The 49,830-nt window shown below is 42.5% G+C and carries 46 protein-coding genes, 1 tRNA gene and 1 riboswitch; of the genes, 42 read left to right on the top strand and 5 right to left on the bottom strand.

Annotated elements, in window-relative coordinates:
- Positions 1-2 precede the first annotated feature (2 nt).
- From HMPREF9184_RS09285 to pflA, 12 genes are all read left to right on the top strand, one after another.
- Positions 3-770: a TatD family hydrolase gene (locus HMPREF9184_RS09285; protein ID WP_232196702.1), complete on the top strand. Its 768-nt coding sequence runs from the start codon at positions 3-5 to the stop codon at positions 768-770.
- Positions 771-772: 2 nt separating this feature from the next.
- The gene (gene rnmV / locus HMPREF9184_RS09280) at positions 773-1,339 is read left to right on the top strand and encodes a ribonuclease M5 (RefSeq protein WP_000659981.1); all 567 of its coding nucleotides are present in this window, start codon (positions 773-775) and stop codon (positions 1,337-1,339) included.
- A gap of 93 nt (positions 1,340-1,432) precedes the next feature.
- On the top strand, positions 1,433-1,732 hold the full coding sequence (locus HMPREF9184_RS09275) for a hypothetical protein (protein WP_000702745.1): 300 nt from the start codon (positions 1,433-1,435) through the stop codon (positions 1,730-1,732).
- Between the two features lie 12 nt (positions 1,733-1,744).
- A complete protein-coding gene (gene rsmA / locus HMPREF9184_RS09270; protein WP_001216861.1) occupies positions 1,745-2,617 on the top strand; it encodes a 16S rRNA (adenine(1518)-N(6)/adenine(1519)-N(6))-dimethyltransferase RsmA in 873 nt (290 codons plus the stop codon).
- Position 2,618: 1 nt separating this feature from the next.
- Positions 2,619-3,497 (top strand): ribosome small subunit-dependent GTPase A, encoded by an 879-nt coding sequence (gene rsgA, locus HMPREF9184_RS09265; protein ID WP_001162005.1) that lies wholly within the window; start codon positions 2,619-2,621, stop codon positions 3,495-3,497.
- 10 nt (positions 3,498-3,507) lie between these two features.
- Positions 3,508-4,164, top strand: coding sequence for a ribulose-phosphate 3-epimerase (gene rpe / locus HMPREF9184_RS09260; protein ID WP_000085008.1), 657 nt, complete (start codon positions 3,508-3,510; stop codon positions 4,162-4,164).
- Positions 4,127-4,789 carry a thiamine diphosphokinase gene (locus tag HMPREF9184_RS09255; protein WP_000006139.1) on the top strand — a complete coding sequence of 221 codons (663 nt, stop codon included), beginning with the start codon at positions 4,127-4,129 and terminating at the stop codon, positions 4,787-4,789. Before rpe ends, HMPREF9184_RS09255 begins: the two co-directional genes overlap by 38 nt.
- A gap of 1 nt (position 4,790) precedes the next feature.
- On the top strand, positions 4,791-6,047 hold the full coding sequence (gene rmuC / locus HMPREF9184_RS09250; RefSeq protein WP_000404384.1) for a DNA recombination protein RmuC: 1,257 nt from the start codon (positions 4,791-4,793) through the stop codon (positions 6,045-6,047).
- Complete coding sequence (locus HMPREF9184_RS09245; protein ID WP_000703189.1) at positions 6,037-6,978, top strand: 3'-5' exoribonuclease YhaM family protein; 942 nt, start codon at positions 6,037-6,039, stop codon at positions 6,976-6,978. The genes rmuC and HMPREF9184_RS09245 overlap by 11 nt, the downstream gene beginning before the upstream one ends.
- Positions 6,979-7,083: 105 nt before the next feature.
- A complete protein-coding gene (gene purR, locus HMPREF9184_RS09240; RefSeq protein WP_009444434.1) occupies positions 7,084-7,911 on the top strand; it encodes a pur operon repressor in 828 nt (275 codons plus the stop codon).
- Between the two features lie 66 nt (positions 7,912-7,977).
- On the top strand, positions 7,978-9,234 hold the full coding sequence (locus tag HMPREF9184_RS09235; RefSeq protein ID WP_000856540.1) for a diaminopimelate decarboxylase: 1,257 nt from the start codon (positions 7,978-7,980) through the stop codon (positions 9,232-9,234).
- Between the two features lie 120 nt (positions 9,235-9,354).
- Complete coding sequence (gene pflA, locus HMPREF9184_RS09230) at positions 9,355-10,149, top strand: pyruvate formate-lyase-activating protein (RefSeq protein ID WP_001288282.1); 795 nt, start codon at positions 9,355-9,357, stop codon at positions 10,147-10,149.
- 73 nt (positions 10,150-10,222) lie between these two features.
- Here pflA and yidC read toward each other — a convergent pair whose 3' ends face one another.
- On the bottom strand, positions 10,223-11,143 hold the full coding sequence (gene yidC, locus HMPREF9184_RS09225; RefSeq protein WP_033586151.1) for a membrane protein insertase YidC: 921 nt from the start codon (positions 11,141-11,143) through the stop codon (positions 10,223-10,225).
- Between the two features lie 77 nt (positions 11,144-11,220).
- Entirely contained in the window at positions 11,221-11,499 is a 279-nt protein-coding gene (locus HMPREF9184_RS09220; protein WP_001174610.1) for an acylphosphatase, read from the bottom strand.
- 33 nt (positions 11,500-11,532) lie between these two features.
- Between HMPREF9184_RS09220 and HMPREF9184_RS09215 the strand changes: the two genes are divergently transcribed.
- The 11 genes from HMPREF9184_RS09215 (at position 11,533) to HMPREF9184_RS09170 (ending at position 20,338) form a co-directional block, all read left to right on the top strand.
- Positions 11,533-12,273, top strand: a complete 741-nt coding sequence (locus HMPREF9184_RS09215) for a TrmH family RNA methyltransferase (protein ID WP_000152684.1) — start codon at positions 11,533-11,535, stop codon at positions 12,271-12,273.
- A gap of 55 nt (positions 12,274-12,328) precedes the next feature.
- Positions 12,329-13,012 carry a Bax inhibitor-1/YccA family protein gene (locus HMPREF9184_RS09210; protein ID WP_001076867.1) on the top strand — a complete coding sequence of 228 codons (684 nt, stop codon included), beginning with the start codon at positions 12,329-12,331 and terminating at the stop codon, positions 13,010-13,012.
- Between the two features lie 109 nt (positions 13,013-13,121).
- Positions 13,122-14,114, top strand: a complete 993-nt coding sequence (asnA, locus tag HMPREF9184_RS09205) for an aspartate--ammonia ligase (protein WP_000747998.1) — start codon at positions 13,122-13,124, stop codon at positions 14,112-14,114.
- 64 nt (positions 14,115-14,178) lie between these two features.
- Positions 14,179-14,718 carry a 16S rRNA (guanine(966)-N(2))-methyltransferase RsmD gene (gene rsmD, locus HMPREF9184_RS09200; protein WP_009444433.1) on the top strand — a complete coding sequence of 180 codons (540 nt, stop codon included), beginning with the start codon at positions 14,179-14,181 and terminating at the stop codon, positions 14,716-14,718.
- Complete coding sequence (gene coaD / locus HMPREF9184_RS09195; RefSeq protein ID WP_001280711.1) at positions 14,708-15,196, top strand: pantetheine-phosphate adenylyltransferase; 489 nt, start codon at positions 14,708-14,710, stop codon at positions 15,194-15,196. The genes rsmD and coaD overlap by 11 nt, the downstream gene beginning before the upstream one ends.
- On the top strand, positions 15,180-16,217 hold the full coding sequence (locus HMPREF9184_RS09190) for a SepM family pheromone-processing serine protease (protein WP_000730775.1): 1,038 nt from the start codon (positions 15,180-15,182) through the stop codon (positions 16,215-16,217). Before coaD ends, HMPREF9184_RS09190 begins: the two co-directional genes overlap by 17 nt.
- A 55-nt stretch (positions 16,218-16,272) precedes the next feature.
- Positions 16,273-16,503 (top strand): DUF1146 family protein, encoded by a 231-nt coding sequence (locus tag HMPREF9184_RS09590; protein ID WP_009444432.1) that lies wholly within the window; start codon positions 16,273-16,275, stop codon positions 16,501-16,503.
- A gap of 22 nt (positions 16,504-16,525) precedes the next feature.
- Positions 16,526-17,809, top strand: a complete 1,284-nt coding sequence (gene murA, locus HMPREF9184_RS09185) for a UDP-N-acetylglucosamine 1-carboxyvinyltransferase (RefSeq protein ID WP_000411926.1) — start codon at positions 16,526-16,528, stop codon at positions 17,807-17,809.
- The gene (locus HMPREF9184_RS09180; protein WP_000828204.1) at positions 17,796-18,002 is read left to right on the top strand and encodes a DNA-directed RNA polymerase subunit beta; all 207 of its coding nucleotides are present in this window, start codon (positions 17,796-17,798) and stop codon (positions 18,000-18,002) included. Before murA ends, HMPREF9184_RS09180 begins: the two co-directional genes overlap by 14 nt.
- 40 nt (positions 18,003-18,042) lie before the next feature.
- Positions 18,043-18,867 carry a DNA/RNA non-specific endonuclease gene (locus HMPREF9184_RS09175; RefSeq protein WP_000359010.1) on the top strand — a complete coding sequence of 275 codons (825 nt, stop codon included), beginning with the start codon at positions 18,043-18,045 and terminating at the stop codon, positions 18,865-18,867.
- A 139-nt stretch (positions 18,868-19,006) separates the two neighbouring features.
- Positions 19,007-20,338 (top strand): hemolysin family protein, encoded by a 1,332-nt coding sequence (locus HMPREF9184_RS09170; protein ID WP_000390003.1) that lies wholly within the window; start codon positions 19,007-19,009, stop codon positions 20,336-20,338.
- A 138-nt stretch (positions 20,339-20,476) separates the two neighbouring features.
- Here the strand turns inward: HMPREF9184_RS09170 and HMPREF9184_RS09165 are convergent.
- A tRNA-Cys gene (locus HMPREF9184_RS09165) sits at positions 20,477-20,547 on the bottom strand.
- Between the two features lie 304 nt (positions 20,548-20,851).
- On the opposite strand from HMPREF9184_RS09165, the gene HMPREF9184_RS09160 reads away from it, so the two are divergent.
- From HMPREF9184_RS09160 to HMPREF9184_RS09140, 5 genes are all read left to right on the top strand, one after another.
- Positions 20,852-22,831, top strand: a complete 1,980-nt coding sequence (locus HMPREF9184_RS09160) for a peptide ABC transporter substrate-binding protein (RefSeq protein WP_000749714.1) — start codon at positions 20,852-20,854, stop codon at positions 22,829-22,831.
- Between the two features lie 66 nt (positions 22,832-22,897).
- Positions 22,898-24,394: an ABC transporter permease gene (locus HMPREF9184_RS09155; RefSeq protein ID WP_000759919.1), complete on the top strand. Its 1,497-nt coding sequence runs from the start codon at positions 22,898-22,900 to the stop codon at positions 24,392-24,394.
- A complete protein-coding gene (oppC, locus tag HMPREF9184_RS09150) occupies positions 24,394-25,320 on the top strand; it encodes an oligopeptide ABC transporter permease OppC (RefSeq protein WP_000103935.1) in 927 nt (308 codons plus the stop codon). The genes HMPREF9184_RS09155 and oppC overlap by 1 nt, the downstream gene beginning before the upstream one ends.
- A gap of 8 nt (positions 25,321-25,328) precedes the next feature.
- A complete protein-coding gene (locus tag HMPREF9184_RS09145) occupies positions 25,329-26,396 on the top strand; it encodes an ABC transporter ATP-binding protein (protein ID WP_000159696.1) in 1,068 nt (355 codons plus the stop codon).
- A 10-nt stretch (positions 26,397-26,406) separates the two neighbouring features.
- Entirely contained in the window at positions 26,407-27,336 is a 930-nt protein-coding gene (locus tag HMPREF9184_RS09140; protein WP_001291315.1) for an ATP-binding cassette domain-containing protein, read from the top strand.
- An 88-nt stretch (positions 27,337-27,424) separates the two neighbouring features.
- On the opposite strand, the gene HMPREF9184_RS09135 is transcribed toward HMPREF9184_RS09140, so the two are convergent.
- Positions 27,425-28,864 carry a TrkH family potassium uptake protein gene (locus HMPREF9184_RS09135; protein ID WP_001043416.1) on the bottom strand — a complete coding sequence of 480 codons (1,440 nt, stop codon included), beginning with the start codon at positions 28,862-28,864 and terminating at the stop codon, positions 27,425-27,427.
- Between the two features lie 3 nt (positions 28,865-28,867).
- A complete protein-coding gene (trkA, locus tag HMPREF9184_RS09130; RefSeq protein ID WP_000706807.1) occupies positions 28,868-30,217 on the bottom strand; it encodes a Trk system potassium transporter TrkA in 1,350 nt (449 codons plus the stop codon).
- Between the two features lie 401 nt (positions 30,218-30,618).
- On the opposite strand from trkA, the gene HMPREF9184_RS09125 reads away from it, so the two are divergent.
- The 14 genes from HMPREF9184_RS09125 to HMPREF9184_RS09065 form a co-directional block, all read left to right on the top strand.
- Entirely contained in the window at positions 30,619-31,122 is a 504-nt protein-coding gene (locus tag HMPREF9184_RS09125; protein WP_000181360.1) for a tRNA (cytidine(34)-2'-O)-methyltransferase, read from the top strand.
- 40 nt (positions 31,123-31,162) lie between these two features.
- Positions 31,163-31,381, top strand: a riboswitch (FMN riboswitch).
- 153 nt (positions 31,382-31,534) lie between these two features.
- Positions 31,535-32,098: an ECF transporter S component gene (locus tag HMPREF9184_RS09120; RefSeq protein WP_000185845.1), complete on the top strand. Its 564-nt coding sequence runs from the start codon at positions 31,535-31,537 to the stop codon at positions 32,096-32,098.
- Positions 32,088-32,738, top strand: coding sequence for a phosphatase PAP2 family protein (locus tag HMPREF9184_RS09115; RefSeq protein WP_009444427.1), 651 nt, complete (start codon positions 32,088-32,090; stop codon positions 32,736-32,738). The genes HMPREF9184_RS09120 and HMPREF9184_RS09115 overlap by 11 nt, the downstream gene beginning before the upstream one ends.
- Before the next feature lie 271 nt (positions 32,739-33,009).
- Positions 33,010-34,056: a phenylalanine--tRNA ligase subunit alpha gene (pheS, locus tag HMPREF9184_RS09110; RefSeq protein WP_000103735.1), complete on the top strand. Its 1,047-nt coding sequence runs from the start codon at positions 33,010-33,012 to the stop codon at positions 34,054-34,056.
- Between the two features lie 22 nt (positions 34,057-34,078).
- The gene (locus HMPREF9184_RS09105) at positions 34,079-34,759 is read left to right on the top strand and encodes a hypothetical protein (RefSeq protein ID WP_000622617.1); all 681 of its coding nucleotides are present in this window, start codon (positions 34,079-34,081) and stop codon (positions 34,757-34,759) included.
- A 231-nt stretch (positions 34,760-34,990) separates the two neighbouring features.
- Positions 34,991-37,396, top strand: coding sequence for a phenylalanine--tRNA ligase subunit beta (gene pheT, locus HMPREF9184_RS09100; protein WP_009444425.1), 2,406 nt, complete (start codon positions 34,991-34,993; stop codon positions 37,394-37,396).
- A 250-nt stretch (positions 37,397-37,646) separates the two neighbouring features.
- Complete coding sequence (locus HMPREF9184_RS09095) at positions 37,647-38,540, top strand: ABC transporter ATP-binding protein (protein ID WP_000895275.1); 894 nt, start codon at positions 37,647-37,649, stop codon at positions 38,538-38,540.
- Positions 38,537-39,736, top strand: a complete 1,200-nt coding sequence (locus HMPREF9184_RS09090) for an ABC transporter permease (RefSeq protein WP_001245385.1) — start codon at positions 38,537-38,539, stop codon at positions 39,734-39,736. Before HMPREF9184_RS09095 ends, HMPREF9184_RS09090 begins: the two co-directional genes overlap by 4 nt.
- A gap of 210 nt (positions 39,737-39,946) precedes the next feature.
- Positions 39,947-40,393 (top strand): 50S ribosomal protein L13, encoded by a 447-nt coding sequence (gene rplM, locus HMPREF9184_RS09085; RefSeq protein WP_033586134.1) that lies wholly within the window; start codon positions 39,947-39,949, stop codon positions 40,391-40,393.
- Positions 40,394-40,411: 18 nt separating this feature from the next.
- Positions 40,412-40,804, top strand: coding sequence for a 30S ribosomal protein S9 (rpsI, locus tag HMPREF9184_RS09080; RefSeq protein ID WP_000075969.1), 393 nt, complete (start codon positions 40,412-40,414; stop codon positions 40,802-40,804).
- 607 nt (positions 40,805-41,411) lie between these two features.
- Positions 41,412-42,113 (top strand): class B sortase, encoded by a 702-nt coding sequence (locus tag HMPREF9184_RS09075; RefSeq protein ID WP_000698674.1) that lies wholly within the window; start codon positions 41,412-41,414, stop codon positions 42,111-42,113.
- Positions 42,110-42,736: a hypothetical protein gene (locus HMPREF9184_RS09070; RefSeq protein WP_000698734.1), complete on the top strand. Its 627-nt coding sequence runs from the start codon at positions 42,110-42,112 to the stop codon at positions 42,734-42,736. The genes HMPREF9184_RS09075 and HMPREF9184_RS09070 overlap by 4 nt, the downstream gene beginning before the upstream one ends.
- Positions 42,717-43,310 (top strand): hypothetical protein, encoded by a 594-nt coding sequence (locus tag HMPREF9184_RS10005; RefSeq protein WP_009444424.1) that lies wholly within the window; start codon positions 42,717-42,719, stop codon positions 43,308-43,310. The genes HMPREF9184_RS09070 and HMPREF9184_RS10005 overlap by 20 nt, the downstream gene beginning before the upstream one ends.
- A 54-nt stretch (positions 43,311-43,364) precedes the next feature.
- Positions 43,365-49,830: DNRLRE domain-containing protein (locus tag HMPREF9184_RS09065; protein WP_009444422.1), on the top strand; the 6,466-nt coding region annotated here is incomplete at its 3' end.

The raw sequence follows: 49,830 nt of genomic DNA, 5'->3' as shown, positions 1-49,830 counted from the left end.
ATATTTTTGATACACACACACATTTAAATGTAGAAGAATTTTCAGGACGTGAGGAGGAGGAACTTGCTTTGGCAGCTGAGATGGGTGTGACTCGGATGAATATTGTTGGTTTTGACAAGCCAACTATTGAACGTGCCCTAGAGTTGGCAGATGAGTATGAGCAACTCTACGCGACTATTGGCTGGCATCCGACTGAAGCAGGAACTTACACTGACGAGGTCGAAGCTTACTTGCTTGAAAAGTTAAAACATCCCAAAGTTGTTGCTCTGGGTGAGATTGGTCTGGACTACCATTGGATGACAGCACCTAAGGAAGTGCAGGAGCAGGTTTTTCGTCGTCAGATCCAGCTGTCTAAGGACTTAGAGTTGCCTTTTGTGGTCCATACTCGTGATGCATTGGAAGATACCTATGAGATCATCAAGAGCGAGGGCGTTGGTCCTCGTGGTGGCATCATGCATTCATTTTCAGGCTCTCTAGAGTGGGCAGAAAAGTTTGTCGAGCTTGGTATGACTATTTCCTTCTCAGGAGTGGTGACCTTTAAGAAAGCAACGGATATCCAAGAAGCTGCCAGAGAACTTCCTTTGGACAAGATTTTGGTAGAAACAGATGCCCCTTACTTGGCACCTGTTCCCAAGCGCGGTCGTGAAAACAAGACAGCCTACACCCGCTATGTCGTGGACTTTATCGCCGACTTGCGTGGGATGACGACCGAGGAGTTAGCAGCAGCAACGACTGCAAATGCAGAGCGAATTTTTGGATTGGAAAGTTAATCATGAAAGAAAAAATTTCCCAAGTCATCGTAGTCGAAGGACGGGATGATACGGCCAATCTCAAACGTTACTTTGACGTAGAGACCTATGAGACACGAGGATCGGCTATCAATGATCAGGACATAGAGCGGATCCAACGCCTGCATGAACTGCATGGAGTCATTGTCTTTACAGATCCTGATTTTAATGGCGAACGCATTCGTCGCATGATTATGACGGTCATTCCGACAGTGCAGCATGCCTTTCTCAAACGTGATGAAGCGGTTCCCAAGTCCAAGACTAAGGGCCGTTCTCTGGGAATCGAACATGCTAGCTATGAGGACCTGAAAACAGCACTGGCTCAGGTGACAGAGCAATTTGAAAACGAGAACGAGTTTGATATTAGCCGTAGCGACTTGATTCGTCTTGGTTTCCTAGTGGGAGCGGATAGCCGAAAACGCAGAGAATATCTGGGAGAACAGCTCCGTATCGGTTATTCCAACGGCAAGCAACTCCTCAAACGCTTAGAGTTGTTTGGTGTGACCTTGGCAGAAGTGGAAGAGGTTATGGAAAGTTATGATAATAGCTAGATAGCTCAAAAATATAAAGGGAATGTGTTACAATAGAGGTACGTAGATTTATTTTGATAGCGTTCAAGTAGAAACTTACAAGGAAAGAGCGAAATGAAAATCCGAGTTGATAGAGAGTCTATCTGTATGGGAGATGATGTTTTACCACATATGGTAGAATTGGAAGTATCAGAAGATATGACGGTAGAGGAATTCTGTAGTTTCCTTCAAAAGGACAGATATTTACCTAGTTTAGATACAGAATGGCTTCTACGATATGGTGGGCAGACAGTAACAAGTTATCATACAGAAACAAAAGAATTGACGAATCCAAATGTTTCTTTAACAGAGCTCATTCATCAGAGTTCAGGAGACAATGAGTTTGTTTGGATAATAAAACGTCGTTTACACTAGAAAAGAGATTAGATGAGAATTGCAGATTATAGCGTGACCAAGGCAGTGCTGGAGCGTCACGGTTTTACCTTTAAAAAGTCCTTCGGGCAAAATTTCCTGACGGATACCAATATCCTTCAAAAAATCGTGGATACGGCTGAGATTGATGACCAGGTTAATGTCATCGAAATCGGGCCAGGGATTGGTGCCTTGACAGAATTTTTGGCTGAGCGTGCAGCTCAAGTCATGGCATTTGAGATCGACCACCGTTTGGTGCCAATCCTAGCTGATACCTTGCGTGATTTTGATAATGTAACAGTAGTCAACGAGGACATTCTCAAGGTCGATTTGGCGCAGCATATCCAGAATTTCAAAAATCCTGATCTGCCAATCAAGGTAGTAGCCAACTTACCTTACTACATCACGACGCCTATTCTCATGCACTTGATCGAGAGTGGCATTCCTTTTAGTGAGTTTGTGGTCATGATGCAAAAAGAAGTGGCGGATCGCATCTCAGCACAGCCAAATACCAAGGCTTACGGTAGTTTGTCTATCGCTGTGCAGTATTACATGACAGCTAAGGTTGCCTTTATCGTGCCTCGTACGGTCTTTGTGCCAGCCCCAAACGTGGACTCAGCCATCTTGAAAATGGTGCGCCGCCCAAATCCAGTCGTAGCAGTGAAAGATGAGAACTTCTTCTTTAAGGTTTCCAAGGCTAGCTTCACTCATCGTCGCAAGACCTTATGGAACAACTTGACAGGCTACTTTGGGAAAACTGATGAAGTCAAGGATAAGCTGACCAAGGCTTTGGATCAAGCAGGTTTGTCACCAAGTGTACGTGGAGAAGCACTAAGCTTGTCAGAATTTGCTAGCCTAGCAGATGCACTTAAAGGGCAAGGACTCTAAGATGCAGGGACAAATTATTAAAGCCTTGGCGGGCTTCTACTATGTGGAGAGTGAGGGCCAGGTTTATCAGACACGGGCGCGTGGAAATTTCCGTAAAAAAGGTCATACACCCTATGTTGGGGACTGGGTCGATTTTTCTGCCGAGGAAAATTCAGAAGGTTATATTCTCAAGATTCACGAACGGAAAAATAGCCTGGTCCGTCCGCCTATTGTCAATATTGACCAAGCCGTTGTCATTATGTCAGTTAAAGAACCTGACTTTAATAGCAATTTGCTGGATCGCTTCTTGGTTCTTTTGGAGCACAAGGGCATCCATCCCGTCGTCTATATTTCTAAAATGGATTTGCTAGAAGATAGGGAAGAACTGGATTTTTACCAACAAATTTATCGTGCTATTGGTTACGACTTTGTGACTAGTAAGGAAGAACTTCTCCCTCTTTTGAGAGATAAGGTTACGGTCTTTATGGGGCAGACAGGTGTTGGTAAGTCAACCCTTCTCAACAAAATTGCACCTGACCTCAATCTTGAAACAGGAGAAATCTCTGATAGTCTAGGTCGCGGGCGCCATACCACTCGAGCTGTTAGTTTTTACAATCTCAATGGTGGTAAAATCGCAGACACGCCAGGATTTTCATCTCTGGATTATGAAGTGTCAACAGCAGAAGACCTCAATCAGGCCTTTCCAGAGATTGCCACTGTCAGTCGAGACTGTAAATTCCGTACCTGTACCCATACCCATGAGCCGTCTTGTGCAGTCAAGCCAGCAGTTGAGGAAGGCATTATTGCCAACTTCCGTTTTGATAACTATTTGCAGTTCCTTAGCGAAATTGAAAATCGCAGAGAAACCTACAAAAAAGTCAGCAAAAAAATTCCAAAATAAGGAGAAACCTATGTCTCAATACAAGATTGCTCCGTCAATTCTAGCAGCAGATTATGCTAACTTTGAACGTGAAATCAAACGCCTAGAAGCAACTGGAGCAGAATATGCTCATATCGATATCATGGATGGTCATTTTGTACCGCAAATCAGTTTTGGTGCAGGTGTGGTCGAAAGCCTTCGCCCCCACAGCAAGATGGTCTTTGACTGCCACTTGATGGTAGCTAATCCTGAGCACCATTTAGAGGATTTTGCGCGGGCAGGTGCAGACATCATCAGCATTCACGTAGAGGCAACACCTCATATCCATGGTGCCCTCCAAAAGATTCGTTCTCTAGGCGTCAAACCTTCAGTTGTTATCAATCCTGGTACACCTGTTGAAGCTATCAAACACGTGCTTCATCTAGTTGACCAAGTTTTAGTGATGACGGTTAACCCTGGCTTCGGGGGGCAAGCCTTTCTACCTGAAACTATGGATAAGATTCATGAGTTGGTTGCCCTTCGTGAGGGAAAAGGTTTGAACTTTGAGATCGAAGTAGATGGCGGGATTGATGATCAAACTATTGCTCAAGCCAAAGAAGCTGGAGCGACCGTTTTTGTAGCAGGGTCTTATGTCTTTAAGGGAGATGTCAATGAGCGAGTACAAACTCTCCGAAAACAACTGGACTAGGGTTGCTGTTTTTGCAGGTGGAGACCGTAGTCATTATCGGACGGATTTTGACTGCTTTGTCGGTGTGGATCGAGGATCTCTCTGGGTCTTGGAAGAAGACCTGCCTCTCGCTCTAGCAGTTGGAGATTTTGATTCGGTCACTGCAGAAGAGCGTCAGTTGATTCAAAAACGTGTTCTACGCTTTGTCCAAGCCCAGCCAGAAAAAGATGATACAGATCTGGAATTGGCTCTCTTAACCATCTTTGAGCAAAATCCTCAAGCTCAGGTTACTATTTTTGGTGCTCTTGGTGGTCGCATCGACCACATGCTAGCCAATGTCTTTCTTCCAAGCAATCCCAAGTTAGCGCCCTATATGCGCCAGATAGAGATTGAGGATGGACAAAATGTAATTGGCTATTGTCCAGAAGGGACTAGTCAGCTAGAACCCCGTTCAGACTATAACTATCTAGCCTTTATGCCAGTTCGTGATAGCAGGTTGACCATTCTCGGTGCCAAGTATGAGTTGACAGAGGAGAATTTTTTCTTTAAAAAAGTGTACGCTTCTAACGAATATATAGATAGGGAAGTTTTGGTGACTTGCCCAGATGGCTATGTAGTCGTACTGCATAGCAAGGACAGGAGATAGGATGGAGATTTTACTTGTTATTTTATTAGTTGCTAATCTTCTTTGGCTCTTTCTCATTTGGCAAAGACAGGATAAGCAAGATAAATATCTAGCCAAGAGTTTGGAGGATCAGGCAGACAATCTTTCAGATCAACTGGATTACCGCTTTGAACAAGCCAGACAAGCCGGCCAGCTGGATCAAAAAGATTTGGAAGTGGCTGTCAGCGACCGTTTGCAGGAAGTGCGAATGGAGTTGCACCAAGGCCTGACGCAAGTCCGTCAAGAAATGACAGATAATCTTTTGCAAACTAGGGACAAGACCGACCAACGTCTCCAAGCCCTGCAAGAATCAAATGAGCAACGTCTAGAACAAATGCGCCAAACAGTCGAGGAAAAGTTGGAAAAGACCTTGCAGACGCGCTTGCAGGCTTCCTTCGAGACAGTTTCCAAGCAACTGGAGTCTGTCAATCGAGGTCTTGGAGAAATGCAGACAGTTGCCCGTGATGTCGGAGCCCTCAACAAGGTTCTCTCAGGAACCAAAACGCGAGGAATTCTGGGAGAATTGCAACTGGGGCAAATTATTGAAGACATCATGACGCCTGCCCAGTACGAACGAGAATACGCAACGGTTGAAAACTCCAGTGAACGAGTGGAGTATGCCATCAAGTTACCTGGGCAAGGTAATCAGGAATATGTCTACCTGCCGATTGACTCCAAGTTTCCACTGGCAGATTATTACCGCTTAGAAGAAGCCTATGAAGCAGGTGACAAGGATGAGATTGAGCGTTGTCGTAAATCTCTCCTAGCAAGTGTTAAGCGTTTCGCCAAGGATATCAAGAGCAAGTATCTGGCGCCACCTCGGACGACCAATTTTGGAGTCTTGTTTGTTCCGACAGAGGGACTTTACTCAGAAATCGTCCGCAATCCTGTCTTCTTTGATGATTTGAGACGGGAGGAACAGATTATTGTCGCAGGTCCAAGTACTCTGTCAGCTCTGCTCAACTCCCTATCAGTTGGCTTCAAAACCCTCAATATCCAAAAGAGTGCCGACCATATCAGCAAGACTCTTGCTAGCGTTAAGACCGAGTTTGGCAAGTTCGGGGGAATTTTGGTCAAAGCGCAAAAACATCTCCAACACGCCTCTGGCAATATTGATGAATTATTAAACCGTCGCACCACAGCTATTGAGCGAACGCTCCGTCACATTGAGTTATCAGAAGGTGAGCCTGCGCTTGATTTACTCCATTTCCAAGAAGATGAGGAAGAATATGAAGATTAGTCACATGAAAAAAGATGAGCTGTTTGAAGGCTTTTACCTAATCAAATCAGCTGACCTGAGACAGACACGAGCTGGGAAAAACTACCTAGCCTTTACCTTCCAAGATGATAGTGGCGAGATTGAAGGAAAACTCTGGGATGCCCAGCCTCATAACATTGAGGCCTTTACCGCAGGTAAGGTTGTCCACATGAAAGGACGCCGAGAAGTTTACAATAATACTCCTCAAGTCAATCAAATTACTCTCCGCTTGCCTCAGCCTGGCGAACCCAACAATCCAGCTGATTTCAAGGTCAAGTCACCGGTTGATGTCAAGGAAATCCGTGACTACATGTCGCAAATGATTTTCAAGATTGAAAATCCTGTCTGGCAGCGTATCGTTCGTAGTCTCTACACCAAGTATGATAAGGAATTCTACTCCTATCCAGCTGCCAAGACCAACCACCATGCCTTTGAAACGGGTTTGGCCTATCATACAGCAACCATGGTACGCTTGGCAGATGCCATTAGTGACATCTATCCTCAGCTCAACAAGAGCATCCTCTATGCTGGGATTATGCTGCACGACTTGGCCAAGGTTTTAGAACTCAGTGGTCCCGATCAGACGGAGTACACAGTTCGAGGCAATCTCATCGGCCATATCGCCCTCATCGATAGTGAAATTACCAAGACAGTTATGGAACTGGGCATCGATGATACTAGAGAAGAAGTGGTGCTACTGCGCCATGTCATCCTCAGTCACCATGGCTTACTGGAGTATGGAAGCCCAGTCCGTCCACGCATTATGGAGGCAGAGATTATTCATATGATTGACAATCTAGACGCCAGCATGATGATGATGACAACAGCTCTGGCTTTGGTGGACAAAGGGGAGATGACCAACAAAATCTTCGCTATGGACAATCGTTCCTTCTATAAACCAGATTTAGATTAATAATTTAAGAAAAACGAGCATTTTTTAGGATAAGAATGTTCGTTTTTTTATGTGAATGTGGTATAATGGATAAAATATCAAAATTAAATGGAATGGTAAATAGAAATGAAATTAAGAAGAAGTGATCGGATGGTTGTCATTTCCAACTATTTGATTAATAATCCATACAAACTAACCAGTCTCAATACCTTTGCGGAAAAGTATGAATCTGCTAAATCATCCATCTCAGAGGATATCGTGATTATCAAGCGTGCCTTTGAGGAAATTGAAATCGGTCATATCCAGACAGTGACTGGAGCAGGTGGTGGCGTTATCTTTACACCATCCATCTCTAGCCATGAATCCAAAGAAATGATTGCAGACTTGCGTGATAAGCTTTCAGAAAGCGACCGTATCTTGCCAGGTGGCTACATCTACCTATCTGATTTGCTCAGTACACCTGCCATTTTGAAAAATATTGGGCGCATCATTGCCAAGAGCTTTATGGACCAAAAAATCGATGCCGTTATGACAGTAGCAACAAAGGGTGTTCCCCTCGCAAATGCGGTTGCCAATGTCCTCAACGTTCCATTTGTCATTGTGCGTCGTGATTTGAAAATTACCGAAGGTTCAACTGTCAGTGTCAACTATGTATCAGGTTCCAGTGGTGATCGCATTGAGAAAATGTTCCTTTCAAAACGCAGCCTCAAGGCAGGAAGCCGTGTCTTGATCGTGGATGATTTCTTGAAAGGCGGAGGAACTGTCAATGGGATGATCAGTCTCTTGCGTGAGTTTGATTCAGAACTAGCTGGTGTCGCAGTCTTTGCAGACAATGCCCAAGAAGAACGTGAAAAGCAATTCGATTACAAGTCACTCTTGAAAGTAACCAATATTGATGTTAAGAACCAATCCATCAATGTCGAGATTGGAAATATCTTTGACGAAGACAAATAAAAGATAGAACTAAAGGTTGGAACGATTGTCCCAGCCTTTCTTTGCAAACAGAATAGAAGGATGCGTATGAAAACACCATTTATCAGCCGAGAAGATTTAGAAACGATTGTTGCAGAGTTTCCGACTCCTTTTCACTTATATGATGAGAAGGGAATTCGCGAGAAAGCGCGAGCAGTAAACAAGGCCTTTTCTTGGAACAAGGGATTTAAAGAATATTTTGCAGTTAAGGCTACTCCAACCCCAGCCATCTTGAAAATCCTCAAAGAGGAAGGTTGTGGTGTGGACTGTTCTAGTTATGTAGAGCTCTTGATGAGCCACAAACTGGATTTCCCCGGTTCTGAGATCATGTTCTCATCAAACAACACGCCAGACCAAGAGTACGCTTATGCGAGAGAATTGGGGGCGACCATTAACTTGGATGCCTTTGAAGACATTGAACATCTGGAGCGAGCTGCAGGTATCCCAGAAATCATTTCCTGTCGTTACAATCCAGGCGGAGTCTTTGAATTAGGAACAGACATCATGGACAATCCTGGGGAGGCCAAGTTTGGTATGACCAAGGATCAACTCTTTGAAGCCTTTGCTGTTTTGAAGGAAAAAGGAGCCAAGACTTTTGGGATTCATTCTTTCCTAGCATCTAATACCGTGACCCATCTCTACTACCCAGAGTTGGCCCGTCAGCTCTTTGAATTAGCTGTGGAAATCAAAGAAAAATTGGGCATTTCACTAGACTTTATTAATCTTTCAGGTGGGATCGGAGTCAACTATCGCCCAGACCAGAAGCCAAATGATATTGCTGTGATTGGTGAGGGTGTGCGTAAGGTTTATGAAGAAGTCCTTACGCCTGCGGGGCTTGGTCAGGTCAAGATTTTCACCGAATTAGGCCGTTTTATGTTGGCACCTCACGGGGTTCTCGTCACCAAAGTCACCCATAAAAAGAAAACCTACCGTACCTATCTGGGTGTGGATGCCTCAGCAGTCAATCTCATGCGCCCAGCCATGTATGGAGCCTATCACCATATCACCAATCTCACTCATCCAGACGGACCAGTGGAGGTCGTAGATGTGGTTGGATCGCTCTGTGAAAACAATGATAAATTTGCTGTTAATCGCGAATTACCTCATACAGAAATCGGTGATTTGCTGGTGATTCATGATACAGGTGCACATGGATTCTCCATGGGTTACCAGTACAATGCCAAACTACGCTCGGCAGAAATCCTCTATACCGAAGAAGGAAATGCTCGCCAAATCCGCCGTGCAGAGCGTCCTGAGGACTATTTCGCAACCTTGTATGGTTTTGATTTTGAACCGGATCACTAAAAGGGTATGAAAATGAAAGTGAAAAACAGATTGCTTTCTAAAAAATAGACAAAAAACCTTGTTTTTCATCTTACTCATGATATAATAAAACTATAAAACGGTTTCAAGGAAGGTGACGATATGTCTGAAGAAACAATTGACTATGGACAAGTGACAGGAATGGTGCATTCGACAGAGAGTTTTGGGGCGGTAGATGGCCCTGGGATTCGTTTTATTGTCTTTTTGCAGGGTTGTCACATGCGTTGCCAGTACTGTCATAACCCCGACACATGGGCTATGGAAACCAATAAATCACGCGAACGGACAGTAGACGATGTCTTGACAGAAGCCCTTCGCTACCGTGGTTTCTGGGGAGACAAGGGAGGAATCACTGTTAGTGGAGGAGAAGCCCTCTTACAGATTGATTTCTTGATTGCCCTCTTTACTAAGGCTAAGGAAAAAGGAATTCACTGTACCTTGGACACCTGTGCCCTTCCATTCCGTAACAAGCCACGTTATCTCGAAAAGTTTAATAAACTCATGGCTGTGACAGACTTGGTTCTCTTGGATATCAAGGAAATTAACGAAGAACAGCATAAGATTGTAACCAGTCAAACTAATAAGAACATCTTGGCCTGTGCCCGATACCTATCAGATATTGGGAAGCCTGTTTGGATTCGCCACGTGCTGGTCCCAGGATTGACGGACAGAGATGAGGACTTGATTGAACTCGGTAAGTTTGTCAAGACCCTCAAAAATGTTGACAAGTTTGAAATCCTACCTTATCACACTATGGGAGAATTCAAGTGGCGTGAACTTGGTATTCCCTATTCGCTCGAAGGGGTCAAACCTCCAACAGCAGATCGTGTTAAGAATGCCAAGGAACTCATGGATACAGAAAGCTACCAAGACTACATGAAACGTGTTCATAGATAAAAAGAAGCCTGATGGAGACATCGGGCTTTTGTGATGCAAAAAGACTTAGCCTTTCAGCTAAGCCTTTGGAGTCTTATCTAGATCGTTGTTTGCCAGAGTTGCGGTTTTTCTTTTTCTTATTGCTTGTGATAGCCTGAGGCTGCTTAGGAGTCACGTCTTTTCTTGCACCTGCAGAAGGACTGACTTTCGGAGGGTTCTTTTTGTATTCTTCACGTACTTTTTGACGAAGTTTTGGACGAACGACATAGTTAACGATGAACTGTTGAAGAATCATCATGAAACCACCGACAACCCAGTATAGCGTCACGCTGGCTGGTGAGAAGAGTGAGAAGATCACAATCATGAGTGGGCTCATGTAGATCATTTTCTTAAGTTGTTCTCTTTGCATCTCATCTTCTACGCCATGAAGCGAGAGGATTGATTGGAGGTAGTAAAGAATACCGGCAAAGGCTACGAGGAGCATGCTTGGTGAGCCCAGTTCGATGCCGAGGAAGCTAGATTCTGCGACTCCATCAGTATGTTGGGCAGCAAAGTAGATTGCAGAGAAGAAAGGCATTTGGAGCAAGATAGGGAAACATCCGACACCTCCTAGCATGCTGATACCGTGTTCCTTCTGAGCAGCAAAGAGAGCTTGTTGAGCCTCAAGTTTTTCTTCCTGAGTTGTTGCTTCTTTGAGACGGGTTTGATGCGGTTCAAGCACGTGTTTGAGGGCGTTCATCTTTTCAGAGTGAAGCGTCGCCTTCCAGGATTGGTAGATACCGAGTGGCAAGATAATCAAACGCACGATAATGGTTACGATGATAATAGCGACACCAAAACCAAGACCCTGGTCGTTGGCAAAGTACTTGATGGCTTCAGCCATAGGTGCTCCGATGGTATCCCAAATCAATCCTGTAGGTTGTCCAGTTGTTTTATCAACAGAAACACAGCCTGTCAAGACGAGTAGCATAGCCACTCCCATAGCAGAGAGGGCAAAACGTTTAATAGATTTCAATGTTTTCATTCCTTCTTTAAAAATTATACCTTTCTATTCTACTGTTTTTTTGTAAAATATACAATAGTTCTGGAGACCTAATTTGCGACTTTGAAGTCTGAATAGGATGAAAAGTTGCTCATTTGCACATCCAGATAGGTAACTTTTGAAAAAGGCGTTGGACCTTTTCGGATTTCTTGGATAAATTTTGCCATAGTGGCAGAGGACTCTGCCTGAGCAAGAATTTCCACTGTGCCATCGTCATTATTCCAGACACGACCAGTGATGCCACCGATTTCAAGCGCTAGAGTAACAACACCCCAACGAAAACCAACACCCTGCACCCTGCCTTGGGCAATCATTCTAACCTTTTGCATACTAAACCCCTTTGATTGTGTTATAATGTTTCTATGACTATTATAACCTCAAAAGCCAATTCAGTGGTAAAAAATGCCAAGAAATTGCATCAAAAAAAATATCGAAAGTCTGCCTATTTGATTGAAGGTTGGCACTTGTTTGAAGAAGCTGTTCAAGCTGGGGTGACGATTGAGAAAATCTTTGCTCTGGAAAGTTACCGAGATCAGTTAGCTGCTTTTCCTCAAACTGTCTGGGTTTCAGAGGAGATTTTGCGGGATTTGGCAGATACGCAAACCCCTCAAGGCATTGTCGCTGTTATTCAAAAAGAAGAAGTGGGACTGCCTGATTTTAGTCAGGGTAAGTTTCTATTTTTAGAAGATGTCCAAGATCCTGGTAATGTAGGTACCATGATTCGGACTGCAGACGCGGCGGGTTTTACAGGGGTCATTGTTTCGGATAAGTCAGCGGATATCTATAGTCTCAAGACCTTGCGTTCCATGCAAGGAAGCCATTTTCATTTGCCCATCTATCGTATGCCTGTTGCTACCTTTATAGAAGCAGCAAAGAAGAGCAACTTGCCTATTCTGGCAACGACCTTATCGAGAGATTCCAAGGATTATCGTGAGCTTTCTCCCGTAGAAGACTTTGCTTTAGTCATGGGAAATGAAGGGCAAGGGATTAGTCCTATCATGGCTGAAAGTGCCAATCAGCTGGTTCATATTGGTATGAAAGGTAAGGCGGAGAGTCTCAATGTGGCAGTTGCCGCAGGCATATTGATGTTTCATTTCAGCTAATTTATAAAAACTTTGCTATAATCAAGATATAGTTATAGAGAAAAGGAGAATCAGAATGAATCAAACAATTATTCAAGAACGTTCAGGTCTCAATCAATTTTATGCTAAGGTTTATGCTTTTGTGGGACTTGGGATTGGTCTATCAGCTCTCGTGTCAGCTTTGATGTTGACAGTTTTTCAGTCTCAATTGATCTACTTTTTAATGCATGGCCGTCTCTGGTTGATGATTGCAACTTTTGCAGAACTTGGTCTAGTCTTTGTTGCAAGTAGCATGGCTGCCAAAAACAGCCCAGCAGCTCTACCAGTATTTCTAGTATACTCCCTACTGAATGGCTTCACCCTTAGCTTTGTCGTAGCCTTCTATACACCGGGAACAGTCTTGTCAGCCTTTGTATCCAGCGCTCTTCTCTTCTTTGTCATGGCGGCAATCGGGATTTTTACCAAGAAAGATTTGAGTGGAATGGGTCGAGCTCTGATGGCTGCGCTTGTCGGCCTCATTATTGCCATGGTAGTGAATATTTTCTTGGCTAGTGGCTTCTTTGATTACATGATTAGCGTAGCCATGGTCTTGGTCTTCTCAGGTTTGATTGCTTGGGACAACCAAAAGATTCGCTATGTTTATGAGCAATCAAGAGGGCAAGTAGCGACAGGATGGGTCATCTCAATGGCTCTCAGTATCTACCTAGACTTTATCAACCTCTTCCTTAGCATCTTACGAATCTTTGGTCGAAACGATTAATGAATGACGGAGTCAGTGTTCCAAAGAGCACTGACTTTTTCTTATTTACTCTTTTCTTTTCTTGAAAATAGGTGTATAATGCTTTTAACTAATTTTTGAGGAGCCGTTTATGAAGAAAAGTTTTATTCATCAGCAAGAAGAGATTTCCTTTGTTAAAAATACCTTTACCCAGTATTTGAAAGATAAACTAGAAGTCGTTGAAGTTCAGGGGCCTATCTTGAGTAAGGTCGGCGATGGGATGCAGGACAACCTGTCAGGTGTCGAAAATCCAGTATCGGTGAAGGTTTTGCAAATCCCAGATGAAACCTATGAGGTCGTTCACTCACTTGCCAAATGGAAACGCCACACTTTGGCTCGTTTTGGTTTCGGTGAGGGTGAAGGTCTGTTTGTTCACATGAAGGCCCTTCGTCCAGACGAAGATTCGCTTGATGCGACCCACTCTGTTTATGTAGACCAGTGGGACTGGGAAAAAGTGATTCCAAATGGCCAACGCAATATCGCTTATCTTAAAGAAACAGTTGAAAAGATTTACAAGGCTATTCGTCTGACAGAGCTAGCAGTAGAAGCTCGCTATGATATCGAATCTATCTTACCAAAACAAATCACCTTTATCCATACAGAAGAGCTGGTAGAACGCTACCCAGACTTGACACCAAAAGAGCGTGAAAATGCAATCTGTAAAGAGTTCGGAGCAGTCTTCTTGATTGGTATTGGTGGCGAGTTGCCTGACGGAAAACCTCATGACGGCCGCGCACCTGACTATGATGACTGGACAACAGAGTCTGAAAATGGCTACAAAGGGTTAAATGGGGATATTCTAGTTTGGAATGAATCTCTTGGATGTGCCTTTGAACTTTCATCAATGGGGATTCGGGTAGATGAGGATACCCTTCGTCGCCAAGTGGCTCTTACAGGAGACGAAGATCGTCTGGAGTTGGAATGGCATAAAGCCCTGCTCAACGGCCTTTTCCCATTGACAATCGGTGGGGGGATTGGACAGTCTCGGATGGCCATGTTCCTTCTTCGTAAGAAACACATCGGAGAGGTTCAGACCAGTGTTTGGCCGCAAGAAGTTCGCGATACGTACGAAAATATTTTGTAGAGAATCGAACCGCAAGGTTCGGTTTTCTTTCTCTTTTTGCCTATAATTTGGTATAATAAACGGTATGAAAATCGTATCAGGAATCTACGGGGGGCGACCCCTCAAGACGCTAGAAGGCAAGACGACGAGGCCGACATCTGATAAGGTGCGTGGAGCTATCTTTAACATGATTGGTCCCTATTTTGAGGGTGGTCGTGTCTTGGATCTCTATGCTGGCAGTGGCGGTCTGTCTATTGAAGCTGTGTCAAGAGGGATGTCCAGTGCGGTCTTAGTGGAACGGGATCGAAAGGCCCAAGCTGTCATTGCTGAAAATATCCAGATGACCAAGGAAGTTTCTAAATTTCAGCTCTTAAAGATGGAAGCTGACCGAGCTCTAGAGCAAGTCGGAGGGACATTTGATCTGGTCTTTTTAGACCCTCCCTATGCAAAAGAACAAATCGTAGCAGATATCGAAAAAATGGCTGAGAGAAATCTCTTCTCCCAAGAAATCATGGTTGTCTGCGAAACCGATAAGTCTGTAGAACTCCCAGAAGAAATCGCCTGCTTAGGCATCTGGAAGGAAAAAATATATGGGATTAGTAAGGTGACAGTCTATGTCAGATAAAATTGGATTATTTACAGGTTCATTTGATCCGATGACAAATGGACATTTGGATATCATTGAACGTGCCAGCAAACTCTTTGATAAGCTCTATGTCGGGGTTTTCTACAATCCCCACAAACAAGGCTTTCTCCCTGTTGAAAATCGCAAACGGGCAGTCGAAAAAGCTGTGGCGCATTTAGATAATGTAGAGGTGCTGGCTTCTCATGACCAACTAGTTGTCGATGTTGCAAGAAGACTGGGTGCTAAGACCCTTGTCCGTGGCTTGCGGAATGCCAACGACTTGCAATACGAGTCTAGCTTTGACTACTACAATCATCAACTGGCTCCAGAAATCGAAACCATTTATCTATATAGTCGCCCGGAGCATCTTTATATTAGCTCTTCGGCCGTGAGAGAACTTCTGAAGTTTGGTCAGGAGATTCAGCAATATGTCCCAAACAGTGTTGTGGAGGAATTAGAACATGAAGAAAAAAACTAGATGGCCCTTATATGTCATCCTAGCACTAGTATTGACTTTTTTAGCCTTTGTAGTACCTTTACCATACTACATAGAAGTTCCAGGTGGAGCGGAAGATATTCGTCGCGTTTTGAAAGTCAATGAAACAGAAGATACAGAAGCAGGGGCTTACCAGTTTGTAACAGTCGGTATTCGGCATGCAACCCTGTCGCATCTTGTCTATGCTTGGTTAACACCATTTACGGATATTAGAAGTGCTCAGGAGACAACGGGTGGCTCTACGGATGCAGAGTTTATGCGGATTAATCAGTTCTACATGCAAACATCCCAAAACATGGCCAAGTATCAAGGCTTGAAGACGGCTGGTAAGGATATCGAACTCAAGTACTTGGGAGTTTATGTCTTAACCGTGACGGATAATTCAACTTTTAAGGGTATTCTGAACATTGCGGATACCGTGACGGCTGTTAATGATAAGACCTTTGATAGTTCCAAGGACTTGGTTGACTATGTCAACTCTCAAAAACTAGGAGATCCGGTCAAGGTAACCTATGAAGAAGACGGAAAAGTCAAGACTGCTGAAGGTAAAATTATCACTCTCGAAAACGGGAAAAACGGGATTGGGATTGGCTTGATTGACCGTACGGAAGTGACAAGTGATGTTCCAATTCGTTTCTCCACAGCTGGTATTGGCGGGCCGAGTGCAGGTCTCATGTTTAGTCTAGCTATCTACACCCAGATAGCAGATCCAGGTCTTCGTAATGGTCGTATCGTTGCGGGAACAGGAACTATTGATAGGGACGGAAATGTTGGCGACATTGGTGGAATTGACAAAAAAGTAGTTGCAGCCTCTCGTCAGGGAGCGAACGTCTTTTTTGCTCCTGACAATCCAGTCACCGAGGAAGCGAAAAAAGCAGATCCAAATGCGAAAAGCAACTATGAAACAGCCATGGAAGCTGCCAAAACCATCAAGACAGAGATGAAAATCGTGCCCGTTAAAACCTTGCAGGATGCGATTGATTACCTTAAAAATAATCCCTAGTCCATAGAAAAATCGAAAACTAGCGCGCAAGCAGATAAGATGGTATAATAGTCAAATGGTTCAATTATTATTCACTCTAAGTAGTCATATGCTCTTTATTTATTTGAGTTTTTACCTTTTGAAGGACCTTGTGAGATGGGAAAAGGTGTTAAAAGTAACTGCTACTAACACAAAAAAAGTTCGTTTGTTGGTAGGCTTCTTTAGTATTGTAATGGGCTATATCTTGAGTTCATTCTTTATCAGTTTGTACCAACTGTGGCAAGAAGCACTTAGAGGACTGTTATAAAATCAAAAGTAAAGGAAAAACTATGGAAAAAATTGTGGTTCAAGGCGGAGAGAATCGTCTGGTCGGGAGTGTGACCATTGAGGGAGCAAAGAATGCCGTCTTGCCCTTGTTGGCAGCGACTATTCTAGCAAGCAAGGGTAAGACAGTCTTGCAGAATGTACCGATCTTGTCAGATGTTTTCACCATGAATCAAGTAGTTCGTGGTCTGAATGCCAAGGTGGACTTTGATGAGGAAGCTCATATTGTCGAGGTCGATGCGACTGGTGATATCACGGAGGAAGCTCCTTATAAATATGTCAGCAAGATGCGGGCATCGATCGTTGTTTTGGGACCAATCCTTGCTCGTGTAGGGCATGCCAAGGTATCCATGCCGGGTGGTTGTACGATTGGAAGTCGTCCAATCGATCTCCACCTCAAGGGCTTGGAAGCTATGGGAGCTAAGATTAGCCAGACAGCTGGTTACATCGAAGCCAAGGCAGAACGCTTGCATGGCGCTCATATCTACATGGACTTCCCTAGCGTCGGCGCAACACAAAACCTCATGATGGCAGCAACTCTAGCTGACGGTGTGACTGTCATTGAAAATGCTGCGCGTGAGCCCGAAATTGTTGACCTTGCTATCCTTCTTAATGAAATGGGAGCCAAGGTCAAGGGAGCTGGTACCGAAACAATCACAGTGACTGGTGTCGAGGAAATCCATGGTACGACTCACAGTGTCGTACAGGACCGTATCGAAGCTGGAACCTTTATGGTTGCGGCAGCCATGACTGGTGGAGATGTCCTCGTTCGAGATGCAGTCTGGGAGCATAATCGCCCCTTGATTGCCAAACTTCTTGAAATGGGAGTTGAGGTGACGGAGGAGTCGGAAGGCATTCGTGTCCGTTCTCAACTGGAAAATCTTAAAGCTGTTCATGTAAAAACTTTACCACACCCAGGATTCCCAACAGATATGCAGGCGCAATTTACAGCTCTGATGACAGTCGCAAAAGGGGAATCCACCATGGTGGAAACTGTATTTGAGAATCGTTTCCAACATCTGGAGGAAATGCGTCGGATGGGCTTGCATTCGGAGATTATCCGTGATACAGCCCGTATCGTAGGAGGACAAGCTTTACAGGGAGCAGAAGTTTTATCAACAGACCTTCGCGCTAGTGCTGCTTTGATTTTGACAGGTTTGGTGGCGCAAGGAGAAACAGTTGTTGGTAAGTTAGTCCACCTTGATAGAGGTTACTACCGTTTCCATGAGAAGTTAGCTCAGCTAGGAGCGAAGATTCAGCGGATTGAGGTTAAGGATGAAGAGGAATAGAAACAAAAACAAGAGAATACGCTATGTACTCCGTCGCTTACTGTTGATTTTTATCGTACTCTTGCTGGGATTCCTTGCTTTAGGAATCGGCTTGATGGTTGGCTATGGCATCCTTGGAAAGGGACAGGATCCATGGGCTATCTTGTCTCCAGCAAAGTGGCAGGAATTGATTAGCAAATTTACAGGAAATTAGACTGGGAGACCAGTCTTTTTCTAAAGGAATAAGGAGAAAAATGGACAAAAAAACAAGACAGACTCTAATAGGATTACTTATATTCTTACTCTTGGCCGCTGGGAGCTATTACATCAAGCAGATGCAGACAGCACCAAATAGCCCTAGAACAAAGGTTAGTCAGAAAAAACAAGCTTCAGAAGCTCCCAGTCAGGCGTTGGCAGAAAGTGTCTTAACCGAGTCGATCAAGAATCAAATAAAAGGTGGTCTAGAATGGAATGGGGCAGGTGCCTTTGTCGTAAATAGCAATAAAACCAATCTAGATGCCAAAGTTTCTAGCAAACCCTATGCGGATAATAAAACAAAGTCAGTCGGGAAAGAGACAGTCCCAACTGTTGCTAATGCCCTCTTATCCAAAGCGACTCGTCAGTACAAAAATCGTGAAGAGACTGGAAATGGATCCACCTCTTGGACTCCGCCGGGATGGCATCAGGTTAAAAATCTAAAGGGTACCTATACGCACGCAGTAGATAGGGGGCACTTGTTGGGTTATGCCTTGATAGGTGGATTAGATGGCTTTGATGCTTCTACCAGCAATCCCAAAAATATCGCAGTTCAGACAGCGTGGGCCAACCAGGCTCAGGCTGAAGATTCGACAGGGCAGAACTACTATGAGAGTTTGGTCAGGAAAGCCTTGGACCAGAATAAGAGAGTCCGTTATCGGGTAACTCTCCACTATGCTACAAATGAGGATTTGGTTCCATCCGCTTCACAAATTGAAGCCAAGTCTTCAGATGGCGAATTGGAGTTTAATGTCCTAATCCCCAATGTTCAAAAGGGTATCCAACTTGATTACCGAACAGGTCAAGTCACAGTGACAAACTAGAAACAATCTACAAAAGAACAAAAATCGCTCCCTTGTCCGTTAGTGATAAGGGAGCGATTGTATAAATTAGAAAATAATGTGATTCCTAGGCCGATTTATGATATAATGGAACACAAGATACTATTTTAGGAGAAAGACCATGGAAGACCCGAGCAGTCAGGATTTGTTACTGCAATTTGTACTTTTAATTGTATTGACCTTTTTAAATGCCTTTTTCTCAGCTACAGAAATGGCTATGGTGTCACTAAATCGTGCCCGAGTAGAGCAAAAAGCAGAAGAAGGCGATAAACGTTATATCCGTTTGCTAAAGGTACTTGAAAACCCTAATCATTTTTTATCAACCATTCAAGTCGGTATCACCTTGATCACGATCTTGTCAGGGGCAAAATTGGCAGATACACTTGGACAAGTAATTGCCTCTTGGATGGGGAATGGAGAAACAGCTTATGCCATTGCAAGTTTCCTCTCTTTGGCATTCTTGACCTATATCTCCATTGTTTTTGGTGAGCTCTATCCTAAACGTATTGCCCTTAATCTAAAAGATGCTTTGGCGATTCGAACAGCACCAATTATTATTGGTCTTGGAAAGATTGTCAGTCCCTTTGTCTGGCTGCTATCTGCTTCAACTAATTTGTTGAGTCGTTTAACACCAATGACCTTTGATGATGCTGATGAAAAGATGACACGTGATGAAATAGAGTACATGCTCACCAATAGTGAAGAAACACTGGATGCAGATGAGATTGAAATGCTGCAGGGGATTTTTTCTTTAGATGAACTAATGGCTCGTGAGCTAATGGTGCCTCGTACAGATGCCTTTATGGTAGATATTCAAGATGACAGTCAAACGATTATCCAAAGTATTTTAAAGCAAAATTTCTCACGCATCCCTGTTTACGATGGGGATAAGGACAATGTGATTGGTTTGATTCATACCAAGCGTTTACTAAACGCCGCCTATACAGATGGTTTTGAAAATATTATTTGGAAACGAATCCTCCAAACACCGCTATTTGTGCCTGAGACCATCTTTGTGGATGATCTATTGAAAGAGCTGCGAAATACCCAAAATCAAATGGCCATCTTGCTAGATGAATACGGTGGGATGGCTGGTTTGGTAACTCTGGAAGATCTTCTAGAAGAGATTGTTGGAGAGATTGACGATGAGACGGACAGGGCAGAAATCGAAGTCCACCAAATCGGTGAGGATACCTATATTGCACAGGGAGCCATGAATCTTAACGACTTCAACGACTACTTTGGTGTTGAACTAGAAAGCGATGATGTGGATACCATCGCTGGTTATTATTTGACGGGTGTTGGTACGATTCCAACAACTGAAAAAATTAGTTATGAATTGGTCAGCCAAAACAAGCAAATCATCTTAACCAATGATAAGGTGAAAAATGGGCGTGTTACTAAGGTAAAAGTTCAAATCACAGAACTAGAACCTGAAGAAGAAACCGAGTAAAACAGTGATTTTCGTCACTGTTTTTCATTCGCCCCAAAAGTTTTTTCAAAGTTGTCCTTATTTGTCCGAAGAAAAAATAAAAAAGCCCGATTTTTCGGACTTTTCATTCGGTTAATTCCTGTTAATTCAGGTATTGAAAGGCGGTAGACGGATTTGAACCGACGATCAAGCTTTTGCAGAGCCGTGCCTTACCACTTGGCTATACCGCCTCAACGTTTAATATTATACCTTGAAAATGATTCTACGTCAATAGTTTCTTAATCGAAAATCCAATTTAGAAGATTGCCCTTTCTGATTGGATGGAAAAATGGGGAGAGAAAATCTGAAAATCAGGCTTTATAGAGCCTTAACTTCCCTTTTGATTCTATAGATAGCAAACAAAGAATAAAGAAATTTGATAAATGAAAGTTTTTTGTGGTTACACGCCTAAATATTCTGAAAATTCGTTTACTTTTTGAGAAATCTATGGTATAATTGGCAATAAGCCTAAATTTTTTAAGAGGAGTTACATACATGAAAAAAAGTAGAGTATTTGTTACAGCAGGGATTGCTTTGCTGGCAACTGGCGTTCTCGCTGCTTGTGGTTCTTCAAAATCATCTGATTTAACAGCTCCAAAATCCTATGGTTATGTTTATTCAGCTGACCCAGAAACATTGGATTACCTCATTTCAGGGAAACAAAGTACCAAAATTGCCACTTCAAATGGTATCGATGGTCTCTTTACAAATGATAAATATGGGAATTTGACTCCTGCAGTTGCAGAAGACTGGTCAGTCTCAAAAGATGGGTTGACTTATACCTACAAGATTCGTAAAGGTGTCAAATGGACGACATCAGATGGCGAAGAGTATGCTGAAGTGAAAGCGAAAGACTTCGTAAATGGCTTGAAACACGCAGCTGATAACAAGTCAGAAGCACTTTATTTAGCAGAAGATTCAGTTAAAGGTCTAGCTGACTATAAAGCTGGAAACAATAAAGACTTTTCTTCAGTAGGTGTAAAGGCAGTTGATGATTATACTCTTGAGTATACTTTGAACCAGCCAGAACCATACTGGAATTCTAAGATGGCCTACGCAATCTTCTGGCCATTGAACGAAGATTTTGAAAAATCAAAAGGGGCCGACTTTGCCAAAGCAACTGACCCTACATCCTTGCTTTACAATGGTCCATTCTTACTGAAAGGTTTGACTGCTAAGTCTTCTATTGAATTCGCTAAAAATGAACAATATTGGGATAAAGACAATGTTCATCTTGATAAAGTAACCCTTGCTTTCTATGATGGGTCAGACCAAGAGTCAATTGAGCGTAACTTTACAAGTGGAGCCTATAGCTATGCCCGTCTCTTCCCAACAAGTTCAAACTATTCTAAAGTAGAAGAAACCTACAAGGAAAATATCTTCTACACTCCATCAGGACCTGGTATTTTTGGTCTAGGTGTTAATATTGACCGTCAAAGCTACAAATATACTGCGAAAACAACTGATGAAGAGAAATCTTCTACTAAGAAAGCTCTTCTTAACAAGGATTTCCGTCAGGCTTTGAACTTTGCCTTTGACCGTACTTCTTACTCAGCTCAAGTAAATGGCAAAGAAGGTGCTCCCCTTGCCGTTCGTAACCTCTTTGTGAAACCTACCTTTGTCTCTGCAGGTGAAAAAACTTTCGGTGACTTGGTAACTGATAAGATGACTGCTTATGGTGATGAATGGAAGAATGTAAACTTTGCTGATGGTCAAGATGGACTCTTCAACGCCGATAAAGCCAAAGCCGAATTTGCGAAAGCTAAAACGGCATTGGAAGCAGAGGGTGTGAAATTCCCTATCCACTTGGATATCCCAGTAGACCAAACCAATAAGAACTATATCGCACGTATTCAATCTTTCAAACAATCAGTTGAAACAGTACTTGGTGAAGGCAATGTAGTTATCGACATCCAACAAATTTCTAAAGATGAGTTGAACAACATCACATACTATGCTGCAAACGCTGCAGCAGAAGATTGGGATCTCTCAGGAGCAGTTGGATGGAACCCTGACTATGAAGATCCATCAACTTACCTTGATATCTTGAAAACAACTAACAGCGAGCAAACAAAAACTTATATGGGTTATGACAATCCAGCAAATGCAGCGGCTGCACAAGTTGGTTTGAAAGAATACGATAAGCTAGTTGATGAAGCTGCAAAAGAAACCAATGATTTGAATGTTCGTTATGAAAAATACGCGGCTGCTCAAGCTTGGTTGACAGATAGCTCACTCTTCCTTCCTGCTATGTCAGGTAGTGGTGCAGCGCCATTCATTTCTCGTGTTGTACCATTCACAGCATCATACAGCCAGTCTGGAGATAAGGGCTCAGATGTATACTTCAAGTATATTCAGTTGCAAGACAAGGTAGTAACCAAAGCTGACTATGAACAAGCTCGTGAGAAATGGCTCAAAGAGAAAAAAGAATCAAACGAAAAAGTTCAAAAAGAATTGGCTAATCACGTTAAATAAATAACTCTCAAGAGAACTTTCTCTCCATGAGGAGAAGGTTCTTTTGGGATTTTAAAAGGAAACGATATGAAGAAATATATTTTTATGCGTGTATTGCGTTCATTGGTGTCTATCTTCTTGGTGACAACCTTGACCTACACGATTATCTATACGATGGTTCCTCGAAAACTGATTTTCAAGCAGGATACCAACTATAACAAGATTGCAACGACGCCAGATAAACGGGATAACTATGAAAATACCGTTTATGAGCGGATGGGCTATATCGAGTACTACGATACCAAGGAGTTGCAGGAAAAAGCTAGTAGTATTGACCCTTCTGTTACAGTAGATGCAAATGATACAAATAAAGCTATCTATGAAAAATATATCCAACAACTTGGTAATGGTTGGACTCTAGGTCAGTTCACTGAGAGTGGTCAATTCTATGCTACGCGTGAAATTCCAATTTTTGAACGTGTTTTCAAATTCTATGCCAACTTGATTGATATTGACCATACAAACAAGATTCAAGACCCTGAAAATCCAAACTTGCAACGTTATCTTCGTTTTGAAAATGATCCTGCTATTGGTTGGTCATTGGTTGGTTCAGGTACAAAACATAAATACCTTTTGTATTTCAACAATCAATTCCCATTTGTACACCAAAACTTTGTGAACATTAACTTGGGTGACTCTTACCCAACTTATGCAAACACACCAGTGCTTCAAGTTATCACACAAGGTCAAGGACAAACTAAGACATCAGAAGTTCAATTCCCTACGGGTAAAAAGACTTCGTCTGTAGATATTTACTCTCGTACCTACAAATCTCCAAGTCAAGCAGATGCGCGTGAGGTAGCCAACTATGGGAAGGGCGATCCATATACAGCTACAGAAAGCAATTATCAATACCCATCTATGATTGCAAGTTCAGCGGTTGCTGGTTTGATCGGTTTGATTATTTCTTATGCTATCGCTATTCCTCTTGGTTCTGCTATGGCTCGCCACAAGAATACTTGGATTGATAGCTTCTCTACAGGTGCCCTAACCTTCTTGCTTGCTCTTCCAACGATTGCCTTGGTTTACATCGTTCGTTTGATTGGGTCATCCATTGGTCTGCCAGACTCATTCCCTATCTTAGGTGCTGGAGATTGGCGTTCTTATGTCTTACCAGCAGTTATTCTAGGTCTGCTGGGTGCGCCAAGTACAGCTATCTGGATCCGTCGTTACATGATCGACTTGCAATCTCAAGACTTCGTCCGTTTTGCGCGTGCCAAAGGTTTGTCTGAAAAAGAAATTTCAAATAAACACATCTTTAAAAATGCAATGGTTCCTTTGGTTTCAGGTATTCCTGGTGCCGTGATCGGGGTTATTGGTGGTGCAACATTGACAGAAACCGTCTTCGCTTTCCCAGGTATGGGTAAAATGTTGATTGACTCTGTTAAGGCATCAAACAACTCAATGGTAGTTGGTCTCGTCTTTATCTTTACATGTATCTCTATCTTCTCACTCTTTGTAGGAGATATCTGGATGACCATGCTTGATCCACGTATTAAATTGACAGAGAAAGGAGGCAAATAATGTCAACAATCGGAAAAGAAAAATTTCAGTTCGTAAAACGTGACGATTTTGCCTCTGAAACAATTGATGCCCCTGCCTATTCATACTGGGGTTCTGTATTTAGACAGTTTCTAAAGAAAAAATCAACAGTTATTATGTTGGGGATTTTGGTTGCCATTATCTTGATGAGCTTTATTTATCCAATGTTCTCAGATTTTGACTTCAACGATGTAAGTAAGGTGAATGACTTTAGCGCTCGTTTTATCAAGCCCAATGCCGAACATTGGTTTGGTACAGATAGTAATGGTAAATCCTTGTTTGATGGGGTTTGGTTTGGTGCTCGTAACTCTATCCTCATCTCTGTCATTGCCACTTTTATCAACCTTGTGATCGGGGTTATTGTTGGTGGGATTTGGGGGATTTCAAAATCCGTTGACCGCGTCATGATGGAAGTTTATAACATTATTTCAAACATTCCATCTCTCTTGATTGTCATTGTCTTGACTTACTCAATTGGTGCTGGTTTCTGGAATTTGATTTTTGCCATGAGTGTGACAACTTGGATTGGGATTGCTTATATGATTCGTATCCAAATCATGCGTTACCGTGACTTGGAATACAACCTCGCTTCACAAACACTTGGAACACCAACCTTTAAAATCATCGTTAAAAATATCATGCCACAATTGGTATCTGTTATTGTTTCTACAATGACCTTGATGTTGCCAAGCTTCATCTCTTATGAAGCCTTCCTTTCCTTCTTTGGATTGGGATTACCTGTAACAGTGCCAAGTTTGGGACGTTTGATCTCAGATTACTCACAAAACGTTACGACCAACGCTTACTTGTTCTGGATTCCGTTGACAACCTTGATCTTGGTATCCCTATCTCTTTTCGTTGTTGGTCAAAACCTAGCGGACGCTAGTGATCCACGTACACATAGATAGGAGTAGACATGACAAAAGAAAATAATGTAATTTTGACTGCTCGTGATATTGTCGTGGAATTTGACGTTCGTGACAAAGTTCTGACGGCTATCCGAGGAGTTTCTCTGGACCTGATTGAAGGAGAAGTTCTTGCCTTGGTAGGTGAGTCTGGTTCTGGTAAATCTGTTTTAACAAAAACCTTTACAGGGATGTTAGAAGACAATGGACGTATTGCCCAAGGAAGCATCGACTATCGTGGACAAGACTTGACCGCCTTGAATTCTAACAAGGAATGGGAGAAGATTCGTGGTGCTAAAATTGCGACCATCTTCCAAGATCCAATGACGAGCTTGGACCCAATCAATACAATCGGTAGCCAAATCACAGAAGTTATCGTTAAACATCAAGGGAAAACAGCTAAGGAAGCCAAAGAGATGGCAATCGACTATATGAACAAGGTCGGAATTCCAGACGCTGAAAAACGTTTTGACGAGTATCCTTTCCAATATTCTGGAGGGATGCGCCAACGTATCGTTATTGCGATTGCCCTTGCCTGTCGTCCAGATATCTTGATCTGTGACGAGCCGACTACGGCCCTTGATGTAACCATTCAAGCGCAAATCATTGATTTGCTTAAAACCTTGCAAAATGAGTACCACTTTACCATTATCTTCATCACCCATGACCTTGGTGTGGTAGCAAGTATTGCCGATAAGGTAGCGGTTATGTATGCTGGGGAAATTGTAGAGTACGGTACTGTTGAGGAAGTCTTCTACGATCCACGTCATCCATATACTTGGAGTCTCTTGTCTAGCTTGCCTCAGCTCGCTGATGACAAAGGGGAATTGTACTCTATCCCAGGAACACCACCGTCTCTTTATACTGAGTTGAAAGGTGATGCTTTTGCCCTTCGTTCAGATTATGCGATGCAAATTGATTTTGAAGAGAAGGCACCTAAGTTTTCAGTCACTGATACCCACTGGGCTAAGACTTGGTTGCTTCATGAGAATGCTCCTAAAGTTGAAAAACCTGGAGTCATTGCAGATTTGCATGACAAGATTCGTGATAAAATGGGCTTTGCTCATCTAGAAGACTAGGAGGAAGGAAATGTCTGAAAAATTAGTAGAAATTAAAGATTTAGAAATTTCCTTTGGTGAAGGAAGTAAGAAGTTTGTCGCGGTTAAAAACGCCAACTTCTTTATCAACAAGGGAGAAACTTTCTCTCTTGTTGGTGAGTCTGGTAGTGGGAAAACAACGATTGGTCGTGCCATTATTGGTTTGAACAATACTAGTAAAGGTGAGATCATCTTTGATGGTCAGAAAATCAATGGGAAAAAATCTCATAAGGAATCAGCAGACTTAATCCGTCGTATTCAGATGATTTTCCAGGACCCTGCAGCAAGCTTGAATGAGCGTGCGACGGTTGACTATATCATCTCTGAAGGTCTTTACAACTACCACTTGTTTAAAGATGAAGAAGATCGGAAAGAAAAAGTTCAAAAGATGATCCATGAAGTTGGACTTTTGAAAGAACACTTGACCCGTTATCCACACGAGTTTTCTGGTGGTCAACGTCAGCGTATCGGGATTGCCCGTGCCCTTGTGATGGAACCTGATTTCGTTATTGCGGATGAACCAATCTCTGCCTTGGATGTATCAGTGCGTGCGCAAGTCTTGAACTTGCTCAAGAAGTTCCAAAAAGAGTTGGGCTTGACTTATCTCTTTATCGCGCATGACTTGTCAGTTGTTCGCTTTATCTCAGATCGTATCGCGGTTATCTATAAGGGAGTTATCGTCGAAGTGGCGGAGACAGAGGAATTGTTTAACAATCCTGTCCACCCATACACTCAAGCACTTCTATCTGCTGTACCGATTCCAGATCCAATCTTGGAACGCAAGAAGGTCTTGAAAGTTTATGATCCTGACCAACATGACTATGAGACAGATAAGCCATCTATGGTAGAAATTCGTCCAGGTCACTATGTTTGGGCTAACCAAGCGGAAGTTGCTCGATACAAAGAAGCTCTTAAAAAATAAATAGATTAGGAGAGGACCGAATGGTCTTCTCATTTTTAATAGAAAAATTCCCCTTCTACTTACTTGTAAAAGGGGAATTGTATTATAATTAACGTTTAGACCAAGTGCGTTTCATAAAGAGTAGCAAAATTGGGTAAATCTCTAAGCGGCCTGCAATCATTGCAAATGAGAGCAGGATTTTAGAGATGGGACTGAAGATGGCAAAACTAGAGGTTGTACCTAGAATCGGTCCGATATTGTTAAAACAGCTGAAGACCGCACTGGTCACGACTAGAAAATCATTGCTATCAAGACTGACGATAAAGATGAGAGAGAGAATAATCATCATATAGATGGCAAAATACTTGAGAATCTTGTGCTGGGTATCCTTATCAATTACAGTTTTATTAACATGGAGAGTCAAGACACGGTGAGGGGATAAGATGGACAGAATCTGGTTTTTGGCAATTTTTGTAAGGATGAGTCCTCTGATCACCTTAAGACCACCTGCAGTTGAGCCAGCTGAGCCACCGATTCCCATGAGGAAGAGGAGGATAAATTGGGAGAAGAGAGGCCAGTTGGTAATATCTCCGTAACCAAAACCTGTTGTCGTGATGATATTGGACACTTGGAAGAGAGCCATCTCAAAACTCTTAGACACACCTTGGTAGAGGTGGAGCGTATTAAGAGTAATCAAGCCGGTAGAAACTAGGACAATGATTACATATGCTCGTAGTTCTTCATCTCCAAAGAAGGCCTTGACCCGACGGAGCATAAGGAAGTAATACAGGTTAAAATTGACCCCGAAAACCAGGACACCAAAACTGACAAGATAGGTAATCAGGGAACTGCCATAGTGGGCAATTCCATCGTTGTAGACGGTGAATCCTCCTGTACCAGCTGTTCCCATAGCGATGACAAAACTATCGTAGAGAGGCATACCTGCTAGGTAGTAGATAATCACAAAGAGGGAGAAGAGAGCTAGATAAAGCAGATAGAGAATCTGAGCAGTGTTTTTGAGCTTGGATACAACCTTACCAAAGACAGGCCCAGGTACCTCAGCCTTCATCACCTCTAAGTGACTATTCTTAGCATTGTCCATAATAGCAAGTGCAAAGACGAGCACCCCCATCCCTCCAATCAAGTGGGTGAAACTTCGCCAGAAGAGGAGGGAACGACTGAGAACGGAAACATCGTTCAGAATAGTTGCTCCTGTAGTTGTAAAACCAGAACTGATTTCAAAGAAGGCATCAATAACACTTGGAATTTGTCCCGAAAAGACAAAGGGTAAGCCACCAAAGAAAGACCAGAGAATCCAACAGAGGGCAACGATTAAGACACCCTCCTTGGCATAAATCCGTTGATTTTTCGGTTTTCGTAAAACACCTAAACCACCGAGAAGAACTAAAATTCCAATCGTAGAAAAGAGAGCGATAAATACTTGACTGGATTCTTGATAATAGGTCGCTACACTCACAGGAACTAGGAGGAGAATAGCCTCAATCAAGAGAAGTTTTGAGAGGAGGTAACGAATCATACTTTTATTCATTTTTTACCTCTCAATCAAGTCATAAATCTTAGTGATGTTTGGCAGTAAGGTCGTCACGAGTAACTGGTCTCCGACCTCAAGTATATCCTCTCCAGTAGGGAAGATTGTTTTTCCTTTTCGGATAATGGCTGCGATGAGCACACCTTTTTTTAATTTTAGATGCGAAAGGGGCTTGGCAGTCATTTTATTGGTTTCCTTGATATGGAATTGCAGGGTTTCAATTTGGCCGTTTGCAAGATGGTGCATGGCTTGAAGATCTGAGTATTGGGCGTTTACCCGACCACGGATAAAGTGCATAATGGTATCCACTGCGATGATTTTCGGCGTGATGATACTTGAAAAATCAGGCGCATGGATAATCTCTAGAAGGCTAGTCCGATTGACTTTAGTGATGTTTTTTTGGACGCCAACACGGTCAAGGAACATGGAGGTGATGATGTTTTCCTCATCAACCCCAGTTAAGGTTGCGACTGCATCATAGCTAGGAGCACTTTCTTCGAGTAAGATGTCCTTAGCAGTTCCATCTCCTTGTACGATATAGAGATTAGGAAATTTTTCACTAAAGAAACGAGCTCTTTCAGGGTTAATCTCGATGACCTTGGTATCAATACGACTGTCTTTCAAAATGCCAAGTAGATAATAAGCGATTTTTCCAGCTCCAACGATAAGCAAGCTTTTCACTGCACGTGATTTGAAATAGTTGTGGAAAAGCATCATATCCACACGATTTCCCGTAACAAAAATCCTATCCTTGTCCTGGATAGTGACATCACCACTTGGAATCATGAGTTGATGGTCTCTTTCCATAGCACAGACAATGATGTTGCCAAATTTTTTACGGAAGTCTGAGATTGGCATTTGACAGAGCCCGCTAGAATCTTTGATAACAAACTCCATCAGGCTGACACGACCTCCAGCAAAACGCTCCACTGAGAGGGCATTAGGAAAATCGATGATATTTGAGATGGCACGGGCTGCTAAGAGTTCTGGATTAACGATAAGTGAAAATCCAAGAATATTTTTCTCTTTAAAATAAGCATTAGAGTATTCAGGATTTCGCACCCGAACGATGGTTTCTTTAGCGCCCATTTTTTTAGCCAGTACCGCTGAAATCATATTTACTTCATCGTATTCAGTTAGAGCGATAAAGATATCACACTCTTGGACACCGGCTTGCTCTAAGATAGTAAAGTCGGCACCATTTCCAAGGAGGCCCATGATATCAAAGCGACTGGCAATATGGTTCAGTACAGCTTCATTTTGCTCGATGAGGACAACGTCATGTTTTTCTGCAACTAGTGAACGACAGAGGGCAAAACCGACTTTCCCTCCACCAACAAGGACAATTTTCATATAAAAAACCTACTTTTTCATGATGTAACTATCATACCCTTTTTTAGCAAAAAATGCACTTGCCAAGGCGATTTTTAGGGGGAGAAAAGGCTTTTTCAAGTTTTTGAAGATAAATCTGCTTAACTTCTATAACAACGTCTCTGATTTGAAGTGATTTTACTCTTTTACTATCCCTTTTCAGAAATGGAATGACCAAACATGAAAATATCATCAAAAAAAGTAAAAAAATCAAGTCGTTTCTATTGACATTGATTCTGAAAGTGTTATACTAAGGAAGTAGTTTCGCTGATTTACTTCAAACCTGTTGTGAGGTAAGTTAACGACGCCTTAACCACGCTGTTTGCTGAGCTTGACTCCGGGCAGTGTGGCTATTTTTTTGCAATGATAAAAGGAAGCCAATTATGACAAATCACATTGTTTTATTTGAACCTCAGATTCCACAAAATACGGGCAACATCGCGCGTACCTGCGCTGCGACCAATTCTCCCCTCCACATCATCAAGCCAATGGGCTTTCCCATTGATGATCGCAAGATGAAGCGAGCAGGTTTGGATTATTGGGATAAGTTAGAGATTCATTTTTATGATAACTTGGCAGACTTTATGTCTCAGATGAAAGGGCAAGTTTATCTGATTTCGAAATTTGCTGAGAAAGTGTATTCTGAGGCAGATTTAGCAAGCGATGAGGACCACTATTTTCTCTTTGGACGTGAGGATAAGGGTTTGCCAGAGGACTTTATGCGTGAACATCCAGAGAAAGCTCTCCGTATCCCTATGAATGATGAACATGTTCGCAGCCTCAATGTGTCTAATACCGTCTGCATGATTGTCTATGAGGCTCTTCGTCAGCAAAATTTTGCTGGTTTAGAGCTCGTTCACACATATGAAGCGGATAAACTGAAATAAACAAAATGCTTGCACTTGCAAGCGTTTTTTGTTATGATTAAAGGGTCTTCAGGGCAGGGTGAGATTCCCGACCGGCGGTAAATTTGACTAGCTGTTTTAGCTTTCTCGTCGTTGTCTTGTCTCGATATACTTTAAGTATTATCTTTGACTGCGACGCCTAGATAAATCTAAAATACCTTAGCCAAATAAGTCCGCGAGCGCAAGCTGATGTGGTGCGATTCCACAACCGACAGTATAGTCTGGATGGGAGAAGACGAAAGAATAGCTTTGTCTGTTCGGATGAGTTTATAGATAAATTGCAACCGCTTGCTCAAAAGAGTGAGGGGGAACTTTTGGGATATAAAAAGTGAGAATAGATAGAGGGATCCTTTCCAACTTCTTCTGATTTTATAGAAAATTGGAGGAACCTGTTATGACAAACACACGTCGACTTTCGACCATTGCGATTTTATCAGCCATCTCATTTGTGCTGATGTACTTTGACTTTCCGCTTTTACCAGCGGCGACCTTCCTCAAGATCGAGTTTAGTATCTTGCCAGTCCTTGTGGGCTTGGTGGTGATGGATTTGCCTGCTGCTCTAGGGATTCTCTTGCTTCGATCACTCTTGAAGTTGCTTCTGAATAGCCAGGGAGTGAATACCTACATTGGCTTGCCAATGAATATTGTAGCCTTGGGAGTTTTTGTTATCGCTTTTGGTTTGATTTGGAAAAAGGAGCGTAGCACCCTTCGTTTCCTACTAGCATCTCTAACGGGAACTATTGGATTGACTTCTGCCATGTTGGTTCTCAACTATGTCTATGCGGTTCCTTTGTACGCGCAGTTTGCCAACTTTGATATTAGAGAAATTATAGGACTTTCTAACTACTTGATGACTATGGTTTTACCTTTTAACTTGATTGAGGGTATCATCTTTGCTGTTTCATTCTGGTTGTTAAACGTCCTCTTGAAACCAACCTTAAAACATTATGAGAGATAAACAAACATTTTTAATGAAGGGCAGTTTTGCCCTTTTACTTTTCGTCCTTCTTGGCTATATGGTTAAGTTTTACCCTGAAATGCTGGTCGGTTTTGATCAACCGATTCAGACTGTCCTTCGTGGGGACTTGCCAGATTATTTGACAGTTCTGTTCCGTGCCCTTACACGCCTGATCGATATCCCAGTGATTATCACTTGGGTTGCCATCGCAGCCTTTATCTTTTATCGTAAGCAGTGGAAGATAGAAAGCTACTTCATGCTTGGAAATCTGGCTTTGGCAGGTCTTTTAATCGTGACCTTTAAAAATATCTACCAGCGCCCACGACCAGCTATCTTACACTTGGTAGAGGAGAAGGGATTTTCCTTCCCAAGCGGCCATTCTCTGGCTGTAACCTTGATGATAGGCTCTTTGATTGTCATTCTCAGTCAACGGATGAAAGATCCAGTCTGGAGAGGAATCGTACAAATCGTCCTTGGTCTTTACCTAGTTAGTGTGTTGGTATCAAGGGTCTATCTGGGAGTTCATTATCCATCAGATGTCCTTGCCAGTCTCTGTGTGGGCTTGGGAGTCCTGTTTATCGAATTTCCCTTCTATGACAAGCTTCGCTTCCAATGGCGATTTAAAGGTAAGCAGAAGTGAGATAGGTCTTGCAAGAATGGTAAAAATCTGATAAACTAAATAGTAATTGAATAGGAATCTGCAAGACTAGTAACTCAAGGGAAGTATATCAGGGAGGAGAGCCGTGACTGCAAGCTCTCTATATGAAAGCTGGGTGAATTCACTTGTGCATGGATTTAGAAATGAAGGTCTGACTTGTCAGATGAAACGGATGGTACCGCGTGTCAACGCTCCGAGTGGAGTTTTTGGCATGTGGTTTTCTTTTTATCTACGAGAGAATGATGGAGGAATTATGTCAACTATTGAAGAACAACTAAAAGCGCTTCGCGAAGAAACGCTAGCAAGCTTGAAGCAGATTTCTGCTGAAAATGAAAAAGAGATGCAAGACTTGCGTGTCTCTGTCCTTGGTAAAAAGGGTTCGCTTACTGAAATCCTCAAAGGGATGAAAGATGTCTCTGCTGAGATGCGTCCAATTATCGGAAAACACGTCAATGAAGCTCGTGATGTCTTGACAGCAGCCTTCGAAGAAACAGCTAAGCTTTTGGAAGAAAAGAAAGTCGCGGCTCAACTTGCTAGCGAGAGCATCGATGTGACGCTTCCAGGCCGTCCAGTTGCGACTGGTCACCGTCACGTTCTCACACAAACTAGTGAAGAAATCGAAGATATTTTTATTGGGATGGGGTACCAAGTCGTGGATGGTTTTGAAGTGGAGCAAGACTACTATAACTTTGAACGTATGAACCTTCCAAAAGACCACCCAGCTCGTGATATGCAGGACACTTTTTATATCACAGAAGAAATCTTACTTCGTACCCACACGTCTCCAGTTCAGGCGCGTGCTATGGATGCCCATGATTTCTCTAAAGGTCCTTTGAAAATGATCTCACCAGGACGTGTCTTCCGCCGTGATACGGACGATGCAACCCATAGTCACCAATTCCACCAAATCGAAGGCTTGGTTGTCGGGAAAAACATCTCTATGGCTGATCTTCAAGGAACGCTTCAGTTGATTGTTCAAAAGATGTTTGGGGAAGAGCGTCAAATTCGTTTGCGTCCATCCTATTTCCCATTCACTGAGCCATCTGTTGAGGTGGATGTTTCCTGCTTCAAGTGTGGCGGAGAAGGCTGTAACGTATGTAAGAAAACGGGTTGGATCGAAATCATGGGGGCCGGTATGGTTCACCCACGTGTCCTTGAGATGAGTGGTATCGATGCGACCGTTTATTCTGGATTTGCCTTTGGTCTTGGACAAGAGCGTGTAGCTATGCTCCGTTATGGTATCAACGATATCCGTGGCTTCTACCAAGGAGATATCCGCTTCTCAGAACAGTTTAAATAAGATTGAAACGCGAGGATATTTTATGATTTCGGAACAAAACTATAACAAACTTTTAGAGAAGTTTGGTGATATATCTTCATTTGCGATTTATAAAGAATCTAAAAATAATGATAAAGCAACATCTGAAAATATATCCTATGAAGAAGCTATTGAAAATCATCAAAAAGACTACATAAATCCTTCTAATATAATACTTATGGTAAACCCCTCTGCTAAAAGAGAACAATCCCCTGATAGTAATTTTTCTTCATTTCATCATTCAAATATTAATGATCGTCATTTAAGATTCTTAACTATGAAAACAAGTACATTTTGGAGGAATCTATACGGATCATATGTAACTGATCTATTTTCTGATGTTGTCGAATCTGTAATGGATAATTTAATTTCGGCAGTAAAGGATGATAATAAAAAGGACTACAGAAAACAATCGTATAAAAAATTAATCGAACAATTAGAAATATTGTCCCAGGATTCAAAAGAAGAAAAGTTAAATATATATGTTTGTGGTGCTTTGTCGAAGAGTAAGCGTAAAGATTTTATTTTTTTTATAGAAGAATTAATAGAAGAAATTTCAGAAAACTCAGATTTAAATATTGAACTTAGTTTTTATGCTGTTTATCATCCTGGTTATCAAAATTTAAAAAAATTAATTCAAGGTGGTTGTGAAAAAATAGTTAAGCATTCTATGAAGGTTGAATGAAATAGTTCTTAATTGGGAAGTTAAGTTTTACTATTTAAATGTAACTTTATAGAAAGAGTTTGTTCACAGAGTTGTGGCTAAAAACTTTTATTCTATAGAGATGGTAAGAGATAAGAGCTCTTCCTAAGACAGCCTCGGGCTGGAAAACACAAAATGAAAGGATCTAAACGAGGGCCAAAAGAAATCTAGGAAAGTCATCTAGATTTCAGCATAGCCCTTGGTATCTTACATATGTTAGTTAGTTATAAATGGTTAAAAGAATTGGTGGACATTGATGTGCCATCACAAGAGTTGGCTGAAAAAATGTCAACCACAGGGATCGAGGTAGAAGGTGTCGAATCACCTGCTGCCGGTCTCTCAAAAATTGTCGTCGGTGAGGTCTTGTCTTGCGAAGATGTGCCAGAAACTCACCTCCATGTTTGTCAGGTTAATGTTGGCGAAGAAGAAGCCCGCCAAATCGTCTGTGGTGCTCCAAATGTGCGTGCAGGCATCAAGGTCATGGTGGCTCTTCCAGGAGCTCGTATCGCTGACAACTATAAAATCAAAAAAGGGAAAATCCGTGGCTTGGAGTCGCTTGGGATGATCTGTTCACTTGGTGAATTGGGGATTTCTGACTCAGTTGTGCCAAAGGAATTTGCAGATGGCATTCAAATCTTGCCTCAAGATGCAGTTCCTGGGGACGAAGTCTTTTCTTACCTAGACTTGGATGATGAAATCATCGAACTTTCTATCACACCAAACCGTGCAGATGCTCTATCTATGCGGGGCGTAGCGCACGAAGTGGCAGCCATCTATGACAAGGCGATCAGCTTTAAAGAATTCAGTTTAACAGAAACCAATGAAAGTGCAGCAGATGCTCTTTCTGTCAACATTGACACAGACAAGGCTCCTTACTATGCAGCCCGTATCTTGGACAATGTAACCATCGCACCAAGTCCACAATGGTTGCAAAATCTCCTCATGAACGAAGGTATCCGCCCCATCAATAACGTAGTGGACGTGACCAACTATATCCTGCTATACTTTGGTCAACCTATGCATGCCTTTGACTTGGATACCTTTGAAGGGACTGACATCCGTGTGCGTGAAGCGCGTGCTGGTGAGAAATTGGTGACCTTGGATGGTGAAGAACGTGATTTGGAAACAAATGACCTAGTCATTACTGTGGCTGACAAACCAGTAGCCCTTGCAGGTGTCATGGGTGGTCAAGCAACAGAAATCTCTGAGAACTCTAGTCGTGTTGTCCTTGAAGCAGCTGTTTTCAATGGAAAATCTATCCGTAAGACCAGTGGTCGTCTTAACCTACGCTCTGAGTCATCTTCTCGCTTTGAAAAAGGGATCAATGTGGCAACTGTTAACGAAGCCCTTGATGCTGCAGCTAGCCTGATTGCGGAACTTGCCGGTGCGACGGTGCGTAAAGGCATCGTTTCAGCTGGTGAACTTGATACTTCTGATGTGGAGGTTTCTTCAACTCTTGCAGACGTTAACCGTGTCCTCGGTACAGAGCTTTCATACTCTGATGTGGAAGATGTCTTCCGTCGCCTTGGCTTTGGCCTTTCTGGAAATGCGGAAGCCTTCACTGTCAGTGTTCCACGTCGTCGTTGGGATATCACTATCGAAGCCGACCTCTTTGAAGAAATCGCTCGTATCTATGGGTATGACCGCTTGCCAACCAGTCTTCCCAAAGATGACGGTACAGCTGGTGAATTGACAGCGACACAAAAACTTCGTCGCCAAGTCCGTACTATCGCTGAAGGGGCAGGCTTGACAGAGATCATCACTTACGCTTTAACAACTCCTGAAAAAGCAGTTGAGTTCACAGCTCAACCAAGCAACCTTACGGAACTCATGTGGCCAATGACAGTGGACCGTTCTGTCCTCCGTCAAAATATGGTCTCAGGTATCCTTGATACAGTTGCTTACAACGTAGCGCGTAAGAACAAAAACTTGGCTCTTTACGAGATTGGAAAAGTCTTTGAACAAACAGGCAATCCCAAAGAAGACCTACCAAACGAAATCAACAGCTTTGCCTTTGCCTTGACAGGATTGGTCGCAGAAAAAGACTTCCAAACAGCAGCGGTTCCAGTTGATTTCTTCTATGCTAAGGGAATCCTTGAAGCCCTCTTTGCTCGTTTGGGACTCCAAGTGACCTATACTGCAACTTCTGAAATCGCTAGCCTTCACCCAGGACGTACAGCCGTGATTTCACTCGGTGACCAAGTTCTTGGTTTTCTTGGACAAGTACATCCAGTCACTGCCAAGGCTTACGATATCCCAGAAACTTATGTAGCGGAGCTCAACCTTTCAGCCATCGAAGCTGCTCTACAACCAGCGGCTCCATTCGTGGAAATCACGAAATTCCCAGCAGTCAGCCGTGATATTGCCCTTCTTCTCAAAGCAGAAACTAGCCATCAAGAAGTTGTAGACGCTATCCAAGCTGCAGGCGTGAAACGTTTGACAGATATTAAACTCTTTGACGTCTTCTCAGGTGAAAAATTGGGACTTGGCATGAAGTCAATGGCTTATAGCCTAACCTTCCAAAATCCAGAAGATAGCTTGACGGACGAAGAAGTCGCACGCTATATGGAAAAAATCCAAACTTCTCTCGAAGAAAGAGTCCATGCAGAAGTGCGTTAAAGCATCAATCCATCCTTCGGGGTGGATTTTTAGTTTCAAGAAGACAGTTCAGGATCAAAAATGAACAATTGGGGAGTAAAAGCTTTCAGCTATACTTTATTGGGTTATAATTGGTCTATCACTTGGGTACTCAAAAATCTTAGAGAGTTTAGTTTCTAAGGAAGGATGAACAAGATAAAAATGTACATAAATCCTTGTAAAGGCTATCAAAAAGGAGTATAATAAGTGCAACATATTTCGGAGGTGGAAAATGCTAGAAGTAAGAAATCTAGAGAAAAGTTTCGGTTCCAAGCAAGTCTTGTTTGGTGTAGATTTTCAAGCAAGTCCAGGACGGATTCTGGGGCTGGTCGGGAAAAATGGTTCTGGGAAAACAACGATTTTCCACAGTATTTTGAAATTTTTGGACTATCAAGGAGAGATTAGTCTGGATGGGCAGGATATTCGTCAGGAGACTTACGCTCGGATAGGTTATTTGCCTGAAGAACGCAGTCTCATGCCCAAGTTGACAGTTCTTGAGCAAGTTCGCTACTTGGCTACTCTAAAAGGCATGGATGCTAAGGAGGTCAAGGAAAAACTCCCTCAATGGATGGAAAAACTGGAAGTTAAGGGGAAATTAACAGATAAAATCAAGAGCCTCTCAAAAGGAAATCAGCAGAAAATTCAGTTGATTATCACCCTGATCCATGAACCAGACTTGATTATCCTGGATGAGCCTTTTAGTGGGCTGGATCCAGTCAATACTGAGCTGCTCAAGCAGGTCATTCTGAAAGAAAAAGAGCGTGGTGCGACCATTATCTTTTCAGACCATGTCATGACCAATGTCGAGGAGCTTTGCGATGATATTCTCATGATTCGAGATGGGCGTGTGGTCTTGCATGGACCAGTCCAAGAAGTTCGCAATCAATACGGTAAAACGCGTCTCTTTGTTTCAAGTGAACGAAGCAAGGAAGAACTGGAAAGTCTTCCTCATGTCAAACAGGTGAGCTTGACCAAGCAAGGCAGTTGGAAATTGATCTTAGATGATGAGAGTGCTGGAAGGGAACTCTTCCAAATCCTCACTCAAGGTCAATACATCGCGACCTTTGACCAACAAGCTCCAACAATCGATGAAATCTTTAAACTAGAATCAGGGGTGGAAGTATGAGAAATATGTGGGTAGTTATTAAAGAAACTTATCTGCGACATGTCAAGTCCTGGAGTTTCTTCTTTATGGTGATTTCGCCGTTTCTCTTTTTAGGATTATCTGTAGGAATCGGCTATCTCCAAGGGTCTTCTATGGCCAAGAATAGCAAGGTAGCAGTGGTAACAACTGTTCCAACTGTGGCAGAAGGGCTCAAGGGTACCAATGGCATTAACTTTGACTATCAGGATGAAGCCAGTGCCCAAGCTGCTATCAAGGATGAAAAGATCAAGGGTTATCTAACTATTGATCAAGAGGGTAGTGTCCTTAAGGCCGTCTATCACGGTGAAACTTCTCTTGAAACAGGTATCAAACTAGCAGTAACCAATAAGCTCAATGAGCTTCAATACCAACTCAATCGCTCGGCAGCTAATTTGTCTCAAGAACAGGAAAAACTCCTGGCTCAAACTGTTGACTTTACTGAGAAGATTGACGAATCCAAAGAAAATAAAAAGATGGTCCAAACCATTGCGGCTGCAGGTCTCGGCTTCTTCCTTTATATGATCTTGATTACCTATGCTAGTGTCACTGCGCAGGAAGTGGCTAGTGAAAAAGGAACCAAAATCATGGAAGTGGTCTTCTCTAGTATTCGAGCTAGCCATTATTTCTACGCTCGCATGATTGCCTTGCTTCTTGTGATTTTGACCCATGTTGGGATTTACGTCGTGGGTGGAGTTGCTGCGCTACTTCTCTTTAAAGACCTCCCTATCTTGGCCCAGTCTGGTATTTTAAACCACTTGGGAGAGGCCTTCTCACTCAATACTTTATTGTTTGTCTTAGTCAGCCTCTTTATGTACGTTGTTTTGGCAGCCTTTCTAGGTTCCATGGTTTCTCGGCCTGAGGATGCAGGCAAGGCCTTGTCGCCATTGATGATCTTGATTATAGCCGGATTTGTCGGTGTGACCTCTCTAGGTGCTGCAGGGGACAATTTGGTTTTGAAAATTGGTTCCTACATTCCTTTCATTTCAACCTTCTTTATGCCCTTCAGAGCCATTAATGGGTATGCAAATGACTTAGAAGCTTGGATTTCACTAGCGATTACAGTCGTTTTTGCAGTGACTGCAACGGTCTTTATCGGCCGCATGTATGCCAGCCTAGTCCTTCAGACAGATGACTTAGGCCTATGGAAAAGCTTTAAACGTGCCTTAGCTTACAAATAGGAGAGCCTCGCGAAAGCGAGGTTTTTCTAGACTCTAAACGGGGAAATAGATAAAATTATTTTTCATATCTATTGACTTTTAGTAGTAAAATTTGGTATGATAGTAGACGGTATTGTTTACCCCATTTGTAAGGCCCCGGAACCTTTCAAATACCCTGCGGACCGGAACATCCGCCCAGTAAACAAAAACGATATTCATATAGGAGAAATCATGAACAAAACTACATTCATGGCTAAACCAGGCCAAGTAGAACGCAAATGGTACGTTGTTGACGCAACTGATGTACCTCTTGGACGCCTTTCAGCAGTTGTTGCTAGCGTACTTCGCGGAAAAAACAAACCAACATTTACACCACACACTGATACAGGTGACTTCGTAATCGTTATCAATGCTGAAAAAGTTAAATTGACTGGTAAAAAAGCATCTGATAAGATCTATTACACTCACTCAAACCACCCAGGTGGATTGAAACAAATCTCTGCTGGTGAACTTCGTTCTAAAAATGCAGTACGTTTGATCGAGAAATCAGTTAAAGGTATGCTTCCACACAATACTCTTGGCCGCGCTCAAGGTATGAAATTGAAAGTATTTGTTGGAGCTGAGCACACTCACACTGCACAACAACCAGAAGTTCTTGATATTTCAGGACTTATCTAAGGAAAGGAACAATAAAGTATGTCACAAGCACAATATGCAGGTACTGGACGTCGTAAAAACGCTGTTGCACGCGTTCGCCTTGTTCCAGGAACTGGTAAAATCACTGTTAACAAAAAAGATGTTGAAGAGTACATCCCACACGCTGACCTTCGTCTTGTTATCAACCAACCATTCGCAGTTACTTCAACTGTAGGTTCATACGACGTTTTCGTTAACGTTGTAGGTGGTGGATACGCTGGTCAAGCAGGAGCTATCCGTCACGGTATCGCTCGTGCCCTTCTTCAAGTAGACCCAGACTTCCGCGATTCATTGAAACGCGCAGGACTTCTTACTCGTGACTCACGTAAGGTTGAGCGTAAGAAACCAGGTCTTAAGAAAGCTCGTAAAGCATCACAATTTAGTAAACGTTAATCAATACGATTATATCAACGTTTCAAACACCTCTTGGTTCCCACCAAGGGGTGTTTTTTTGATAATTTTTAGCAAAATTCACACCACTTTTTACACCATATTCACACTATTATTTTTTAAGATTGCGGTAGGCAATTTCTCCAACAGCCATTGGAATCATATTTTTATTTATGAAATCTATCATTACGAAAGATTTCATGGAATCGGATAAATATGTAGCGAAATAAGGGAAAGGAATCGCACATTGTGGCTTCCTAGACTAGGAAACATCTAGGGTTTCTTCTCAATTAAAAACTAAAAACGATTTTGGAACTTGATTTTTTCATAGGAAATGTAAGAATTGGAGTTTTGCAGGTTTCAGGAGGCATCTATCACAAGGGAGTTTAGACAAAAAGTCAGAGTCAGCTCAAACAGTCGTTAAAAGAGGAGCCCATTCTTATTTGGAGTGGGCTCCTCTTTTCTGTTAAAAAAGTAGATATCAAACAGGTAATGAAACGATATACATGTATATGATACCAAAATATCTTAATAAAAGTATAATTTAAAAGGATAGTGCATTTACAAGGGCTATCGGGATCTGATATAATGATAATATGGGAGAGGTTACATGAAAATTTTAAGGTTTAGTTTATCATTAATTGCAATGGTTGCAGTTTTATTTTTAGGTCTAAAAATCTTGGATGGATTTGAACAGAAAGCTGTAGAGAAGCATTCCCAAAATGCAGTAGAGACGAGGTTTCATCAGAATCCCGATGTCTTTGCTTGGCTAACAGTCGAAGGGACTCGAATTGATTATCCAGTCGCTCAACATTCAAGGGATGATACTTATTATCTATCTCACGATATAGATGGTGAAGAGACCTATTATGGAGCCATATTCACAGAGCTGGTTAACAAAAAAACATTTGAAGATCCTGTCACGATTATCTATGGGCATGCTATGCTAGATGATTCTATGTTCGGGTCTTTAGATTATTTTGCGAAGCCAGCTTTTTTTAACGAACATGAGAGCATCAAAATTGACACGTTGACTCAACATTTTGAATATGAGGTGCTGGCAGCCCATTCTTATACAGATGATCATCTTTTTTATACATTCGAATTAGGAAGTCGAGAAGGTCTCCGATATTATTTAGATACATTACAGATAAGAACGTCAGACTATGGGGGATTCTATCGCCAGATAGCCACTGACCCCCAAAAAGATCGGTTTTTAATCTTATCAACCTGCGATGTTGCTGGAAATGATCAACGATTTGTGGTTACTGCTCGTTTAAAAAGTGTCAAAGAAAGGACAAGTAAATCATGAAAATATTAAGACTCTCAAGATTTTGGAGACTAGCTACTGGCTTACTGTTTTTAGGAGTGGGGCAACGCCTTCTATTTACAGGTGCGATTTCCCCTGTGGTAGTTGAGGAAAGTTTATCACTCATTCTGATCTTACTCAGCCTTCTATTTTTAATGATAGGAACGGTTCTTATTTTTCCAATAGCGATCTGGTTTTATAAGCAGTATCGATCAGATAAACGTTTAAATCACACTATTCTGGTTTACTTGTTTAGTGCGATTTTATGTGGCATTCTCATCGGAGGCTTGGGTCAAGTTTTATACGATAATACGAGTTTGGAGTATGATCATGCTAAGATTGCGATTTGGGCTTTTACCACAATTATACAAACTTTTCTTAAATTAATCTTATCCTATAGTCTGGTTAGTATTTACAAAGCTTTACCAATTAAAAGTAGGGTAGATCAATTGCGACTACCTGTTCTGGTATCCATGCTTCTTGTTGCCTTTTGTTTAGCTATTGCTGTTTGGTTCCCAATATTAGGTTCTTTCGTTTTATCCATCGGTGATGCTCTTATTTTAATTTTTACACTTTATTATTTTATTTATCTTACAAAGGAGAATTATGATGAAAAGACTTCGTAAGACCATACAGTGGTTATTATTACTGAGTTTATTTATTTCTAACACCCCACTTATTTATGCGGAAGAAATAAGCCATGCAATCAAGCAAGGTCAGGCGGAGGCCGCTTATAAAAAAGCTGTCACAGAGGCGAGTAGCCAGACTGTAGGTTCTGAGAATGCGAATACGGAACATTCGACGAGCTCTGATGCTTCAAAACCAGCAAAAGATGGTGGAGATGCCCTACAACAACCAAAGGTGGTCAATGAAGAGAGTAAGGCAGAGGCAGAACTAAAGAAACAATATGGAGAACCAGTAGCGGTTAGTGGGCAAGAACAACTGTTTCGGGTGGATGAAACTCACTTTGTGACGCATATTGGGAGTGATATTAAAACCTATATTGACCAAGAAGGGGTGGAAGTTCCTGTTGACTTATCTCTCTATTCTTATCATGCCAATGGAAAACACTATTATCTACCTAAAGAATCTCCAGTAGGCGTAGTTCTTCCGAGCGAAGTCAAAGAAGAAACCCCTATTGATATTACACATAAGGATGACAAAATTTCCCTCTATCCGCTTGATAAAACGTATGATTAGGCAACTGTAGAAAAGAATGCCATCTTATACAATAACGTTGATGGCAAAACAGATGTGCAATATACGGTACAGTCTAATGGTGTTAAAGAAGAGATTATCTTAGCAGAGTGGGGTGGGAAGAACTCCTTTACTTATGGTTTAGATGCATCTAAGTATGATGTTTCTTTGAAAGACAATCAAATCCTTGTTCGCGAAAAGGGCAAAGCGAAGATCCTATTTGTACTAACTGCCCCAATGATGGTGGATAGTGCTGGTGCTACTAGTAATGCTTTAACTCTTGGCTTGAAAAAAGGAGATGGGCGTCATGAAGTGACAGTCACAGCTAGTAAAGAGTGGTTGTCTGCCTCAGACCGTAAGTATCCTGTTCGGATCGACCCAACTGTAACGGTTCCAAGAGAAAAAATCCTTGATGTTGTGACTTCATCCGTACATGGTCAGTACCAAGGTTATGCCTATGGATATGTTGGGTATATGACAGCTGAGATGATGGGGATGGCTGGTATTCCAGGTGTTCGTGATATCGGTCGCGCAAGGATGTACTTTAAGATTAACTACGATTTTCAAAAGAGTATTCCTAAAGAAGCGCGTATCGATAGTGCAAGTCTAAATATTTATGAATACACTGCTCCAGATTCTCAATCAACCCAGTTTGCGGCATACCGTTTGAAACAAGATTTTGATATCAATACCCTCACGTGGGATACTTCTGTGGGTCTTGATATGGAAATTGCAGGAAAGAATGCGACCAGTGGTAAGAAGATAGGGATGCATAACTTTGATATCCGTGAGACTGTAAATGCATGGGTTCAAGGTTTGGAACCAAACTATGGTCTAGTTGTAGCTGCAACCGACGAAGGTTCAGATGGCGGTGCCTTCTATACAACTGAAGCTACTGCAGATAATGCAGGACAGATTGGGTTTACCCCAGACAAGGCTCCGAGTTTGACGATTAATTGGTCTGTTCCAGATCCGGTTGATGTCAATTATCCAATTGGGAACACTACCATCAATCTTCGGACTATGGTGAAAACAGATAAGAAAGGAAAACTGCAATTTCAGGGAGTCTTTGCGGATGGTCTGACAACACCGGGTGCTCAGGTTGATTATAACCTTAGTGACACTGCGAAAGACTACAAGGGTCAAAGTTCTGCAAGTTTTTCTTACAAATACCCTGATAGTAGTTCCTTTGATGCAGCCTTTGAAAAAGGAACAACTAAATATAAAGACAAGCTCTCAAACTGGCAGACCCAGGTACCTTTTACAGAACCTGAACTAAACAAGGTTTATACGATTGACGCAGAGAGTAAAAAGGATGGTCAGACCAGCGGTAAAAAATCAAGCGATACTTTCTTGATTTACAAAGTTACCCAGTTTGATACCCTTCCAAAGATTGCGGCTTACTATGGAGTACCACTGAATCAACTTGCTTACGATAATCGTATCCAAGATATGATGGTTGTACAAAATAATACCCTTTTTATTCGCAATCCAAGAAAGAATGCTGATAAACCTTATAATCCACCAGCATTAACATCTAATACCAAGGCAGAAATAGACAGGCTTTTAATGGGTCGAGGTCTTCACTGTGAGTTTGGATTTGAACCTATCAATCTAAACACGGGGAATTTCTACCTAGATCGAACAGATGTTTCTATCACAGATGTTGACGGCAAGTTCGAAATTACTCGCGCCTATAACTCTAAAGCAGCAGGTATCAATAGTCTCTTTGGTCGTGGTTGGTCATTTGCCTTTAATGAGCAGTTATCGAGCGATGAAGACCAAAATCTTTACTATACTCGTACAGATGGATCTATTCTTAAGTTTACGAAAGATGGTGATAAATATCGTTCTCCAAGCGGTTATGATCTGACTCTCGAGGTAAAAACAGTTGAAACGAAGAAAGGTGACTTTGGCGGAGACGAAAAAGAAGACTACGATGTTAAGGAATACCGAGTTGTTGATCACAATCATCAAGAGAAAATTTTCAACTATCACGGCCTCTTAACGAGTCAGACGGATGAAAAAGGCAATAAAACAAACTTTGATTATAATGAAAATTATCAGCTGACCAAGATTACATCCCCTACAGGCTTGGTTTATAGTATCACCTATAACTCAGAGGGCTATATAGGTGCGATTCAAATCCCAAATGGTTCAACTTTGACCTATGAATACGACACGAATGGTCATTTGATTACCTATACAGATGCGACGGGAGTTCCTACTCGTTATGAATATGACGATAAGGGACGTATGACAGCCTGGTATGATGGAAATGGGACCAAGGTTATCCAAAACGAATATGATGAGGAAAATCGTGTCACCAAGCAAACAGATGGTGCAGGTGCTGTTTCAACTCTTTCTTATAGTGAAGGTCAGACGATCACTACCGATGGAAATGGCAATCAAACCGTATATACTTACGATGAGCAATATCGTACAACGGGCATTCGCTATGCCGATGGAACTAGTGTCTCAAAAACGTATGATGACAACAACCGTCTGTCAAGCGTGACGAATGAAGCGGGGCAAACAACTCGCTACACTTATGACAGCAATGGTAATACCTTGACAGAAACGCGTTTTGACGGTGCAGTAAAAACTTCTAGCTATGATGAGAAGAACCATCTTCTATCTCTCACTGATTTTAGTGGTGCATCGACTGCCCATAGTTATGATGCAAATGGCAATCTAATTCAGACGACATTGCCAGATGGGTCTAAGATTGCTTATACTGTCGATCAGCAAGGGCGTATCTTATCTACGACAGATGCAGCTGGCCACACAACTTCCTTTGCCTATCAAGGTGCGAATCTGGTAAGCATTACCAATCCTTTAGGAGGCGTATCAACCTTTACCTACAATGCACACAATCAAGTCACTAGCATTACGAATCCTCTCGGTGGGGCAAAAACCTTTACCTATGATGCAGAAGGTCGCAAGCTGAGCGAAAAAGATGCTGATGGTGTTGGAACTAGTCATACTTTTGACAAGGCAGGTCAAGTGACAGCTGTGACAGAAGGCAATGGTAACACGACTACCTTCACCTATGATGGTTTCGGCCGTAAAGTCGGTGCTTCGAATGGAGAAGGAGGGAACTATAGCTACACTTATGATGGTGTTGGGAATCAGCTTTCCGTTACCGATGCAGAAGGTCGAACCACAAGCTATACATATGATAGCAAAGGTCGTTTCCTAACAGAAACCAATGCTTCAGGTCAAACGACTACTGTTACTCGTGATGCACTGGGTCGAATTGTCACTCGAATCAATGAAGCAGGCAATAGCAGTAGCTTGACTTATGATGATAGAAACAATGCCGTTAAAACTATCACAGATGCTCTGGGGCAAGTTACTCAAAACACTTATGACGTAGCAGGCAAGTTAACGTCAGTTTCTTACCCAATCGGTACAAAGGCAGAAACTACTTATGATATCATGGGTCGTGTGCTATCCTACACCGATGAAGCAGGTCAAACAGTTACCTACACCTATGACAGTGTAGGTAACAAACTCAGTGAAACCAAAGGAAAAAAGACTACTAGATATAGCTATGATGCAGCGGGAAACGTGACTGGTGTTACCTACCCAGATGGTAGCAGTGTTTCCTATGTGTTGGATGCGATGGGGAATATCCTGTCCATGACAGATGCTCTTGGAAAAGAAACGACTTATGAATACAGCAAGGCAGGGCGCCTAATCGCAACGACCAATGCCTTGGGTCACCGCACAAGCATGACCTATGATGCCAATGGCAATCAAAATAGCCTAACAGATGCGGCAGGTTATACTGCTAGCACGACCTATACAGGTCAAAATCAAGTTTCCAGTATTACAGATGGTTTAGGCAATAAAACCACGATGGCCTATAACCAGATGGAACAGTTGACAGAGTTGACAGATGCCTTGGGTGGCAAGACTCAGTACACCTATAATGAACTGGGCTATCCGATTCAGGTCACCGATGCCAATGGTCATGTCACGAAGATGACCTATACCTCAACGGCTCAACTGGAGGAAGTGACTCTTCCAGACGGAACTACTGTAAAGCAAGAATACGATGCCCTTGATCGTCTCATCAAGCAGACGCATTCTAGTGGCTTGGTGACGGAGTATAGCTACGATGCCGCCAACCGTGTAGTGAACAAAAAAGATAATCAGGATCTCAATGAGACCTACACCTACGATAAGGCAGGAAATCGTCTCACTTTAACAAACAGCTTGGGTGAGGTTACTCAATACAGCTATAATAGTGACAACCAACTGACTAAGGTGGTCTACGCAGATAAGACCAGCGAAACCTTTACCTATGATGTCATGGGCAATGTCGCAAGTTCAACCGACCAAGAAGGAAAGACCAAGACCTATCACTATGATCAAAATGGTAATCTGCTTAAGACCGTCGATCATTTAAAACGTGAAACCAAGTATAGCTACGATGCTCTCAACAGAGTGGTGACAGAGTCGGATGCCGATGGCAATACCTCTACTTACGAATATGATGTCCTTGGCAACCTATCTAAAATGACCGATGCCAATGGTCATTCAAGTAGCTATGGGTATGATGCCAATAAGAAATTGGTACTCTATACAGATCCAAATGGTCAAGCGACAGCCTTTAAGTACGACCCATTAGGACGAATCATTGAAACAGTAGCTCCGACAGGAAGCAAGCAAAGTTTCAGCTATGATGCTTTGGGAAATCGCTTGAGTGAAACCAGTGGTGAAGGTCATACAACGACCTACAGCTATGACAGTATGAACCGTGTCAGCAGCAAGAAACGTCCAACAGGTGGAGTGACTCAGTATGCCTATGATGCTACAGGTAGCTTGGCAAAAGAAACAGATGCCAACGGTCATAGCACCAACTATGTCAATGACCTTTATGGCCGTGTGACCAAACGTACTCTGCCAAATGAGGCAGCTTACACCTACGCCTATGATGCCTTGGGCCGTCTCACCAAGCAAACAGGTTCACAAGGGCTATCGAAAACCTATAGCTATGATGTGTCTGGAAACTTGGTGAAAGAGACAGACCAATCTGATCGAAGCAATCACTATAGCTATGACAAAGTTGGTCGTCTCTTAACGGCTAAGAACGCCCTTGACCTTGAAACCAAGTATAGCTACGATGAAGCGGGGAATCTAACCAAACTGACCAAGCCATCCGGTGCTACAACCACTTTTGACTATACGACCCTCGATCAACTAAAAACGATCAAAACGCCAACCGGTCGAACAGTGGAGTCAAGCTATGACCCAGTCGGTCAAGTGACCAAACGAACCATCAATGGCAAACGCGAAACGACTTATACCTATGACCCGAATGGCAATCTCCTTGAGGAGACGAATCCTCTCGGTCAAGTAACCAAGCGAACCTATGATAGTCTTAATCGACTCACCTCAGAAAGTGATGCGGCAGGCCAGTGGACTAAATATGGCTATGACCAAGATAACCATCTCACGAAGATTACAGATGAGGCTGGTGGCGTCGCAAGCATGACCTATGATGCCAATGGCAACCTCACTAGTGTCACATCTGGAAGCAAGCGTGTCAAGACCTACACCTATGACCTAAAGGATCAGTTGCTTACAGCGACACAAGGAAGTGGAGAGAAGGCTTCTACCTCTAGCTATACCTACGATAGTGTGGGCAATGTCACTTCGGTCACGAATGGAAATGGCAAGGTCACAAGCTACAGCTATGATCAGCTTTCCAATCTAGTGGAGCGCATGACCAGCCTCGGAGACAAGGAAACCTATACCTACAATGTCAATAACCAGCTCGAAAAAGTAACCAAGTCCGATGGGAAAACCATCAGCTACGACTACAACAAGCTAGATCAACTGCTCAAGGTGGAGTACTCTGAAAAGCAAGATGGTCAAGTCCTCTACACCTATGATGCGGATGGCCGTCGGGTGTCTATGAGTGACCTGACAGGAACTAGTCAGTACGCGACCAACGAAGAAGGCGAGATCACGGGTGTTCGTCAGGGAGATGGTAGTCTGATCCAGTACGAGTATGATGCTTATGGCAACATCTCGAAGATGATTTACCCAGATGGCAGTACAGTTTCCTACACTTACGATGAACTGGATCGCCTGACTTCCGTGACAGATGTCAAGGGACAAAAGACCAGCTATAGCTACAACACAGCAGGGGATCTGACGGAAGTTAATCGAGGAGATGGGACTAAGAGCTTCTTGACCTATGACAAGGCTCACCGCCTCACCGAACTCCGTCACATGGACAAGCAGGATAAGCTCATCTCCAGCTACGGCTATGAGTATGACGATGGAGGCTATATCGCCAAGGAAACCATTAAGCAGGATGGCGAAACCCTAGTCCATACCTATACCTACGATACTCTGGGTCAAGTGGAAAACATGACCGTATCGGATGCATCTGGTAAGGAACTCTCCAAGCTCTCCTACACCTATGACCTAGCGGGCAATAAACTGACCAGCACCGAGACAGTCGATGGCAAGGAGAGCCAGACACGCTTTACCTATGATGACC

Source organism: Streptococcus sp. oral taxon 058 str. F0407, from assembly GCF_000235485.1.
GTDB lineage: Bacteria > Bacillota > Bacilli > Lactobacillales > Streptococcaceae > Streptococcus.
This window is presented reverse-complemented; position numbering and strand designations above follow the sequence as displayed.

What these genes read in the sequence shown, in the direction of transcription:
- rnmV (WP_000659981.1), top strand. Translation starts at nt 773, where the DNA reads ATGAAAGAAAAAATTTCCCAAGTCATCGTAGTCGAAGGACGGGATGAT.
- HMPREF9184_RS09275 (WP_000702745.1), top strand. Translation starts at nt 1,433, where the DNA reads ATGAAAATCCGAGTTGATAGAGAGTCTATCTGTATGGGAGATGATGTT.
- rsmA (WP_001216861.1), top strand. Translation starts at nt 1,745, where the DNA reads ATGAGAATTGCAGATTATAGCGTGACCAAGGCAGTGCTGGAGCGTCAC.
- rsgA (WP_001162005.1), top strand. Translation starts at nt 2,619, where the DNA reads ATGCAGGGACAAATTATTAAAGCCTTGGCGGGCTTCTACTATGTGGAG.
- rpe (WP_000085008.1), top strand. Translation starts at nt 3,508, where the DNA reads ATGTCTCAATACAAGATTGCTCCGTCAATTCTAGCAGCAGATTATGCT.
- HMPREF9184_RS09255 (WP_000006139.1), top strand. Translation starts at nt 4,127, where the DNA reads ATGAGCGAGTACAAACTCTCCGAAAACAACTGGACTAGGGTTGCTGTT.
- rmuC (WP_000404384.1), top strand. Translation starts at nt 4,791, where the DNA reads ATGGAGATTTTACTTGTTATTTTATTAGTTGCTAATCTTCTTTGGCTC.
- HMPREF9184_RS09245 (WP_000703189.1), top strand. Translation starts at nt 6,037, where the DNA reads ATGAAGATTAGTCACATGAAAAAAGATGAGCTGTTTGAAGGCTTTTAC.
- purR (WP_009444434.1), top strand. Translation starts at nt 7,084, where the DNA reads ATGAAATTAAGAAGAAGTGATCGGATGGTTGTCATTTCCAACTATTTG.
- HMPREF9184_RS09235 (WP_000856540.1), top strand. Translation starts at nt 7,978, where the DNA reads ATGAAAACACCATTTATCAGCCGAGAAGATTTAGAAACGATTGTTGCA.
- pflA (WP_001288282.1), top strand. Translation starts at nt 9,355, where the DNA reads ATGTCTGAAGAAACAATTGACTATGGACAAGTGACAGGAATGGTGCAT.
- HMPREF9184_RS09220 (WP_001174610.1), bottom strand. Translation starts at nt 11,499, where the DNA reads ATGCAAAAGGTTAGAATGATTGCCCAAGGCAGGGTGCAGGGTGTTGGT.
- HMPREF9184_RS09215 (WP_000152684.1), top strand. Translation starts at nt 11,533, where the DNA reads ATGACTATTATAACCTCAAAAGCCAATTCAGTGGTAAAAAATGCCAAG.
- HMPREF9184_RS09210 (WP_001076867.1), top strand. Translation starts at nt 12,329, where the DNA reads ATGAATCAAACAATTATTCAAGAACGTTCAGGTCTCAATCAATTTTAT.
- asnA (WP_000747998.1), top strand. Translation starts at nt 13,122, where the DNA reads ATGAAGAAAAGTTTTATTCATCAGCAAGAAGAGATTTCCTTTGTTAAA.
- rsmD (WP_009444433.1), top strand. Translation starts at nt 14,179, where the DNA reads ATGAAAATCGTATCAGGAATCTACGGGGGGCGACCCCTCAAGACGCTA.
- coaD (WP_001280711.1), top strand. Translation starts at nt 14,708, where the DNA reads ATGTCAGATAAAATTGGATTATTTACAGGTTCATTTGATCCGATGACA.
- HMPREF9184_RS09190 (WP_000730775.1), top strand. Translation starts at nt 15,180, where the DNA reads ATGAAGAAAAAAACTAGATGGCCCTTATATGTCATCCTAGCACTAGTA.
- HMPREF9184_RS09590 (WP_009444432.1), top strand. Translation starts at nt 16,273, where the DNA reads ATGGTTCAATTATTATTCACTCTAAGTAGTCATATGCTCTTTATTTAT.
- murA (WP_000411926.1), top strand. Translation starts at nt 16,526, where the DNA reads ATGGAAAAAATTGTGGTTCAAGGCGGAGAGAATCGTCTGGTCGGGAGT.
- HMPREF9184_RS09180 (WP_000828204.1), top strand. Translation starts at nt 17,796, where the DNA reads ATGAAGAGGAATAGAAACAAAAACAAGAGAATACGCTATGTACTCCGT.
- HMPREF9184_RS09175 (WP_000359010.1), top strand. Translation starts at nt 18,043, where the DNA reads ATGGACAAAAAAACAAGACAGACTCTAATAGGATTACTTATATTCTTA.
- HMPREF9184_RS09170 (WP_000390003.1), top strand. Translation starts at nt 19,007, where the DNA reads ATGGAAGACCCGAGCAGTCAGGATTTGTTACTGCAATTTGTACTTTTA.
- HMPREF9184_RS09160 (WP_000749714.1), top strand. Translation starts at nt 20,852, where the DNA reads ATGAAAAAAAGTAGAGTATTTGTTACAGCAGGGATTGCTTTGCTGGCA.
- HMPREF9184_RS09155 (WP_000759919.1), top strand. Translation starts at nt 22,898, where the DNA reads ATGAAGAAATATATTTTTATGCGTGTATTGCGTTCATTGGTGTCTATC.
- oppC (WP_000103935.1), top strand. Translation starts at nt 24,394, where the DNA reads ATGTCAACAATCGGAAAAGAAAAATTTCAGTTCGTAAAACGTGACGAT.
- HMPREF9184_RS09145 (WP_000159696.1), top strand. Translation starts at nt 25,329, where the DNA reads ATGACAAAAGAAAATAATGTAATTTTGACTGCTCGTGATATTGTCGTG.
- HMPREF9184_RS09140 (WP_001291315.1), top strand. Translation starts at nt 26,407, where the DNA reads ATGTCTGAAAAATTAGTAGAAATTAAAGATTTAGAAATTTCCTTTGGT.
- HMPREF9184_RS09135 (WP_001043416.1), bottom strand. Translation starts at nt 28,864, where the DNA reads ATGAATAAAAGTATGATTCGTTACCTCCTCTCAAAACTTCTCTTGATT.
- trkA (WP_000706807.1), bottom strand. Translation starts at nt 30,217, where the DNA reads ATGAAAATTGTCCTTGTTGGTGGAGGGAAAGTCGGTTTTGCCCTCTGT.
- HMPREF9184_RS09125 (WP_000181360.1), top strand. Translation starts at nt 30,619, where the DNA reads ATGACAAATCACATTGTTTTATTTGAACCTCAGATTCCACAAAATACG.
- HMPREF9184_RS09120 (WP_000185845.1), top strand. Translation starts at nt 31,535, where the DNA reads ATGACAAACACACGTCGACTTTCGACCATTGCGATTTTATCAGCCATC.
- HMPREF9184_RS09115 (WP_009444427.1), top strand. Translation starts at nt 32,088, where the DNA reads ATGAGAGATAAACAAACATTTTTAATGAAGGGCAGTTTTGCCCTTTTA.
- pheS (WP_000103735.1), top strand. Translation starts at nt 33,010, where the DNA reads ATGTCAACTATTGAAGAACAACTAAAAGCGCTTCGCGAAGAAACGCTA.
- HMPREF9184_RS09105 (WP_000622617.1), top strand. Translation starts at nt 34,079, where the DNA reads ATGATTTCGGAACAAAACTATAACAAACTTTTAGAGAAGTTTGGTGAT.
- pheT (WP_009444425.1), top strand. Translation starts at nt 34,991, where the DNA reads ATGTTAGTTAGTTATAAATGGTTAAAAGAATTGGTGGACATTGATGTG.
- HMPREF9184_RS09095 (WP_000895275.1), top strand. Translation starts at nt 37,647, where the DNA reads ATGCTAGAAGTAAGAAATCTAGAGAAAAGTTTCGGTTCCAAGCAAGTC.
- HMPREF9184_RS09090 (WP_001245385.1), top strand. Translation starts at nt 38,537, where the DNA reads ATGAGAAATATGTGGGTAGTTATTAAAGAAACTTATCTGCGACATGTC.
- rplM (WP_033586134.1), top strand. Translation starts at nt 39,947, where the DNA reads ATGAACAAAACTACATTCATGGCTAAACCAGGCCAAGTAGAACGCAAA.
- rpsI (WP_000075969.1), top strand. Translation starts at nt 40,412, where the DNA reads ATGTCACAAGCACAATATGCAGGTACTGGACGTCGTAAAAACGCTGTT.
- HMPREF9184_RS09075 (WP_000698674.1), top strand. Translation starts at nt 41,412, where the DNA reads ATGAAAATTTTAAGGTTTAGTTTATCATTAATTGCAATGGTTGCAGTT.
- HMPREF9184_RS09070 (WP_000698734.1), top strand. Translation starts at nt 42,110, where the DNA reads ATGAAAATATTAAGACTCTCAAGATTTTGGAGACTAGCTACTGGCTTA.
- HMPREF9184_RS10005 (WP_009444424.1), top strand. Translation starts at nt 42,717, where the DNA reads ATGATGAAAAGACTTCGTAAGACCATACAGTGGTTATTATTACTGAGT.